The following is a 57,671-nucleotide window of genomic DNA, read 5'->3' on the forward strand; positions in this document are numbered from 1 at the left end:
GCACGATCCGCGCCGCCAGGTCCCCGGTACCCAACGAACGGGCCGCCGCGGCCAACCCCCGGGCCGAGCGCACCACCTGCGCGCCGAGCCGGCCGATCGGGTCTGCTCAGAACCAGGGGTGCCAGTGGTGGATCGCGGTCGAGGTCTCGGCGATGTTGGCGTTGTCCTGGTCGATCACCACGACGCCCGAGTTGCCGTTCACGCCCGCAGTGTTGTTCTGGTTCGAGGCGCCCGCGCCGGTCGCGCTCTGCTGCGTGGCGTTGTAGTTGCCGTCGACACCGCCGAGCACGTTCCCGCTGCCACTGTTGGTGGTGGTGGAGGTCGTGGTCGACGCGTTCGAGCCGTTGTCGCCGACGGTGCCGTTGCCGCCGTCGGCGACGGCGGCGCCCGCGCCCAGGAAGAGCAGGCCGGCGGCGAGGGGGGCTACGGCGAGGGTGCCGAGCTTGCGGTTCATGTGGATCCTCCGTGTATCGCGGATCCGGGCGGGGCCCGGGCGTCATCAGGTACGGCATCAGGTGCACGGGTCGTCGCGGAGGGCGAACGATCCGACCCCCGAGACGACTTCGTGTGACCAAGCTGTCGCAAACAGTGACAACAAATCCAGTCATCCGGCCCGGCTTCGCTCGGGAGAGTGACATGGGAGCCCCGAAACCCCAACGAGCGCCTGTACGGAGGGTTGCGATCTCGACAGGATTTCCGCCGATTCGGCGTAGAATTTCGGCCACTGTGGCCGAATTTCGTGGCTTTGTCGATGAACGGTGAGTGACCACACCGCAGTTCCCTACCGGCCGAGCGCGGAAGAGCGCCTCAAGTCGCCGCGTGGGACCCCACCGGGGGGCGCGCGCTCCCGTCTTCACGCGAGCTTCACGAATACCGGGTTTGAGTTAGGTTGCCGGCATGCCTGTCGTGGTCACCGGAGCCGACCAACCCCTCGGTCGCGCCGTCGCGTTCGAACTCGCCGCCTCGGGGGCCGAGGTACGGGTCACCGTCCGGGACCCGGGCGCGGTCGGCGCGTTGCGCGCGGCCGGCCTGCGGGTCTCGGTCGGCGACCTGTCCGACCCGCTGCGGCTGGGCGCCGTGCTGGAGGGCGCGCACACCGTGCTGCACCTGGATCGCGGCGCGGACGGGGCCGGTTCGCCCGGTGACACGTGGGAGTGGTTGCTGGAGGCTGCCGAGGGTACGGATCTCCAGCGGATCGTCACGGTCCTGCCCCAACCTCCGACCCGTTCCCTCGCGCGGGGATACGAATTGATCATCCGTCGGTTGCCCGCCGGGGACGCCGAGGGGCCCGGATACCCGGATCCGGAGCTGGTCCGCGAGTTGGTCGAGGCCGATCGTCGGGCCCGGTGAGCAACGTCTACGCGGGCGGGCGACGCGAGGGTGACGCCGATCGTCCGGGAGGATGGCCTTGATCACCGCATTTGCCCGTTCATGACCGGGAATTCGGAACCGCGGTGGATGTTCGATTCGTCGAATGGGTTGTGGGATGTGGCTCTCGGCTCCGGCCGGGCCGCGGCTCGGCCCCGGATGAAGGGACTACCCGTACATGTCAGCAGGATCGAAGCCGCTCTCGTCGAGGCGGTCCCGGGCCCGATGGCGCGTGATGTCCGCACTGGTACTCGGCGCGCTCCTGCTCGTGTCGGGCTGCTCCGACGACGGCGGTGACGGCGACGGCGGGAAGACCGGCGGTGGGAACACCGCGACCGCCAAGGGCGACCAGAAGAAGGGCGCCGATCCGGCGGCGATCACGTTGACCCCGGCCGACGGCGCGACCGCGATCGACCCGCAGGCGCCGATCACGATCGTGGTCAACGGGGGCAGGCTCGGCGAGGTCAAGGTCGTCAACGCGCGGAACGAACCGGTCGACGGCGCGCTCGACCCGGACGGCAAGACCTGGAAGCCCAAGGTCGCCTTCACCCTCGGCGGCAAGTACACGGTCGACGCCACCGCCACCAACGCCGACAACACGCCCACCACCGCGCGCGCGACGTTCAACACGGTGTCCGCCGACAAGAAGGTCACCGCGAGGTTCAGCCCCGAGGACGGCGCCACCGTCGGCGTCGGCTTCCCGGTGTCGCTGACCTTCGACTACCCGGTCCGGAACAGGGCCGCCGTGGAGAAGGCGCTGTCCGTCGACGTCGAGCCCAAGGTCGAGGGCGCCTGGCACTGGTTCGACGACACCCGGGTGGACTACCGGCCCAGGGACTACTGGGCGCCCGGCACGAACGTGAAGGTCAACCTGAACCTGCGCGGGGTCGACGTCGGCAACGGCGCGATCGCCAACCAGTTCAAGAGCTACAGCTTCAAGGTGGCCGCCACCAAGCGCATCGCGATGGTGGACGTGAAGGCCCACACGATGAAGGTGTACGAGAACGACCAGTTGATCAAGACCATCCCGATCACGGCCGGCAAGTCGCCGAAGTACAGCACGTGGAACGGGAAGATGGCGATCACCGAGAAATTCGAGAAGACCCGGATGAACTCGCAGACCGTGGGTCTGGGCAGCGAGTACGACATCGACGACGTGCCGTTCGCGATGCGGATCACCACGTCGGGCACCTTCGTGCACGGCAACTACTGGGCCGACCCGAGCGTCTTCGGCAGCGAGAACACCAGCCACGGCTGCGTCTCGATGACGAAGGAGAACGCCAAGTGGCTGTACGACCGGGTGATCCCGGGCGACGTGGTGGACATCTCCGGCTCCGACGAGCGCGTGGTGGACCCGGACAACGGCTTCGGCGACTGGAACGTGCCGTGGGACAAGTGGGTCGCGGGCGCGACTTCGGGCAGCGGCGCACCGGCGACCACGACGCCGACGCACTGACGGCCGCGCCGACGTCGACGCGCCGACACGGGGCCGCGACCCGCGCGGTGGCGGCCCCGCTCGCGGCCCCGCCCGGCGCCGGCGCCTAAGGTCGGGTCACCCATCAGGGCTGACCAGAGGAGAGCGTCATGGGCGAATTCGTGAACCTGGAAGTGGCCGACGGCGTCGGCACGATCCGGTTGAGCCGCCCGCCGATGAACGCGCTGAACCGGCAACTCCAGGAGGAGCTGCGGGCGGCGGCGCAGGAGGCGGGCGAGCGGGCCGACGTGCGCGCGGTCGTGCTGTACGGCGGTGAGAAGGTGTTCGCGGCGGGCGCGGACATCAAGGAGATGGCCGACATGTCCTACGTCGACATGGCCGACCGGGGCGCCGCGCTCCAGTCCTCGTTCACCGCCGTCGCCGAGATCCCCAAGCCGGTGGTCGCCGCGATCACCGGCTTCGCGCTCGGCGGCGGCTGCGAACTCGCGCTGTGCGCGGACGTGCGGGTATGCGCCGACACCGCGAAGCTTGGCCAGCCGGAGATCACCCTGGGCATCATCCCGGGCGCGGGCGGCACCCAGCGGCTGCCCCGGCTGATCGGCCCCGCCAAGGCCAAGGACCTGATCTTCACCGGCCGCTTCGTCGCCGCCGACGAGGCACTCGCGATCGGCCTGGTGGACCGGGTGGTCCCGGCCGAGGACGTGTACGCCGAGGCGGTGAAGTGGGCGGCCCGATTCGCGAACGGCCCGGCCTACGCGCTGCGCGCGGCGAAGGAGGCGATCGACCGCGGCCTCGACGTCGACCTGGACACCGGCCTGGAGCTCGAACGACTCCAGTTCACCGCGCTGTTCGCCACCGAGGACCGCGACACCGGCATGCGCGCCTTCATCGCCAAGGAAAAGCCCGAGTTCACCGGCCGCTGACCACCCCGCGCCTCGAACCGGCCCCGCCCGCGCGGCCGCCGCCGTCCCCGGCGCCGGCGGCTCCGCGGGCGCGGCGGGCCCCGGGTCGCCCGGCGGTCGCGGGGGCCGGCTCGGCGTTACGGCGTCCGGCCCGCCTGGACCACGCCGGATTCGTAGGCGAAGACGACGGCCTGGGCGCGGTCGCGGACGCCGAGTTTGGCGAACAGGCCCGTCGCGTGGTTCTTGACCGTCTGGACGCCGATGCTCATCGACGCGGCGATCTCGGCGTTGTCCAGGCCGGCCGCGATCAGCCGCAGCACCTCCACCTCGCGCGGGGTCAGGTCGCGCAGGGCGGTCGCCGAGGGCTGCGGGGCCGACGGGGCCTTGACGAAGGACTCGATCAGCCGGGTGAGCAGTCGTGGCGCGACCGCGGCCTCGCCCAGGTGCACGGTGTAGACCGCCGCGATCAGGTCCTCGGGCGAGACGTCCTTGGGCAGGAAGCCGATCGCGCCCGCGCGCAGCGCGCCGACCACGTACTCGTCCATGTCGAACGTGCTCAGCGCGAGCACCCGGCACTCGGGCAGTTCCTCGGACAACCGCGCGGTGGCCTGGACGCCGTCGAGCACGGGCATCCGGATGTCCATCAGGATCACGTTCGGGTGCAACCGGTGCGCGGCCTCGACGGCCTGCGCGCCGTCGCCGACCTCGCCGATCACCTCGATACCGGGATCGGAGCGCAGGATCAGGGCCAGGCCCCGACGCACGAGCGGCTGATCATCGGCCAGCAGCACGGTGATCGGGGGTGCGTCCACGCTCATCTCGGTTCCAGTCCTCTCCAGGCTCCGCCGGCGGCAGCGGCACCAGCGCCGTCACACGGTATCCGCCTTCCGGGCGCCTGCCCGCCGCCAGCGTCCCGCCGTGCATCGCGACGCGCTCGCGCATACCCAGGAGACCGTACCCGCCGCCCACCATCGCCGACCCACCGCCGCCGTGGTCGCCGTCGTCGCAGATCTCCACCAGGACCCGATCCGATCGGTACTCCAACCGGACGAAGGCGCGCGCGTTCCCCGCGTGTCGGCGCGCGTTCGTGAGCGCCTCCTGCACGACGCGATACAGCGTGAGCCCGGTGGTCGGCGGCAGCGACCGCGGCTCGCCGAGCACCTCGTACTCGGTGGGCAGACCGGCCGCGCGGGAGTCGGTGATCAACCGGTCGATCTCCGCGATCCCCGGCTGCGGTGCCGAGGGCGCCACCTCGACGACGTCGGCGCCGCGCAGCACGCCGAGCAGTTGGCGCATCTCGCGCATCGCGGTGCGCCCGGACGACTCCAGCGTCACCAGCGCGGCCTTGGCGGACTCCGGATCGCGATCGAGGGTGGAGCGCGCGCCGCCGGACATCAGGTACATCGTGGTGATGTGATGCGCGACGATGTCGTGCAGTTCGCGCGCGATCCGCCGGCGCTCGTCGGCCACCGCACGATCCGCCAACAGCCGCCGGTTCAGCGCCACCTGGTCCCGCCACTTGCGCACCCCGACGCCGACCACGATCAGCAGGCAGATCGTCATCAGGTTGGGGAGCATCGCGAACGGCACCGACCAGCCGATCAGGACGTCGCGCGTCACCTGAGCCACGAGCACCGCGGCGCCGGCGATACCTGCGACACGGTACGAACGCAACCGGGCCACCGTGTACAGCCCGACCGCGAGCGCCAGGCCGAAGTTGTGCGTCGCCGGATCGGCGGCCCACACCGGCACCGGTTGAAGAGCGATCACGGCGGCCAGTACCGGCACCGGATGCCGACGACGCACGATCATCAGCACACCGCCGGCCGCGAGCAGCAGCACGGCGAGCACCGACAGGTGCGGGCCGGCGCGGTGGCCGGAGGTGAGGTACGCGGCGACGTCGGCCGCCACACACGCGAGCGCGATCAGCAGGTCGTTCCGGGTCCACGGGAAGGCCCGGACCCGGCGCCGGACCAGCCGCAGCAGGCCCGTCGGCGGCCCGGGGTCGGGCGCCTCGGAGTCCGGCTTGCTCGCCGGCGCCGAGGCGCCCGGCGCGACGACGAGGTTCATGCACCCATTCCATCCTCTTCGACCCTGTTCCTGAACCTCATCGCAGACGATCCGCACCCCCGGACCCGAGTCCTGGTTGTGCGGTACTCCCGGACCGAGGTCCCGGTCCGTTCCCCTTCCGCCGGTCGATGTCCGAAGGGGGGTGCGCGTGATGACATTGAGCCAATCCGGAGTTCCCGCATCGAGCTCCCGCGTTTCGAATCCGACGGCGGAGAAGGAAAATGATCCGTAGAACAACCGCGTTCGCCACACGTCATCGATGGATGACCATCATCGTCTGGGCGGTTTTCGGTCTCGCCCTGACCGCCGTCGGAACACCGTTGATGAACAGCGTCACCGATTCCTCGACCGGTGACTTCCTGCCGAAGAAATACGATTCGGCGGCGGCCATTTCGATCGCCGAGAAGAAATTCGACGAGAAGCCCGACCCGAATGCGGTGACCGTGCTGGTCGCCCGTGCCGACGGCGCCAAGATCGGCCCGCAGGACCAGAAGAAGATCGCCGACACCACGGCCGCGCTGGCCAAGAAGCCGATCAAGGCGAAGCCCGAGCAGTTCGCCAAGGACTTCTCGCAGACGCCGAGCTACGCCGTGGGCGTGGTCGCCCCGGACGGCACGTTCCAACTGGTCTCGTTGTCGCTGGACGGCAATATGAACGACGTCGGTCTCCAGGACGTCTACCGGGACGCCCGTGATCTGGCGAAGACCGATTACGAGGCCGCCGGATTCCGGGTCGGATTCACCGGTGGTATCGCGAACACGGTCGACGACCTGGACGAGGAGGAGGACACCCAGGCGCTCGTCGGAATGTTGACGATGGGCCTTATCGTCCTGCTGAACGTATTGGTCTTCCGCAGTGTCCTGGCCGCGATATTGCCGCTCCTCGCGGTGACCTTCATCGGCGGCGTGGCGACCGGCGCGGTGGCCGGCAGCGCGAAGCTCCTGGACATCAAGCTCGACCCCTCCGTGCCCTCCCTGATCACCGTCGTGCTCCTGGGCATCGGCATCGACTACTTCCTGTTCCTGATGTTCCGCTTCCGCGAGCAACTGCGCGCCAACCCCGATCAGGACAAGCGCGAGGCTGCCGCGATCACCGCCGGCAAGGTGGGCAACGCGATCACCTGCGCGGCGCTGACCATCGTGGCCGCGTTCGCGACCCTGGGCATCGCCAGCTTCGGTCAGTTCAAGGTGCTCGGCCCGGCCATCGCGGTCTCGGTCCTGGTGTGCCTGCTGGGCAGCCTGACCCTGATGCCCGCGCTGCTCGCGGTCTGCGGTCGCGGGATGTTCTGGCCGGCCCGGGCGTGGAAGAAGGAGCGTCCGGCGGGCTTCGCCGCCCGTCTGGGCGAGAAGGTCAGCGCGCGTCCGGTGCGCTACCTGGCCGGCAGCCTGGTCCTGCTCGGCGTGCTCGGCGCCGGTGCGCTCGGCGTCAAGATGAGCTACGACCAGGAGGGCCGGCCCACCACCAACGCGACCAGGACCGCCGACGAGATCTCCCGCTCGCTTCCGGCGGGCGTGTCCGACCCGCACACGGTCTACGTGCAGACCAAGGCCGGCGGCAAGCTCGACGAACGTTCGCTCACCGGGCTCACCGGTGCGCTGGGCAAGGTCGAGGGCGTCGGCCAGGTCGCCAAGCCGGTGCTCAACGCGGACGGTTCGGCCGCTCGGATCGATGTGTTCCTGGCCGCGAAGGCCGACACCCAGAAGGCGCGTGAGCTGATCACCGGCCCGGTCCGGGGCACCATCTCGAAGCACACCCCGGACGGCGCCGAGGCGCACATCACCGGAACGGCGGCGATCTTCGCCGACGTCTCGGAGGCGGTGGACAAGGACCTCAAGCTGGTCTTCCCGGTCGCCGCGATCCTGATCGCGCTGATCCTGTTCCTGCTGCTGCGCTCGCTGCTCGCGCCGCTGGTGCTGATGCTCGCGGTCGGCCTCGGCTTCGTGGCCACGCTCGGCGCCGGCACGCTGGTCTTCCAGCACATGCTCGACCGACCCGGCGTGTCCTTCACGCTGCCGCTGGTGCTGTTCCTGTTCGTGGTCGCGCTGGGCACCGACTACAACATCCTGATGAGCGACCGGCTGCGGGAGGAGATGGACAAGCCCATCCCGGCCCGCAAGGCGGTGGCCGAGGCGGTCAAGCACACCGCGCCCGCGATCGCCACGGCCGGGCTCGTACTGGCCGGCTCCTTCGCCAGCCTGGCGGCCAGCCCCGCGACCGCGGAGATCGGCTTCGCCACCGCGGTGGGCATCCTGCTCTCCTCGATGCTGCTCTCGATCGTGCTGGTGCCCGCGATCGCCGCGATCCTGGGTCGGGGCCTGTGGTGGCCGCGCCGGAGCGGCAAGGCCAAAGGGCACGGCCGCGGCACCGGCGCGCAGGACGCGTACGGCCGGCCGGACCCGGACCGCACGCTGGTGACCGAGCCGCAGATGGCCGGCGGCTACGGACCCGTGCCGTACCAGGGCGGGCAGCCCTACCAGGCCCAGCCCCATCAGGGACAGCCGTACCAGGGACAACACCAGCAGCCCTACCCGCCGTTCCGCCCGGACCAGCCGCACGGCTGACCGAGCCGGACCAGCACGCGGAAAGCACGTTCGGGCCCCGCCGTCGACGAGGACGGCGGGGCCCGAACAATCGTGCGTGTGCGGTCAGCGCAGCGCGATGCCCTCCGCGAAGCCTTCGCTCTCCGGCGGCGCCGCGATCAGGCCCAGTTCGGCCGGGCCCGCGAGCAGCGGATGGCTCGGCATCACCCGGACGGTGTAGCCGAACGGACCGGTCCGGTCCAGGGCCAACGAGCCCTCGTAGAACCGGCGACCGTGCTCGTCCCGGTGCCCCGCCTTGAGCGGCGCCACCGTGCTCTCCACGATCCGGTCCGCGTCGTCGACCCGGCCGTGCACGACCTGGACCTCGACGTCGGCGGGCGCGAGTTCACCCAGGGAGACGAAGACCCGCAGGTTCAGCGTGTTGCCGACCTCGGGGGCGTCCCCTATCCCGCCCGACTCCACGTGATCGACCCGGACGCCCGTCCAGGACCGCCGCACGTGCGCCTTCCACTCCGCCAGCTCGCGCGCGGCCGCGCCGGTGATCGCCCGGCCGGACAAGGCCGCCGGCGCGTACAGCACGTCGACGTAGTCCTTGACCATCCGGTCCGCGAGCACCTTCGGGCCGAGCGTGGCCAGCGTGTGCCGGACCATCTCCAGCCACCGGGTGGGCAGGCCCTCGGGCCCGCGGTCGTAGAACCGGGCCGCGACCGAGTTCTCGATCAGGTCGTACAGGGCCCCGGCCTCGAGGTCGTCCCGGCGGTCCACATCGGTGATCCCGTCGGCGGTCGGGATCGCCCAACCGTTCGAACCGTCGTACCACTCGTCCCACCACCCGTCCAGGATGGACAGGTTCAGGCAGCCGTTCAGCGCGGCCTTCATCCCCGAGGTGCCACACGCCTCCAGCGGGCGCAGCGGGTTGTTCAGCCACACGTCGCAGCCGGGGTACAGGTGCTGGGCCATCGCGATGTCGTAGTCCGGCAGGAAGACGATCCGGTGCCGCACGTCCTCGCGGTCGGCGAACCTCACCAATTCCTGGATCAGTCGTTTGCCGCCCTCGTCGGCCGGGTGCGACTTGCCCGCGATGACGATCTGCACCGGCCGCTCCGGGTGCAGCAACATCCCGCGCAATCTGGCCGGATCCCGCAGCATCAGGGTGAGCCGCTTGTAGGACGGCACCCGGCGGGCGAACCCGATGGTCAGCACGTCCGGATCGAGCACGCCCTCGATCCAGCCCAATTCCGCGTCGCCCGCGCCGCGTTGCTTCCACGACGCGCGCAGCCGCAGCCGCGCCTCGGCGACCAGCTTCGCGCGCAGCGCCCGGCGCAACTCCCACAACGAGCCTGCCGAGAGCCGATCGATGGCCGCCCACGCCGAGGGATCCTCGGTGAGTTCGACGCCCGCCTCGCGGCCGGCCAGGTCCAGCACGTCGGCGTCCACCCACGTGGGCGCGTGTACGCCGTTCGTGATCGAGGTAATCGGTACCTCGGTGGTGTCGAAGCCCGGCCACAGGCCGTCGAACATGCCCCGGCTGACCCGTCCGTGCAGCTTGCTCACGCCATTGGCCCGTTGGGCGAGCCGCAGACCCATCACGGCCATGTTGAACACGCCCGGATCGCCGTCCGGGTAGGTCTCCGCGCCGAGCGCGAGGACCCGGTCCACCGGAACCCCCGGACAAGCGAGGTCGCCGCCGAAATGCCGCTGGATCTGATCGCGCCCGAACCGGTCGATCCCGGCCGGCACGGGGGTGTGCGTGGTGAACACCGTGCCCGCGCGGGCGGCTTCGAGGGCCGCGTCGAAGTCCAGCCCCTCGGTCTGGGTGAACTCGCGGATGCGCTCGATGCCCAGGAACCCGGCGTGGCCCTCGTTGGTGTGGAAGACCTCGGGCGCCGGATGGCCGGTGATCTCGCAAAATGCCCGCAAAGCCCGCACCCCGCCGATGCCGAGCAGCATCTCCTGATGCAAGCGGTGTTCGCTCGTGCCGCCGTACAGCCGGTCGGTCACCTCGCGTTCGGCGGGCTCGTTCTCCTCGATGTCCGAGTCCAACAGCAGCAGTGGCACCCGACCGACCTGGGCCTTCCAGATCCGCGCGTGCAACTCACCCGTCGGGAGTCCGATGACCACCCGTGCGGGTGCACCGTCGGCACCCCGAAGGAGCGTCAGTGGCAACTCGTTGGGGTCCAGGAGGGGATAGCGCTCCTGCTGCCACCCGTCCCGGGACAACGACTGCCGGAAGTACCCGTGGCGGTACATCAGTCCGACTCCGACGATCGGGACACCCAGGTCGCTGGCGGCCTTCAGATGGTCGCCCGCGAGGATGCCCAAACCGCCGCTGTACTGCGGAAGTGCCGCGGTGATGCCGTACTCCGGCGAGAAGTACGCGATCGCCGCCGGTGGCGCGTCGGGGCCGGGAGCGGCCTCCGACAGGGTTTGGTACCAACGAGGTCCGGTCAGGTATTCGTGCAGGTCTTCGGCCGCCACCCGCAGTCGGGCGAGGAAGCGGCGGTCGTCGGCGAGGGCGCCGAGTTTGTCGTTCGGCACGGTGCCGAGCAGGCGGACGGGGTCCCGGCCGACCGAGGCCCAGGTGTCCGGATCGATCGACTCGAACAGGTCGCGGGTCTCCGCGTGCCAGGACCAGCGGAGGTTCATCGCCAGTTCACCCAGTGGCTCCAGCGGAGCGGGCAGAACCGTACGCACGGTGAATCTGCGGATTGCTCTCACGCTGCGACCCTAGCCGGAAGGCGGCAGAACTTGCGACAGTGGATGCAGTGCGCTTGCAAAGCCGGCAAGATCTTGCGGATGGGTCTGGGGGCGTTTTTACACCATATGGACCGTGCCCCGAGCGACTTGATGATCGTTGAACAGCCGGGTCCTTCCGTCCCGCCGTATCGCGGACACACCAGACATCCACCGTCCACGGTCGCGGGCCGGGCCCCACCCGGTCCCCGCCTGGTGGTCGCGTCACGAGCAATGGCCGCCGCGCAGCGGTGAGAGGTGGACCCGAGCGATCCCACCGGTCGCCGCCGGGTCGGTTTTCCGCCACTCCCGGGTCCGGCAATCGGGGTATCGAGTGGGTTTCCGTACGGGTGTATCGCGCGCGACGCGCACGGGATGCCCGTCCGTGGGTACAGGAGTTCGGCATGACCAGTTCGGCTGAGAAGGACCCCGGGGGCGCCCGCGCACCCCGGGCGGGGCAGGTCGCGGCCGACAAGGCCGCGGCACGGAAGACGACCGCCGGGAAGTCGAGGGCCGCACGGCCCGAACCGGCGTCGGCCGCGAGGCCGGCGCCCGGTGCGACGACGGAGCCGGCACCCGAGGCGGGCGCGACGCGGGCGAGCACCGCCCGGCCCGAGCCGGCGCGGCCCTTCGCCGCGCAGCCCGACGCGCCGCCCGCCGCGGCCAAATCACCGGCGCGCGCCGGGAGATCGGCCAAACCGGTGACGCCGCGGATCGGGCGCATCCCGATCCTGGACGTCGAGCCGGCCGTCGACGGCGGCACCCGGCCGGCCCGGGCCATCCCGGGCGAGACGTTCCCCGTGGCCGCCACGGTCTTTCGCGAGGGCCACGACGCGGTGGCCGCGGGCGTCGTGCTGCGCGACCCGCGCGGCCGGGCCGGCGCGCTCACTCCGATGCTCCCGGGCGCGCCCGGGACCGACCGGGTGCACGCGAGCGTCACGCCGACCGCCGAGGGCCTGTGGTCCTACGCGGTCGAGGCGTGGGGCGACCCGATCGCCTCCTGGCGGCACGCGGCCGGCATCAAGATCCCGGCCGGCCTGGAGGTCGACCTGGTGCTGGAGGAGGGCGCGCGGTTGCTGGAGCGGGCCGCCGCCGGCGTGCCCAAGAAGGACGGCTTGCGGGCGGTCGTGCTGGCCGCGGTGGACGCGGTCCGGGACGAGGCGCGCAGCCCCACCGAACGACTCGCCGCGGCACGGTCGAGTGTGCTGGACGAGGTGCTGGCCAGGCATCCGCTGCGGGAGTTGCTCACCAGTTCGGCGCGTCATCCGCTGCGGGTCGAGCGCGAGCGCGCGCTGTTCGGGTCCTGGTACGAGTTCTTCCCGCGTTCCGAGGGCGCGGTCGTGGACCCCGCCGGCATCCACCCGCCGCGCGGCGGCACCTTCCGGACCGCGATGGAACGCCTGCCGCAGATCGCCGCGATGGGCTTCGACGTGGTCTACCTGCCGCCGATTCACCCGATCGGCCGGGCGTTCCGCAAGGGGCCCAACAACACGCTCGAGGCCGGCGAGCACGATCCCGGGTCGCCGTGGGCGATCGGCTCGCCCGAGGGCGGGCACGACGCGATCCACCCCGACCTGGGCACGATCGAGGACTTCGACGCGTTCGTGGCCCGAGCCCGCGAGTTGCGGATGGAGGTCGCGCTCGACTTCGCGCTCCAGGTCTCCCCCGACCACCCGTGGGTGGAGAAGCACCCGGAGTGGTTCCGGCACCGGGCCGACGGCACCATCGCCTACGCGGAGAACCCGCCGAAGAAGTACCAGGACATCTACCCGATCGACTTCGACGCCGACTTCGAGGGCCTGGTCGCCGAGACGTTGCGGGTGCTGCGGCACTGGATGGCGCACGGCGTGCGGATCTTCCGGGTGGACAACCCGCACACCAAGCCGGTGATGTTCTGGGAGCAGGTGATCGCCACGATCAACGCGACCGACCCGGACGTGCTCTTCCTGGCCGAGGCGTTCACCCGACCGGCGATGATGCGCACGCTGGCCAAGGTCGGCTTCCAACAGTCGTACACGTACTTCACCTGGCGCAATGGAAAGGACGAACTTCAGGAGTACCTCACCGAGTTGACCACCGGCGAGGCGTCCTCCTACATGCGGCCGAACTTCTTCGTGAACACCCCGGACATCCTGCACGCCTACCTTCAGTACGGCGGGCCCGCCGCGTTCAAGATCCGGGCCCTGCTCGCGGCCACGCTGTCCCCGACGTGGGGCGTCTACTCGGGCTTCGAGCTGTTCGAGAACCGCGCGGTCAAGGCGGGCAGCGAGGAGTACCACGACTCGGAGAAGTACCAGCTCCGCCCGCGCGACTGGGTCGGGGCCGAGCGCGAGGGACGCTCGCTGGCGCCGTACATCACCACGCTGAACCGGATGCGCCGACGCCACCCGAGTCTGCAACGTCTGCGAAACCTGACCTTCCATCACGTGGACGACGATGCGGTCATGGCCTTCTCCAAGCGCACCCGTGCGGGTGATGTCGACGACGTGGTCCTGGTGGTGGTGAACCTGGATCCGCACCACACCCACGAGGCCACCGTCGCCCTGGACCTGCCCGCCCTCGGGTCGGACTGGCAGGACACCTTCGCGGTGCAGGACGCGTTCACCGGAGCGGGTTATCGCTGGGGTCGGCACAACTACGTGCGGCTGGATCCGGCGCACGAGCCCGCGCATCTCTTCTCGGTCCGGAGGAACAGCCCGTGATCGTCAACGAACCCGTCCGCGACACCTTCGACGACACCCCGTCGCGGGATCGCGATCCCCTGTGGTTCAAGCGAGCCGTCTTCTACGAGGTCCTCGTGCGGTCCTTCCAGGACAGCAACGGGGACGGGGTGGGCGACCTGAAGGGCCTGACCCAGAAGCTGGACTATCTCCAGTGGCTCGGCGTCGACTGCCTGTGGTTGCCGCCGTTCTTCGCGTCGCCGCTGCGCGACGGCGGCTACGACGTGGCCGACTACACCGCGGTGCTGCCCGAGTTCGGCGACCTCGCCGACTTCGTCGAGTTCGTCGACTCGGCGCACAAACGCGGCATGCGGGTGGTGATCGACTTCGTGATGAACCACACGAGCGATCAGCACATGTGGTTCCAGGAGTCGCGGAACAACCCGGACGGGCCGTACGGCGACTACTACATGTGGGCCGACGACGACAAGGCGTACGGCGACGCCCGGATCATCTTCGTCGACACCGAGTCCTCCAACTGGACCTACGACCCGGTGCGCAAGCAGTACTTCTTCCACCGCTTCTTCAGCCACCAACCGGACCTCAACTACGAGAACCCGCGCGTGCAGGAGGAGATGCTGGCCGGGCTGCGGTTCTGGCTGGACCTGGGCATCGACGGGTTCCGGCTGGACGCGGTGCCCTACCTGTTCGCGCAGGAGGGCACCAACTGCGAGAACCTGCCCGCGACCCACGAGTTCCTCAAGCGGGTGCGCAAGGAGATCGACGACAAGTACCCGGACACCGTGCTCCTGGCCGAGGCCAACCAGTGGCCCGAGGACGTGGTGGACTACTTCGGCGACGGCGACGAGTGCCACATGGCGTTCCACTTCCCGGTGATGCCGCGCATCTTCATGGCGGTCCGCCGCGAATCGCGCTACCCGGTCTCGGAGATCCTGGCCGGCACCCCGTCCATCCCGGACAACTGCCAGTGGGGCATCTTCCTGCGCAACCACGACGAGCTCACCCTCGAGATGGTCACGGACGAAGAACGCGACTACATGTACAAGGAGTACGCGAAGGACCCGCGGATGCGGGCCAACGTGGGCATCCGCCGTCGCCTCGCGCCGTTGCTGGACAACGACCGCAACCAGATCGAGCTGTTCACGGCGCTGCTGCTGTCGCTGCCGGGCTCGCCCGTCCTGTACTACGGCGACGAGATCGGCATGGGGGACAACATCTGGCTCGGCGACCGCGACGGTGTGCGCACGCCGATGCAGTGGACGCCGGATCGCAACGCGGGCTTCTCCACGTGCGACCCGGGTCGGCTGTACCTGCCGAACATCATGGACCCGGTCTACGGCTACCAGGTCACCAACGTCGAGGCGCAGATGTCCAACGCCTCCTCGCTGCTGCACTGGACCCGCCGGATGATCGAGGTGCGCAAGCAGAACCCGGCCTTCGGGCTCGGTGTGTACAACGAGCTGACCTCGTCCAATCCCAGCGTGCTGGCGTTCCTTCGCGAATACGAGGACGACATCGTGCTGTGCGTTCACAACTTCTCGCGCTTCGCCCAGCCCACCGAGCTGGACCTGCGGCAGTTCGAGACGTACGAACCGGTCGAGCTGCTCGGGGGGGTGACGTTCCCCGCGATCGGCGAACTGCCGTATCTGCTCACCCTCGCGGGGCACGGTTTCTATTGGTTCCGCCTCACCCGTGGAGAAATGACGCTGTGACGGATTCCACCCGACCCCACGATCCGACTGCCTCCGCCGTGATCGCCGTGCTGCGCGACTGGCTGCCGCAGCAGAGATGGTTCGCCGGCAAGGGCCGACCTCTTCGTGGGGTCGGCGTGGTCCACAGTCTCGAAGTGGTCTCCGGCGATCCCGCGCTGCACCATGTGCTGCTGCGGGTCGAGCACGGTGCCACACCCGAGCACTATCAACTCCTGCTCGGGGTTCGGGGCACCTTGCCGGACCGGCTCGCGCACGCGGCGATCGGCCGGTTGCCCAACGGCGGCAACCTCTATGACGCGGTGCACGACGCCGAGCTGACCCGGTGGTTGCCGGAACGGTTCGTCGCGGCGGACACCGTCGGCCCGCTGGCCTTCCACCGACCCGGTGCGCAGGCCCCCGACCCCGAGCACGTCGGCCTGGTGATCGGCGCCGAGCAGTCGAACACGTCGATCATCTTCGGCGACGACGTGATCCTCAAGCTGTTCCGGCGCGTGGTGCCCGGCGTCAATCCGGACCTGGAGGTCTCGCTCGCGCTGGCGGGCGCGGGCTCGCGGCGGATCCCGGCGCCGATCGCGTGGTTCGACATGCCGTTCCCGGACAGCGACGCCGAGCCGACCACGCTCGGCCTGCTCCAGGAGTACCTGCGCACCGGCACCGACGGCTGGGAGCTGGCCAAGACCTCGGTCCGCGACCTGTACGCCGGCCAGGAGGTGCGCGGCGCCGGTCCGCACGCGCACGAGACCGGCGGCGACTTCGCCGGCGAGTCCTTCCGACTCGGCGCGGCCACCGCCGAGGTGCACGCCGACCTGGCCCGCTCGCTGCCCACCTCGGTGGCGGGCGAGGCGGAGCTGGCCGCGATCGCGCGGGACATGGAGCGCCGCTTGCACGCGGCGGCCGAGGCGGTGCCCGAGCTGGCGCCGTTCACCGACCGGCTGCGCGAGGCGTACCAGGACCTGGAGACGCTGGGTCGGGACGGGCACCCCGTCCCGTTGCAGCGCATCCACGGCGACTTCCACCTCGGTCAGGTGATGCGCACCGCCACCCGGTGGGTGCTGCTCGACTTCGAGGGCGAGCCCGCCCGGCCGCTGAGCGAACGGCGCTCGCTGCACTCGCCGCTGCGCGACATCGCGGCGATGTTGCGCTCGTTCGACTACGCGGCCCGGCACCTGCTCGCCGGCGGCGGCGGGTTCTGGGGTCGCGGGGCGCCCGCACCGCACCTGGTGCGCCGCGCGGAGGAATGGGCGACCCGCAATCGGGAAGCCTTCTGTGCGGGGTACGCCGACGCGGGCTCGTTCGACCCGCACTCCGAGCCCGTGCTGTTGCGGGCCTTCGAGACCGACAAGGCCGTGTACGAGGTCATGTACGAGTCGGGCAACCGACCCTCGTGGCTGCCGGTGCCGATGTCGGCGATCCGGCGGCTGGCCGAACGCGCACCACAGCCGCACTGACGACCTGTCGATTCCGTTTCAGCACCCACGTCTCAGGAGGTCCCATCCGTGACGGCCCGTCCGCACAGCACCGCGTCATCCGAGGGCGGCGGGGTCGCCGGCCGTCCCGCCCCGCGTCGGGGCACGCGCAACCGCACCCGCCCGGCCGGCACCCCGGTGGTGCCGCCGCTGGCCGCCGACGAGTTGCGCCGTCTGATCGACGGCGGCCATCACGATCCGCACGGGCTGCTCGGCCCGCACCCGGACGTGCCCGGTGTCGACGGCGTGGTGGTGCGGGTGCTGCGGCCGTGGGCCCGCGAGGTGATCGTGGTCACCGGCGAGCACCGGGTCGAGCTGACCCATGAGGCCGAGGGCCTGTTCACCGGCCTGCTGCCCGGCTCGACGGTGCCCGACTACCGGCTCGAGGTCCGCTACGAGGGCACCGAGCTGCACACCGACGACCCGTACCGGTTCCTGCCCACCCTGGGCGAGTTCGACCTGCACCTGATCTCCGAGGGTCGACACGAGCGGCTGTGGGAGGTGCTCGGCGCGCACGTGCGCTCCTTCGAGACCGCGAACGGGCCGGTCGCCGGCACCTCCTTCGCGGTCTGGGCGCCGAACGCGCGCGGTGTGCGGGTGGTCGGCGACTTCAACTACTGGGACGGCATCGCGCACCCGATGCGCTCGCTCGGCTCGTCCGGGGTCTGGGAGCTGTTCGTTCCCGACGTCGGCGACGGCACCAAGTACAAGTACGAGATCCTCGGCCGCGACGGGGTGTCCCGGCAAAAGGCCGACCCGCTGGCCTTCGCCACCGAACTGCCGCCCTCCACCGCGTCGGTCGTGCACACCTCCACCTACTCCTGGGCGGACAAGGAGTGGTTGGAAAAGCGCGCCGAGGTCACCCACCACACCTCGGCGATGAGCGTGTACGAGATCCACCTGGGCTCGTGGCGGCCGGGCCTGAGCTACCTCGAACTCGCCGAGCAGTTGCCCGCCTACGTCACCGAGATGGGCTTCACCCACGTCGAACTGCTACCGGTGGCCGAACACCCGTACGGGCCGTCGTGGGGTTACCAGGTGTCCTCGTACTACGCGCCCACGTCGCGCTTCGGCAGCCCCGACGAGTTCCGCCACCTCGTCGACGCGCTGCACCGCGCGGGCATCGGCGTGCTGGTGGACTGGGTGCCGGCGCACTTTCCCAAGGACGCGTGGGCCCTGGCCCGGTTCGACGGCACGCCGCTGTACGAGCACCCGGATCCGCGCCGGGGCGAACACCCGGACTGGGGCACGCTGGTCTTCGACTACGGTCGGCACGAGGTGCGCAACTTCCTGGTCGCCAACGCGGTCTATTGGTGCGAGGAGTTCCACATCGACGGCCTGCGGGTGGACGCGGTCGCCTCGATGCTCTACCTGGACTACTCGCGCGAGCACGGTCAGTGGGCGCCTAACCAGCACGGCGGCCGGGAGAACCTGGACGCGGTGGCCTTCCTCCAGGAGATGAACGCGACGCTGTACCGGCGGGTTCCGGGGGTGTTGACCATCGCCGAAGAGTCCACCGCGTGGGACGGGGTGACCCGCCCCACCGACGGCGGCGGGCTCGGCTTCGGCTTCAAGTGGAACATGGGGTGGATGCACGACTCGCTGGAGTACATCCAGAAGGAGCCGATCCACCGCCAACACCACCACAACGAGATCACCTTCTCGCTGATGTACGCCTGGAGCGAGAACTACATCCTGCCGATCAGCCACGACGAGGTCGTGCACGGCAAGCGCTCGCTGGTGGACAAGATGCCGGGCGACCGCTGGCAGCAGATGGCCAACGTGCGCGCCTATCTCGCCTTCATGTGGGCCCATCCGGGCAAGCAGTTGTTGTTCATGGGCTCGGAGTTCGGCCACGGCGCGGAGTGGTCCGAGGCGCGGGGTTTGGACTGGTGGCTGCTCGACCACGCCGAACACCAGGGCGTGCAGCGGCTGGTCCGCGACCTGAACACGGTGTACCGGGGCAGGTCCGCGCTGTGGACCCAGGACACCCGGCCGGAGGGCTTCTCCTGGATCGACGGCGGCGACGCGGCGTCCAACGTGCTGTCCTTCATCCGGATCGGCGCGGCCGGCGAGCAGTTGGTCTGCGTGTGCAACTTCTCCCCGGTGGTCCGTGAGGGCTTCCGGGTGGGCCTGCCGCACGCGGGCCGCTGGCGCGAGGTGCTCAACACCGACGCCGGCGACTACGGCGGCGCCAACGTCGGGAACCAGGGCGAGATCACCGCCGAGGAGGCGGAGTGGCACGGCCGCCCGGCCTCGGCGACGATGACGCTGCCCCCGCTGGCCACGGTGTGGTTCGTGCCCGAATAGCACGGGACACGGCACGCGACGCGCCCCGGGACCACGTGGGTCCCGGGGCGCGTCGCGTGGCGCGCCGGCCGGCGCACTACTTGATCCCGGCCTTGTTGATGCCGTAGCCGGGGATGTGCAGCCTGCCACCCAACTGGGCGTACATCGAGCTCTCCACGTTCGTGAAGAACACGACCGGGATGTTGATCGGCGGCGGGCTCTCGGGCGTGAACGTGATCGGGACGATCCCGAAGATGTTGCCCTTGAGGTACTTCACGTACATCGTCGTCGGGATGTCCGCGTCCATCCAGGACTTGCTGCCCTCGTCGGACGAGATGACGATGTCCTTGCCGCCCTCCTCCTTCACCGTCATCGACATGTTCCAGATGTCGATGCCCTTGGACACGGTGAACTTGAGCGCGTTCTCCTCGGCTCCGGTGTGCGTCTTCACCTTGACCACGCCCTCGTAGTTCAGTCCGGCCATGGCCAGCAGGCTGGACTTCAGGACCAGCGGGTCCACCGCGACCGGCGGGAGCCCGCCGGCGCTCTTGGCGTTCACGGGTCCCTGCACCGGGCACGGGAAGGGCGACTTGCCGTCCTTCGGCACGGCCGAGGACGACGTGGCCGACAGCTTGGCCGACGTCGTCGAGGGTTTGACCGAGGACTTGACCGAAGGCTTCGCGGACGCCGTCGATGTGGTCGACGCCGAGCCGACCGGTGCGACCGGGGCCGCCGGGACCTCCGGAGCAGCCGGAGCAGCCGGAGCAGCCGGAGCGGACGACGCCGCGGACGGCAGCTTGATCCCGGGCAGTCCGAGTCCGGGCAACCCGGGCAGGTTCAACTCGGGCAGCTTGAGCTCGGGCAGTTTCGGCTCGGGCAGCTTGAACTCCGGCGCCTTGGTCGTCGGCGCCGCCGTGCTCCGCGCCGGCGTCGGCACGACGGGCGTGCCTTCGCCCGCCGGGCCCCGCGCCGTCATCGGCTGAGCCGCCTTGCCGGCGGGCGCCGAGGTCGACGACTTGCCGGCACTCGGCGCCGCGCTCGACGTGGCCGGCGAAGCCGACGCCGAACTCGACGCACTCGTCGAGGCCGCGGCACTCGCGGGTACGCACGGCCCGTCCGCGTACGGGTTGTCCGGCAGCGGATCGCTGGGGGACGCGTGGGCGATGCCCACCACGCCCACCACACCGACCATCGCGGTGACGATCGCGGTCAGCGCGACGCGGGGCGAGGTCATCGCCCTTGAGGGTTCACCGGGCCGGTCGGTCGTCACCGGCCCGGTGGGTGCTTCCCCCGAGGCATCGGGGGCCTTCCCACCGAGCGCCTGGGCCAGGAAGCCGTCCTCGACGAGGGTGTCGTCGTGGTCGTCCCCGTTCGGCCCGGGCCGTCCGTCGTCGTCGCCGTCCCGGTCGTCGTCGGCCGAGGACTCGGCCTCCTCCGCGTCGCCGGGCGGTTCGGCGTACGCCCACGACACCGCGAGCATCCCGCCGATCAGACCGAACAACATGCCCAGCCCGAAGCCGCCGAAGGTGGCCACGATGAAGGACACCAGCGACACGATGATGGTGAAGACGCCGAGGTAGATCCGCACCTTCGGATTGAGCCAGGTGGCGATGCCGAGCATGATCAGGATCACGCCGATGAACAGCGCCGAGATGCCGCTGTGTTGCTTGAGCTGGACGGTCACGTCGCCGGCCTTGAGCGACGCGTACGGCGCCCAGAGGATGGGCCCGGCGGCCAGCATGGTGAACAGCCCGGCCCAGAACGGCCGAACGCGCCGCCACCTCCCGAACGCCCGCCACCGGCGCACGAGCGCGTTGGGCTGCGGCTGTGCTGCGGTCACGAATCACTCCCTGAGGTGTTGCTCCGATATGGCGGATCGGCCGCGAGCGGGAGGCCCGCTCGCGGCCGACGACACATCAGAAACAGACCTTGTCCTTGCCGCCGACCTTCAGGTGCAGGCCGTTGAGCTTGAAGTTGGTGGCCGTGACCAGCCAGGCCGACTGCTTGACGTTGGTGAACGTGGCCTTGGTCGCCTGCTGGCCGAACATGCCCGGCGCACCGTTGCCGATGGCGGCCGGACCCTTGGCCCACGGCGAATCCGCGGTGCCCTTGGCCATCCGGGAAGCGTCGACACCGATGTCGATGTTCTCGAACTCGGCGTCACCGTCGAGCGCGTCCATCGCGAGTGTCATGTTCTTCGCGGTCGCCGGCGAACCGTCGCCACCCGCCTCGATGCGCAGGACCACGCCGATGCCCGGGACCTCGACCGACTGGCACAGCTTGGTGATCTTGGCGTCGCCGATCGCGGCCACGGCCACCGGCTTCTGGCCACCCGGGCTCTTGACGAAGTTGCCGTACTGGGAGAACTCGTTCGCCTGCAGCTCCGCGGCGCTGACCTTGAAGCTTCCCCCGGACACCGCGATGTCGACCGGAATGGCACCGTTCGCGACACCCGCGAACATACCGACGGTCATCGCCGCGACCGGGACGAGCACGATGCCGAATCGCTTCCAGCGGGTCTTGCCACTACCCGCCTGAACCTTCTTGTCCATGGTCCTCCTCGGGACAGAGTCCCCTCCTCATGCGGACCAGGGCCGCACGTGGCGGGGCATGGAGGGAGGGCCTGCCTGTCCTGGGACGGACCGGCACGGCCTGGATGGGGAGGTCCGCGTCCGAGCCACCGACCGGCTGCCGGGGCGAATGGGACACGGATCGAGCGGCCCGATCATCTTTCACGACCGGGTCGGCACACAAGAGGTTCGTTACCGGCGAGTAACGCGGACCTTCGAAGGACACCGGCCACCGGATCACAGCGCGGTATCGACACCGACGTCGGGTGATCCGATTTCGTGCCGAAAGTCCGTTAACGGATCACACGGAGATCACCAAATGCCACGGAGGGCTAGGGAAACGGCCCTGAGTCAAAGATGGGTAAAGACGAAGCCCCGATCGTTCTCGACCACGAGAACGACCGGGGCTTCATCGACAAAGCGAGCGCTGACGCAGAATCAGAAGAGCACGCCCGCAAGGGCCATCCGCGCCTTGGGCACCCTCGGGTCGTCCGCGCCGACGATCTCGAACAGGTCGAGCAGGTGCAGTCGCGCCGTGTTGCGCTCCTCGCCCGAGGTCCGCCGCACGGTCTCCACAAGCCGCGCGAAGGCCTCGTCCGCCCGGCCGTCCAGGATGTCCAGGTCGGCCGCGAGCGTCTGCGCCGCGACGTCGTCCGGGTGCTCGGCGGCGTCCGCGCGGGCCTTCTCCGCGTCCACCTCCTGGGTACGCCGCAGGAGTTCGGTGTTGATCAGGCCGAGCTTGGCCTCGGCGTGCGCGGGGTGGTCGGAGAGCACGTTGCGGAACGCCTGCGCCGCGCCGTCCAGATCACCGAGCTCCAGCGCCTCGTCGGCCGCCGCGAGCAGCGGGTCGCCGGCGGGCTCCTCCTCTTCCTCGACGGGGGCCCCGGCGGGCTCACCGTCGACCGTGATGCCGGTCAGGCCGAACCGCTCCTCGCCGAGCTGGACGAGCTGGTCCAGCACCTGCCGCGCCTGCGCCTCGGGCACCACGCCCTGGAACAGCGGCGCGAGCTGGCCACCGACGACCGCCATCACGGCGGGAATGCCCTGGATGCCGAACTCCTGGGCCAGGCGCGGATTCGCGTCCACATCGATCTTGGCGAGCACGAAGCGGCCGGCGTACTCCTCGGCCAGGCGCTCCAGCAGCGGGCTCAGCTGTTTGCACGGCTGGCACCACTCGGCCCAGAAGTCGATCACGACGGGGGCCTGTTGGGAGAGCGCGAGCACATCGGTCTCGAAGGTGGCCTCGGTGACGTCGATGACGACCCGTTGGGCACCGGACGCGGCGGCGGGCTTCCCGGCCGGCGCGGCCGCACGTTTGGCGGCGTTGTCGGCGGCGGCCTTGACCGCGCCGAGGTCGACTACTCCGCGCATGGACATGTTCCGTGGCTGCATGTAGACATCTTCCCCCGAGAGCAAGCCGAACGATGCACGGGGCGACCCACCGGCGCACGTTCGAAGCCTCGTCGCGTCCCGGTCCCCGCAGGATGCGGGCCCCGGGACGGACGACGACCCTTGACAGGTCGTCAGTCGCGATCGTGTGCTCGAATCCCCATCCAGGCACCGCGATTCGCTACGGCTCGTAGCGTAAGGGGAGCGCCGGGGGGAACGCGACCACGGGATCGGGAATGGCGGATGTGAGTTGCGCCACCGCCCCGCACCGTACCAGCCGGTAACATGACCGCCCGTGTACGACGAATCGGCGGGGCCGCCCCTACAGCGCAAGGGACGCCCACGCAGCGCCACCGCGGACGACGCGATCCTGGACGCGGCGCGAGCACTGCTGGCCGACGGCGGCTGGGCGGGCCTGACCATGGGCGACGTGGCCGCGCGCGCGGGCGTGGCCAAGACCACGCTGTACCGCCGCTGGCACTCCAAGCACGACCTGGCCATCGCCGCGGTCGCCGAGATGCTCGACACCCTCGACCTGCCGGACCAGGGTCCGGACCTGCGCGCGGACATCGAGGACGTGGTCCGCCGGTTCGCCGCGCTCCTGGGCCGCCCGGAGATGCGCACCGCCCTGATGGGCCTGGTCGCCGACTCCACCAGCGACCCGGCCCTGCGCCGGCGCATCCGCGAAGAGGTCGTCGACCCGCAAAAGCGCCTCGTCGTCGAGGGCCGCGCGCGGGCCAAGGCCCGAGGCGAGATCTCCGCCCCGGGCGACATAGACGTGGACCTGATCTTCGACGTCATCGCCGGCACAGTGGTCCAACACGTCCTGGTGAGCGCCGAACCCGCCTCCGACGCCTGGGTCCAGCGCTTCACCACCTTCGTGGTCACCGGCCTCCTACCCACCGGCCCCGAGCCGATCAGCCCGGCCGGCGTTTGAGGCCAACCCAGCCACCCCAACGTCCGACGCAAGCCGAACTCGATCCAGCCCGGCCGGCGTTTGAGGCCAACCAGCCCGGCCGGCGCCTGAGGCCACAGCGAGGCCGAAGGCGAGCCCACCAACATCAGAACCGCGCCGGCTCCGTGTACGTCCCCCACTCCTCCCGAAGAACGTCACAGATCTCCCCGAGCGTCGCCTCCACCCGAGCCGCCGCCAACATCGGCGGCACCAGGTTCACCGAGCCCCGCGCGGCAACCCGCATCGCACCCAGAGCCGCGTCGACCGCGGCCTGATCGCGCGCGCCCCGCCGCGACCCCAGCGTGGAGACCTGATCGCGCTCCACCTCGTGGCTGACCCGCATGATCTCCAGATCACCCGTCACCGAGCCCTCGTGGCAGTTGACCCCGACCACCCGCTTGTCGCCCTTCTCCACCGCCCGCTGGTAGCGGAACGCGGATTCGGCGATCTCCCCGGTGAACCACCCGTCCTCGATGCCGCGCAGGATGCCCGACGTCATCGGCCCGATCGGGTGCGGCGACGTCTCGCCCAGCTCGCGGATCCGCGCGAACGTCGCCTCCGCCTCCGCCTCCAGCCGATCCGTGAGCGCCTCGACGTACCACGACCCGCCCAGCGGATCGGCCACCGCCGCGACCCCGGTCTCCTCCATCAGCACCTGCTGGGTGCGCAGCGCGATCTCCGCGGCCTGCTCGCTGGGCAGCGCGAGCGTCTCGTCCAGCGCGTTGGTGTGCAGCGAGTTGGTGCCGCCGAGCACCGCCGCGAGCGCCTCGACCGCGGTGCGCACCACGTTGTTGTACGGCTGCTGCGCGGTCAGCGAGACGCCGGCCGTCTGGGTGTGGAAGCGCAGCCATTGCGCCTTCGCGGTCTTGGCGCCGTACACGTCGCGCATCCACCGCGCCCAGATCCGGCGCGCCGCGCGGAACTTGGCGATCTCCTCGAAGAAGTCCACGTGCGCGTCGAAGAAGAACGACAGGCCCGGCGCGAACACGTCCACGTCCATGCCGCGCGACAGCCCCAGCTCGACGTAGCCGAAGCCGTTGGCCAGCGTGTACGCGAGCTCCTGCGCGGCCGTCGCGCCGGCCTCGCGGATGTGGTAGCCGGACACCGAGAGCGGCTTGTACGCCGGGATCTCGGCGGCGCAGTACTCCATCAGGTCACCGATCAGCCGCAGGTGCGGCTCGGGAGCGAACAGCCACTCCTTCTGCGCGATGTACTCCTTGAAGATGTCGGTCTGCAGCGTGCCGTTGAGCGTGCCGATGTCCACGCCCTGGCGCTCGGCCGCCACCAGGTACATGCAGAACGCCGGCACCGCCGGGCCCGAGATGGTCATCGACGTGGTCACGTCGCCGAGCGGGATGTCGCGGAAGAGCACGTCCATGTCGGCCGCCGAGTCCACCGCGACGCCGCAGTGGCCGACCTCGCCGAGCGAACGCTCGTCGTCGCTGTCGCGGCCCATCAGGGTCGGCATGTCGAACGCGACCGAGAGCCCGCCGCCGCCGTTCGCCAGGATCATCCGGTAGCGCTCGTTGGTCTGTTCGGCGTTGCCGAAGCCGGCGAACTGCCGGATGGTCCACGCCCGCCCGCGATAGCCGGTCGGGTACAGGCCGCGGGTGTAGGGAAATTCGCCCGGCCAGCCGATCCGTTCGAAGCCCTCGTAGGGCTGATCGGCCGGCGGCCCGTAGACCGGCTCTACCTCGAGTTCGGAGAGCGTGGTGCGGCGCATCCCGTCGTTGCGGACCTTGTCGTACCGGTCCTGCCAGCGCCGCCGACCCGCTTCGATGTCCTCGGTGTTCACGTGGCTCCTGTCCGCTGCCGTCGTCGTAGGACCCATTCCCGCGCGGCACGAGAAAATTACTAGGACGTCCTAGTAAATGTCCACGATCCCGAAAACGCCAAAGCCCCCGACGGGACGTCGGGGGCTCGGGAAGCACTCGAAGCCGGGCACGCGCGGCCCGGTGGCGGCGACCGCTCAGGCGGTGGCGGGCGCGGCGGTCGGCTCGACCAGCTTGTGCTTCATCTTGCGGTCGAAGACGAACGGGCCGAACGGCGGGATCGCCGCGATGAACGCCAGCAGGGTGGTCTTGTTGTCCCACGACAGCTTGGTCCGCACGTCCATCATGGCCAGCAGGTACAGGATGAACATGACCGCGTGCAGCAGGCCCAGCGGCATGACCAGGTTGATGTCCGAGATCCGGCTCAGCAGCGAACCGAAGACGAGCAGGAGCAGGAACGACGTGCCCTCGGCGATGGAGATCACCTTGAAGCGGCCGACAGCGGTGGAAAGCATGGGGATCCTCGGGGGAAGCGGGTGCGAAACGGGCTGACGCGAGCCGACCGGCACATGCCGGGCCGGCCTCGGAGGGGGCGAACGGCTCAGGCGGTGGCGGCGGCCGTGGCGGGCTCGCGCTCCCGGACCGCCTCGACGGCCTTGCGCTCGGCGTAGAACGACGCGAGCGGGATCGTGCCGGCGACCATCATCAGCAGCATGCGCTCGAACTTCCACTTCATCTTGCTGCTGAGGTCGAAGGTGACGACGAGGTAGATCATGAACAACAAGCCGTGGGCCTGGCTGACGTACAGCGTCGCCTTCTCGCCCGTGTCGAACCCGTACTTCAGGACCATGCACAGGCACAGGACCAGGAGCATGCACCCGGTGATCCAGGCCATCACCCGGTAGCGGGTCAATACGACAGGCTTCACGGCGGCACCTTCGGTAACGGCGGCATCGACGACCTCGACGACCGCTTTTCACAATGGCGCATGCAGCTTACGTCGCCGGCACCGGGGTCCCCGAATCCGCCCCCTCCCCACCGATATGTGCCCGCCGAGCGCTCGCCGTGCCGCGCACCGGATCGACCGGCGCCTGCCGCCCTGCCGCCCTGCCGCGCCTGCTACGCCTGCTACGCCTGCGCCGATGCCGCCTCGGTCCCGGCCGGCGCCTCCTCGACGTGGAAGTCGCCCGCGTCCACCCGCAACACCCGCAGCAGGTCGAAGAGCTGGGCACACTGCTCGGGGGTGTACGCGCCGAGACCGAACTCGCGCGCGGTCAGGTCCCGGGTGGCCCGCTCGGTGACGTCGCGGCCCTTGTCCGTGATCACCGCGAGCACCCCCCGCCCGTCGCGCGGGTTGGGCCGGCGGGCGACCAACTCGGCCTGCTCCAGGCGGTCGATCGTGTTGGTCACACTCGTGGGATGGACCATCAGCCGCTCGCCGATCCGGGACAGCGGCAGCGAGCCGGTCCGGCTGAAGGTGAGCAGTACCAGTGCCTCGTAGCGGGCGAAGGTCAGCCCGTACGGCTTGAGCACCGCGTCGGCGCCCGCGAGCAGGATCTGCTGGGCGCGCATGATCGAGGTGATCGCGACCATCGGCGGGCACTCCCCCCAGCGCTCTCGCCAGTGCTCGTCGGCACGCGTGATCGGATCGAAGGGGAGATTCAGTGGCTTCGGCACGGGCCGAGCGTAGTGGAGGTTACCCATCGGTCACGTGGCCGTCTCACGTCTTGCGCATACCCCCGCATGTATGCGCGGGCGCCGATCGCACCGCCGCCCGCGCGGCGCGCCGCGGACCCGCGCGCAACCAACAGGTCATTCAAGTTTCAACTATCTTCGGTATTCTCGTTACATGACCGAAGCCGAGCCCAGGTGGCTGAGCGATGAAGACCAGTGCGTGTGGCGCCAGATCATCGCGGTGATCAACATGCTGCCGCCGCGCTTGGAGCGCGAGCTCCAGCGCGAGCACGGGTTGTCCCTGCACGACTACCAGATTCTGGTCCAGCTCTCCGAGCACCCGGACCGGGAGGTACGGCTGAGCGATCTCGCCGAGGCGACCCAGCAGTCCAAGAGCCGGCTCTCGCACCAGATGACCCGGATGGAGAACGCCGGCCTGGTCGCGCGCCGCAACTGTCCGACCGACCGGCGCGGCGCCTTCGCGGTGCTGACCGACCAGGGTTGGCGCGTACTCGAGGCCGCGGCGCCCACCCATGTGGAGAGCGTCCGCACGCACCTGATGGACGTGATGACCGCCGACCAGAAGCGGATCGTCGGCGAGGCGTTCGGCGCGGTGGCCGAAAAGCTGCGCCCGGCCGCCCGCACCACGGTCTGCCCGTCCCTGAGCCGCCCCCGAGCCGGGAACGGCGCCGCATCCGGCCCGTCCGGCGTTTGAGGACGACAAGCCGAGGTCGGCCCGCACCACGACGAGCCGAGGCCGACCTCAGGCCCCCAGCCCCGCGATCAACTCGTCCGCGGCGGCGTAGGGATCCAGATCCCCCGCGAGCACCCGCGCCGCGAGCGCGTCGAGCCGCCGGCCCCCCGGCAGGTCGCCGATCCGCGACCGCAGCGCGGTGACCGCGATCGCCTCGACCTCGTCGGCCACCCGGCGCCGTCGGCGCCGGGTCAACTCGCCACCGGCCTCCATCCAGGCGCGGTGCTTCTCCAGCGCCTCGACCACCTCGTCCACGCCCTCGCCGCGCGAGGCCACCGTCTTGACGATCGGCGGACGCCAGCCCCCCGGCCCGCGCGCCTCGCCCAGCGACAACATGTGCCCGAGTTCGCGCGCCGTGGTCGCCGCGCCGTCCCGGTCCGCCTTGTTGACCACGTACAGGTCGCCGATCTCCAGGATCCCGGCCTTGGCCGCCTGGATCCCGTCCCCCATCCCGGGCGCGAGCAGCACCACCGTGCTGTCCGCCATCGAGGCGATCTCCACCTCCGACTGGCCCACGCCGACGGTCTCCACGATCACCACGTCACAGCCCGCCGCGTCCAGCACGCGCAGCGCCTGCGGGGTGGACCAGGACAGCCCGCCCAGATGCCCGCGCGAGGCCATCGAGCGGATGTACACCCCGGGGTCGGTCGCGTGGTCCTGCATCCGCACCCGGTCTCCCAACAGCGCGCCGCCGGAGAACGGCGAGGACGGGTCAACCGCGAGCACCCCGACCCGCCGGCCCAGCCTGCGGTAGGCGCTCACCAGCGCGGTGGTGGACGTCGACTTGCCCACGCCGGGCGATCCGGTCAGCCCGATCACGTACGCGTTGCCGGCCAACGGCGCGAGCGCGGCCATCACCTCGCGCAGCTTCGGCGACGCGTCCTCGACCAGCGAGATCAACCGGGCGACCGCCCGGGGCCGACCCTCCCGGGCCTGGGCCACCAACGTCGCGACATCCATCCCCGACCTCATGCGCCACCGCTTCCCTGCTCGGATATGCCGAAACGACCCCGGAGTCGGCGCGGCCGCACACCGGGGTGCGGGCCACGCGACTCCGAGATCGTTTCAGGTGGGTAGGGCATCGTGAACCGCCCGGTCGCCCGTGTCGCCTCGGCCCCCGGCCGCGCCCGCACGCGTCACGGCGACCGGTGGCCTCAGTTGCCCGGGACCGTCAGGATCAGCGCGTCGCCCTGGCCGCCGCCGCCGCACAGCGCCGCCGCGCCGGTGCCGCCGCCGCGCCGCTTGAGCTCGAGCGCCAGGTGCAGCACCACGCGGGCGCCGGACATCCCGATCGGGTGGCCCAGCGCGATCGCGCCGCCGTTGACGTTGACCTTGTCGGTGCCCACCCCGAGGTCGCGCATCGACTGCACGGCCACCGCGGCGAACGCCTCGTTGATCTCGATCAGGTCCAGGTCGTCGACGGTCAGGCCCTGCTTACCCAGCGCGTGCTTGATCGCGTTCGAGGGCTGCGACTGGAGCGAGTTGTCCGGGCCCGCGACGTTGCCGTGCGCGCCGATCTCGGCCAGCCACTCCAGACCCAGCTCGCGGGCCTTGGCCTTGCTCATCACCACGACGGCGGCGGCGCCGTCGGAGATCTGCGAGGCCGACCCCGCGGTGATGGTGCCGTCCTTGGTGAACGCCGGCCGCAGCTTGCCCAGCGACTCCGCGGTGGTGTCCGGGCGGACCCCCTCGTCGGTGGCGAACACGACCGGCTCGCCGCGCCGCTGCGGGATCTGCACCGGCACGATCTCGGCGTCGAAGACCCCGTTCTTCGCGGCGGCGGCGGCCCGCTGGTGCGACAGCGCGGCCACCTCGTCCTGCTCCCGGCGGGAGATGTCGAGCTTGCCGTTGTGGTGCTCGGTCGACTCGCCCATCGGGATGTTCTCGAACGCGTCGGTCAGGCCGTCGTAGGCCATCGCGTCGAGCATCTCGACCGCGCCGTACTTGAAGCCCTCACGGGATTTCGGCAGCAGGTGCGGGGCGTTGGTCATCGACTCCATGCCGCCCGCGACCACGATGTCGAACTCGCCGGCGCGGATGAGCTGGTCTGCCAGCGCGATCGCGTCCAGGCCGGAGAGACAGACCTTGTTGATCGTGAGCGAGGGCACGTTCATCGGGATGCCGGCCTTCACCGACGCCTGCCGGGCGGGCATCTGCCCGGCGCCGGCCTGGAGCACCTGACCCATGATCACGTACTGGACCTGGTCCCCGGTGATGCCCGCGCGCTCGAGCGCGGACTTGATCGCGATGGCGCCGAGGTCGGTGCCGGAGAAGCCCTTGAGGGATCCGAGCAGACGGCCCATGGGGGTGCGGGCCCCGGCGACGATGACAGAACCGGCCATGAGGGTGGCCTCCACAACTTGATGGTCGGGGTGCCATCGCCAGGCGGCCCGGGCGACGTGCGGCATCCCCGCGACGGACGTGAGGTTGTTTCGGAACCTACCCGCAAGGGCCGCGACCACGGCAGGGGGCTCCGATGTGACGGAACCCACCATCTCGGGCCACCCATACCGGGTGTGCTCTCACCCATAGTCTCGTTTCGACGGACCGGGTATCTACCCGCAGGTAACCCGGGTACTTCCCAGAGGCCTTTGGAGGCCATGGTGCTCACACGTATCGACCACATCGGCATCGCCTGCCACAACCTCGACGAGACGGTGGCCTTCTACCGGGCCACCTACGGCTTCGAGGTCTTCCACACCGAGGTCAACGAGGAGCAGGGCGTCCGCGAGGCGATGCTCAAGATCAACGAGACCTCGGACGGCGGAGCGTCCTACCTCCAGCTCCTGGAGCCCATCCGCGAGGACTCCACCGTCGCGAAGTGGCTCGCCAAGAACGGCGAGGGCGTGCACCACATCGCCTTCGGCACCGCCGACGTGGACGCCGACGCGGCCGCGATCAAGGACAAGGGCGTGCGGGTGCTGTACGAAGAGCCGCGCCGTGGTTCCATGGGCTCGCGCATCACCTTCCTGCACCCCAAGGACTGTCACGGTGTGCTCACCGAGCTGGTGACCTCGGCCGCGAACCCCGCCGCGGAGCACTGACCGCCCGCGTCACCGCGCCGAGCGCCCGGCCCGCGCCATCCGCGCCCGGTCCCGGCGCCCTCTCGTGCATCCGCACGAGACCCCTCGCCACCTCTCGTGAACCGACACATCGTCAAACGAGTGGCGGAGTTCCTGCGACTCCGCCTCTTGTCGGGTTTGTGCCGACCGCCTAACGTTACCGGCGGGTAAGTTCAGTGAAGTTCAGCAATCCCTCATGTTGTCTCATGCTTCAACCGCCGACCCATGGAGGCCGACGATGAAGGAGATCCTCGACGCCATCCTCGCGGGGGACACCCCCAAGGAGGCGTACGCAGCGCTCCCGCTTCCCGACTCGTACCGCGCCGTCACCGTCCACAAGGACGAGGAGACGATGTTCGAGGGTATGGAATCGCGGGACAAGGATCCGCGTCAGTCGCTGCACGTCGAAGACGTGCCGCTGCCCGAACTCGGCCCCGGCGAAGCCCTCGTCGCCGTGATGGCCAGTGCGATCAACTACAACACCGTGTGGACCTCGCTCTTCGAGCCGATCTCCACGTTCCGCTTCCTGGAGAAGTACGGCCGCAACTCGGAGCTGACCAAGCGGCACGACCTGCCCTACCACGTGGTCGGCTCCGACCTCGCGGGCGTCGTGCTGCGCACCGGCGCGGGCGTGAACGCCTGGAAGCCCGGCGACGAGGTGGTCGCGCACTGCCTGTCGGTCGAGCTGGAGAGCGCGGACGGGCACGCGGACACGATGCTCGACCCCGAGCAGCGGATCTGGGGCTTCGAGACCAACTTCGGCGGTCTCGCGCACCTGGCCCTGGTCAAGAGCAACCAGTTGATGCCCAAGCCGGCACACCTGTCGTGGGAAGAGGCCGCCTCGCCGGGCCTGGTCAACTCGACGGCGTACCGCCAGCTCGTCTCGCGCAACGGCGCGGGCATGAAGCAGGGCGACAACGTGCTGATCTGGGGCGCCTCCGGCGGCCTGGGTTCGTACGCGACCCAGTTCGCCCTCGCCGGCGGCGCGACGCCGATCTGCGTGGTGTCCTCCGAGGACAAGGCGCAACTGTGCCGGGACATGGGCGCCGAGCTGGTGATCGACCGCCGGGCCGAGGACTTCCGGTTCTGGAAGGACGAGCGCACCCAGGACCCGCGCGAGTGGAACCGGTTCGGCAAGCGCATCCGCGAACTCACCGGCGGTGAGGACGTGGACATCGTCTTCGAGCACCCGGGCCGGGAGACCTTCGGCGCGTCCGTGTACGTCACCCGCAAGGGCGGCACCATCGTGACCTGCGCGTCGACGTCGGGTTACATGCACGAGTACGACAACCGTTATCTGTGGATGAGCCTGAAGCGCATCGTCGGCTCGCACTTCGCCAATTACCGGGAGGCGTGGGAGGCGAACCGTCTGGTGGCCAAGGGTAAGATTCACCCGACGTTGTCGCGCACCTACGCTCTGGAAGAGACCGGCCAAGCGGCCCGGGACGTCCACCGGAACCTGCACCAGGGCAAGGTGGGCGTACTGTGTCTCGCACCGGAGGAGGGCCTGGGGGTTCGGGACGCCGAGATGCGATCGCGGCATATCGACGCCATCAACCGCTTTCGTAACGTCTGACGGCGGTCCCTGGATCTGAGACCATTCTCCCTGGTAGTCAATGCGGTACGGGCGGTTCCGGATGTACATACGGGGTCGCGTCGTCACCAACCGGTCGGAAACGGCCGATATGCAGTACTGAAACGTACGCGGCCAGGGGATGGAGTGGGACCCCACAGTGCGGGGCTACGACCGCTACCAAGTTGACGAGCACCTCGAAGTACTCGACGACGAGATCAAGCGGCTGAAGAAGGAGCGCGACGACACCGTCGCACACGCGGAGGACCTCGGCTATCAGGTCGAGGTTCTCCGCGCGAAGCTGCATGACCTTCGCCGCCAACTCGCCACGCCCCGATTCGACAGCATCGGCGGCCAGGCCGAGCAGATGCTGCGCAACGCCCAGTTGCAGGCCGATCAGGTCCGCGCGGACGCCGAGCGCGAACTGCAGGAGTCGCGCGCGACCACGCAGCGCCTGCTCCAGGAGGCCGCCGCGCGCTCCGCCCGGCTGGAGGCCGACTGGCAGGCCGAGGTGATGGAGCGCCGCCGGCGCCTGGACGAGGAACTGGCCCAGGCCCGCCAGGCCACCGAGACCCGGGTCAACGAGAACGTCGCGTGGGCCGAGCAGTTGCGCGCGCAGGCCGAGGAGCGCTCGCGCCAACTCGTGGACAACGCCCGCGCCGAGGCCGAGCGGATCGCCGCCGCCGCGCGCGAGCAGGCCGCCGGCACCAGTGAGAGCACCCGCGCCGAGGTCGAATCGCTGCTCTCCCGCGCACAGGGCGACGCGGACCGGGTGATCGCCGAGGCCAAGGCCCGGGCGAGCGCGGCCGTGGACCAGTCCGAGCAGTTGCGCACCGAGACCCGTACCCGCGCGGAGAGCCTGGTCGGCGACGCCCGGGTCGAGGCCGCCCGGATCATCGGCGAGGCGCGCTCCGAGGCCGAGCGGGTCACCGGCGAGGCCGGCGCCCGGGCCCAGGGCGCCTCCGAGAACACCGCGAAACTGCTCGAATCCGCCCAGCTCGAGATCGAGCGCCTGCGCGCCGAGGCGGCCGGCGAGGCGGACCGCCGCCAGGCCGAGGCCCAGCGCCTGCTCCAGGGCGCCGAGGCCGAGGTGAGCGAGAAGCTCGGCAAGGCCGCCGGCGAGGCCGAGGCACACGTGGGCAAGGCCCGCGCCGAGGCGGACAAGATCGCCGCCGAGGCCCGCGCCGCCGCCGAGCGGCTGCGCGCCGAGGCACTCGCCGAGGCCGACCGGCTGCGCGACGAGGCGCGCACCGAGGCCGAGACGCTGCGCACGGACACCCGCGCCGAGTTGGACAGCGCCCGCGAGGAAACCCTGGCCCGGGTCGACGAGTTGGAGGCCGGGGCGCGCGCGGAGATCGAACGCCGCCGGCAGGAGGTGGACCGACTGCGCGGCGAGGCACAGCAGTTGCTCACCAACGCCGAGGCCGGCGCCGCCGAGCGCCTGGAGACCGCCGCCCGCGCCGCGGACGACCTGATGGCCAAGTCCCGGTCCGAGGCGGAGCGGGTACAGGGCGAGGCCCGCACCGAGGCGGACGAGTTGCGCGCCCGCGCGCAGGCCGACGCCGAGGCGGTGGAGACGCGCACCCGCGAGTCGAGCGATCGACTGGCGAACGAGGCCCGCGAGTACGCGGAGCAGTTGCGCGCCAAGGCCGCCGAGAGCGCCGAGGAACTGCTGGAGGCGGCCCGCGCCGACACCGGCAAGCTGCGCGAGAAGGCGGTCGCCGACACGCACCGCCTGCGCGAGCTGACCCAGCGCCAACAGGCCGAGGCCGTCGAGGAGTTGCAGCGCGCCCAGGACGAGGCGCAGAGCCTGCGCGCCGAGGCCGCGGCAGCCGCCGAGCAACTGCGCGAGGAGTCGAGCGCGCAGGCGGCGGAACGCGTCGAGGCGGCCCGGGCCGAGGCCGAGCGGGTGCGCACCGAGGCGGCGGAGAACGCCGGCCGCGCGCACGCCGAGGCCGAGGAACTGGTGGCCAAGGCCCGCGCCGAGGCCCAGAAGGCCGGTGCCGACGCCTCCCGCGCGGCCGAGGAGCTGATCCGCTCGGCCGAGCGGGCCGCGACCGAACTGCGCGATCAGGCGGTGGCGCGCGCCGAGGCGATGCGCGCGGAGGCCGAGCGCCGGACCGCCGAGCTGCGCACCCGCACCGAGGAACTGCGGGCCCGCGCCGAACAGTCCGCCGCCGACGCGGAAAGCGCGCTGGAGCGGGCCCGGGCGGACGCCCAGGCCACCATGGAGCAGGCCCGCGCCGAGGCCGGCGCGCGCACCCAGTCGGCCGCGGTCAAGGCCGACGAACTGATCGGCAAGGCCCGCGAGGAGGCCGAGAAGGTCCTCACCGACTCCCGCGAGGAGGCGGACGGGATGCGCTCGGCCGCCCGCCGGGACGCGGCCTCGATGCGCGAGGAGGCGGAGACCGAGTCGCGCACGCTGCGTGAGGAGACCGAGGCCGCGGCGCTGGCGGTACGCGAGGCGGCGGAGACCGCGGCCCGCGCGCTGCGCGAGGAGAGCACCGAACAGGCCCGCACGCTGGTGGCCGACGCGGACGCGGACGCGACCCGGATGCGCACCGAGGCCGAGACCGCCGCACAGGCGCTGCGCGAGAAGACCACCAATACCGCGCGCTCCGTGCTGGAACAGGCCGACGCGGAGGCCGAGCGCATGCGCACCGAGGCCGAGACGGCCGCCCGGACGCTGCGCGAGGAGACCACCGAGACCGCGCGTTCGGTGCTGGAGCAGGCACACGCCGAGGCCGAGCGCATGCGCACCGAGGCGGAGGAGGCCGCGCGCACGCTGCGCACCGAGACCGCCGCCACCGTGCGCGCCGCGCTGGACAGGGCCGAGTCGGACGCCGCGCGGGTGCGCGCCGAGGGCGAGGAGACCGCGCTCGGCATCCTCGAGCAGGCCGACGGCGAGGCGCGCACGCTGCGCCAGGAGGCGACCGCCGCGCTGGCCGCGGCCAGGTCCGACGCGGAGGCGACCCTGGCGCAGGGCGAGACCGACGCGGACCGGGCCCGGTCCGAGGCGCAGACCGCCGCCCGGGCGCTGCTGGAGCGGGCCGAACGCGACGCGGAACAGTTGCGCACCGAGGCCGAGACCGCGGCCCGCACCCTGCGCACCGAGGCCGCCGAGGCGCTGGACGCCGCGCGGACCGAGGCGCAGCGCCTGCACACCGAGGCGACCGCGACGCTGGCCTCGGCGAACCGGGACGCGGGCACGCTGCGCGAGGAGGCGGCCGCCGCGCTGGCGGAGGCGACGGCGGAGTCCGAGCGCATGCGCGGCGAGGCGGAGACCGCGGCGCTGACCCAGTTGGAGCAGGCCGACACCGACTCCGCCCGGATGCGCGAGGAGGCCGAGGCCGAGGCGGCCCGGCTGCGCACCCAGGGCGCGCAGGCGCTGGAGGAGGCCCGCGACGAGGCGGCCGAACTGCGCGATCGCACCAAGGCGCGGGCGCGCGAGTTGCTGGAGAAGGCCGAGGCGCGCGGCACCGATCTGCTGGAGAGTGCGACCACGCAGGCCCGGCTGGCCAAGGAGGACGCCGCGCGCGCGGTGGCCGAGGCCCAGGCCGAGGCCGAGGCGGTACGCGCGGCGGTGGTGGGCATCGAGGACGCCGCCCGCGAGGAGTCGGACCGGCTCACCGCGCTCGCCGAACGCGACCTGACCAAGGCCCGCGACGACGCCGAGACCACGCTGGTGCGGGCCCGTGCGGAGGCGGACGCCACGGTCACCGCGGCGCGCAAGCACGCCGAGCGGATGAAGTCCGACTCCGACCGGGAGGCCGAGAAGACCCGAACGGCCGGACGGGAAGCGGCGAACAAGGAGCTGCGCGAGGCCGAGGAGGCCGCGACCGCGCTGCGCGAGCAGGCCCGCGCCGAGCTGGACCGGGCCGCCAACGAGGCCGAGGATCTGCTGATCCGGGCCAAGGGCCGGGCCACCGAGATCGTCGGCGCGGCCGAGCGCAAGGCCGAGCAGCGCGTCAACGAGGCGAACGAGGCGGCGAGCCGCCTGATCGCCGAGGCCGAGGCCGAGGACGAACGACTGCGCACCGAGGCGACCGCGGTGATAGAGAAGGCGCGCGGGGACTCGGACGCGATGATCAGCGAGACCCGCCGGGACACCACCGCCACCCGCGAGCGCTCCGACAAGGAGGCCGAGCAGGTCGTCGAGCGCGCCCGCCGGCAGGCCGCGGAGGGCCTGAAGCAGGCCGGCAAGCGGGTCGACGACCTGGTCGCCGCCGCCGAGGAACAGGTGAGCGAGGCCCGCGTGGACGCCGAGAAGATGAAGGTGGTCGCGGCGGAGGAAGCCGAGCGGATTCGTGACAAGGCCGGTTCCGAGGCGGATAGGGTACGGATTGCCGCGGTGAAGAAGGCCGAGGCGTTGCTCTCGGAAGCGGAACAGCGTCTCGCCGACGCCCAGAAGGGCGCGGACGACCTGCGGGCGAAGGTGGCCGAACAGGTGGCCGCCGCCCAGCGGGAGGCGCAGGCGGTCCGTCGCAAGACCGCCGCGGATGCCGAGAAGGTTCTCGACGAGGCGCGGAAGGAGGCGGAGCGACTGCGCACCGAGGCGCGCAAGGACGCCGACCGTCATCGCGCCGACGGACAGCGCAAACTCGACGAGTTGAACCGCAGGCGCAAGGACATCACCGCCGAGATGTCGCGTGTGCAGGGCGTGTTGGACGCGCTCGCCGCTCCCGCGGGCCTCGCCTCCGGCAAGGGCAACTCCTCGTCGGGCAAGGGCCCCGCGGCGAAGGGTGCCGGTTCGTCGTCATCCGATTGAGCGATGCCGGCCGGTTCTTATCCCCCGGTCAGGTCGATGCTCCGCCCGATTCGTGCCAGGATTCCACCCGTCACCTCATTCACCGCACCCGTCATACGACAGGAACCCCATGAGCGACACTAACTCTCCGCACGGCTTCGACATCGTCCGCCGTGGGTACGAGCGTTCGCAGGTTGACGACCGCATCACGAAGCTCGTGTCGGACCGTGACAGCGCGCTCGCGAGGATCTCGGCGCTGGAGAAGCGGATCGAGGAACTGCACCTCGAAAGCCAGAACGCGCAGGCCCAACTCGCCGACGCCGAACCCTCCTACGCCGGTCTCGGCGCCCGGGTGGAGAAGATCCTCCGCCTCGCCGAGGAAGAGGCCAAGGACCTGCGCGAGGAGGCCCGCCGCGCCGCCGATCAGCACCGCGAGTTGGCCGAGGCCGCCGCGCAGCAGGTGCGTTCCGACGCCGAGCAGTACGGCAAGGAGCGCAAGGCCAAGGCCGAGGACGAGGGTTCGCGGATCCTCGACAAGGCCAAGAGCGACGCCGCGCAGCTTCGTGGCGAGGCGGCCAAGGACGCGTCGGCCAAGCGCGAGGAGGCCGAGGCCCTCTTCGAGGAGACCCGGGCCAAGGCCGCCCAGGCCGCCGCGGACTTCGAGACCAACCTGGCCAAGCGCCGCGAGCAGTCCGAGCGTGACCTGGCGGCCCGTCAGGCCAAGGCCGAGAAGCGCCTGTCCGAGGTCGAGCACCGGGCCGAGCAACTGCGCCTGGAGGCGGAGAAGCTGCGTACCGACGCCGAGCGTCGTTCGCGTCAGACGATCGAGACGGCGCAGCGCCAGGCCGACGACATCGTCGCCGACGCGCGTGCCAAGGCCGACCGGATCCGCTCGGAGTCCGAGCGCGAGCTGGCCGCGCTGACCCACCGTCGGGACAGCATCAACGCGCAGCTCACCAACGTGCGCGAGATGCTGGCGACCCTCACCGGCGCGGCCGTCGCCGCCGCGGGTGTGAGCATCGATGACGACGACGACAAGATGCCGGGTGTGCCGGCACAGCAGAGCCGCTGACCCCTTCTCGGGGGGCATCGGTACGGGCCGTAGCGGCCGGTTTCGGCGGCCGGGCGGCGGACGGGTTCCACGAGGACCCGCCCGCCGCCCGGCCGCATTTTCATGACGCGATCTCGGGGCGCGTCGATCGCGCGCGCTGCGCCGGGTCGGCGGGTCCGAACTGGTGGACGAGGAGCAACGGGGCATGGGTCGACTGGGCAACATCTGGCCGCGGCGCAGATCGGGGGCGCCCGCCGGCGGCACCGCCCCGGATCCGAGTGCGGGGGCGGGCGGCGCCGCTCCCGACGCGCCACCCGCGGCCGGTGCGGACGCGGCGGCGCCTGCCGATCCGGGCAAGCCCGGGACCGCGCCGAGGACTTCGGTCGACGAACCGGCGCCCGCGCGGGTGCCCGCCCAGGTCGTGTCGACGCGGCCCGGCTCGGCCGACGGCGCGTCGGGCCCGGCGGCCCCGGCCGGCGACGACGACGCCGGGACCTCCGTGCCGGCCCCGGCCGACGACAAGGCCTCGGCGTCCGCTTCGACGCCGGCCTCGACACCCGCCTCGGAGTCGGGCTCGGGCTCGACCACGGTCGAGCCGTGGACCGGGATCGGCTCGCGATTCGGCGATCCGGGCCGGCCGTTGCATCGGTCGTCGCCGTTCTACATCGGCTTCATCGGCGGACTCGGTCTGATCACCGCGTGGTTCCTGGCCCAGGCCGTGATGGGCATCCAGCACGTCCTGATCGTCATCCTGATCTCGTTCTTCCTGGCCGCGGGCCTGAACCCGTTCGTCGAACGGCTGGAGCGTCGCGGCCTGCCCCGGCGCTGGGCGGTGTGCGCGGTCGCGCTCGGCTTCGTGATCGTGGCCGCGGGCTTCGTCACCGCGATCGCCCAGCCCCTGGTCGAGCAGACCTCGAACCTGATCAACTCGATCCCCGACAGCCTCACCGAGCTGCGCAACAACGAGAGATTCCGGCAGCTCGACGAGAAGTACGACATCGTCACCCGGGCCAAGGACTGGGCGGCCAACGCCAAGACCGCGGAGAACGTGGCGGGCGGGCTCTGGGGCTTCGGCAAGATGGTGCTGACCTCGGTGTTCGACACGCTCACCGTGATCGTGCTGACGCTGTACTTCCTGGGCGCGCTGCCCAGCATCAAGGAGCACCTGTACAACCTGTTCCCGAAGTCGCGCCGACCGCGGGTGCGGCTGCTCGGCGACGAGATCCTGTCGGGTATCGGCGGGTATGTGAACGGCGCGCTGATCGTGGCCAGTTGCGCGGGTCTGTGCTCGTTCATCTTCCTGATGGTCCTGGGCAACGACTACGCGCTGCCATTGGCCCTGGTGATCGCGTTCACCGACCTGATCCCGATGATCGGCGCCACCATCGGCGCCGCGGTGGTGTCGATCGTGGTCTTCTTCGACTCCCCCGGCAAGGCGCTCACCTGCGTGATCTTCTTCCTGGCCTATCAGCAGTTCGAGAACTACCTGATCTATCCGCGGGTGATGAACCGCGCGGTGAACGTACCGCCGGCGATCACGGTGATCGCGGCGCTGGTCGGCGGCGCGCTGCTCGGGGTGACCGGGGCACTGCTCGCGATTCCGATCGCGGCCGCCGTACTGCTCATACTTCGTGAAGTGGTCACACCTCGACAGGATCAAGCGTGAGCTTGTCAATCATCCTCGAGAATGATGCTGCGGGACTTCCCTCGAACTCGTGACCCAACGCGGGCCCGACGCGCGGCGGCCGTGCTCGGCGGCGATTCGCCCTAAGCTCGGACCCTCGACAGATTCATGCACCGAAACCATCCTGGGAGTGCGGCAACAGATGATCGAAGCGAGAGGGCTCACCAAACGCTACGGAAACAAGCTGGCGGTGGATCAGCTTTCCTTCCAGGTGCGTCCGGGCTCGGTGACCGGCTTCCTCGGCCCCAACGGTGCCGGCAAATCGACCACCATGCGGATGATCCTCGGGCTGGACACGCCGACCGGCGGCAACGTCACGGTCAACGGCCGCCCGTACGACCGCGTCCAGGCCCCGCTGCGGGAGATGGGCGCGCTGCTGGACGCCAAGGCGATGCACGGCGGCCGTACCGCGTACAACCACCTGCTGTGCCTCGCGCAGAGCAACGGCATCCCCAATCGCCGGGTGGACGAGGTCCTGGGGATGGTCGGCCTGACGCAGGTCGCCAGGAAGCGCGCGGGCGGCTTCTCGCTCGGCATGGGCCAGCGGCTGGGCATCGCCTCGGCGCTGTTGGGCGACCCCGGCATCCTGATGTTCGACGAGCCGGTCAACGGGCTCGACCCCGAGGGCATCCTGTGGATCCGGAACCTGATGAAGCAGCTCGCTTCCGAGGGTCGCACCGTGTTCGTCTCCAGCCACCTGATGAGCGAGATGGAGGTGACCGCCGACCACCTGATCGTGATCGGTCAGGGGCGGATGATCGCCGACACCTCGATGCGCGACTTCATCGAGACCAACTCGCAGTCCTTCACCGTGGTGCGCTCGCCGCAGGTGGACCGGCTCAAGCCGCTGCTCCAGGGCAAGGGGGCGACGATCACCCCAGACCAGGCGGTGCCCGGTTCGTTCCGCGTGCACGAGCTGCCCCCGACGGTGATCGGCGACCTCGCCGCCGAGCACGGCATCGCGCTGCACGAGCTGTCGCCGCGCTTCGACTCGCTCGAAGAGGTCTACATGCGGATGACCCAGCACAGCGTGGAGTACCGCGCCGGGCTGCCGGGCGGTCCGCCGCCCGGATGGGGTCCGCCCGGGATGGCACCGCCGCCCGGTTATCCACAGCAGGGCGCTCCGCAGTTCGCCGGCCCGGCCGGTTATCCACCGCAGCAGGGCGCGCCCGGCGCGCCGTGGGGAGTCCCCGCCGGGGCGCCGCCCGCCGGCGCCCCGTCCCTGTCCAAGCCGCAGTCCAACGGAAGCGAGGGCTGAGCGATGGCGCAGAACACTCCGCCCCCCATGCCGCAGGGCCAACCGCACGTGATGCCACCGGCGCAGATGGCCGCGCCGCAGCAGACCCAGCAGTTCCCGCCGCCGGGGCAGGCGCAACAGCAGTTCCCGCCCGCCGGTGGGCAGGCGCCCTACCCGCCGGTCCAGCAGTCGCAGGTCGGCGGTCAGGTGGGCGGCGGCAACGCGGGCTTCGGCCGGGTGCTGCTGTCCGAGTGGACCAAGATCCGCACGGTCCGCTCGACCATGTGGACGCTGGTCGTGATGGTGCTGCTCATCCTCGGCCTGGGTGTGCTGCTGGCCGGCACGGTCAATCCGGACGCCGACGACGACTACGTGAGCATCGCGCTGATCGGCGTGATCGTCGCGCAGCTCGCCGCCGCGACGCTGGGTGTGCTGACCATCTCCGCCGAGTACACGACGGGCATGATCCGCACCACGCTGACCGCGTACCCGCGCCGGCTCCAGGTGCTGGTGGCCAAGGGTGTGGTCTTCGCGGGCCTGATGTTCGTGGTCGGCGTGGTCACGATGGGCCTGACCGCCGTGCTCGGCAAGGCGATGCTCACCTCGCGGATCGGCGACTCCACCGCCGAGGTGGACCTGTTCCGCAGTGTCGTGGGCGGCTCGCTGTACCTGTCCGTGATCGGCCTGTTCGGGCTGGGTCTGGGTGTGCTGCTGCGGCACTCGGCGGGCGCGATCACCGCGCTGATGGGCGCCATCCTGCTGCCGATGATCATCGGCCCGTTCCTGCCGCACTCGGTCGGCGAGAAGGTCATGGAGTACTCGCCGATGTTCGCGCTGGGCAAGCTGATCGGCGGTGGTGGCGACGACGGCGGCCCGGGTCCGTGGCCCTCGCTGTTGCTGATCGCCGCGTACGCGGCGCTCGCGCTGATCGCGGGCGGGGTACGGCTGCGTTCGCGCGACGTGTGACCCGTCCGGTCCGGCGGTTTGCCTGACCATTCGTCAAAAATGTTGGTCCGCATACCGAAAAGGTCTCGCTCGACAGTCGTCGGGCGGGGCCTTTCGGCCGTTTTCGGGGCGACTCGCGTAGCCACGGAAGATACATCCAGAGATAGTCCGACGATATGCTCACGTCCCATGTATGGGCAGGGGGATCCAGGAACACCCAACGCAGCGGACGCGGCACCTGTGCGCGTTCCCGCTCCCGTTCACCGGAGCCGGCGCTCGGGGGGCGGAGTGGCGGCCGGGCTCGGTTCCGCGGCGGCCGTCTTCGCGTTGGCGGGGATCGCCACCGCCGTCGTCCTGCTGGGCAACTCCGAGACGGTGTGGGAGTCGGTGCTCGCGGGCACGCTGCTCACCACCGCCGTCGCCCTGTCCTCGATCGCCGCGTGGTTGCGCCATCGGGTCTCCGAGCGGCGGATCGCCCGACTCCGCGAGCTGACCGTGCGTCAAGCCGCGGAGAGCGCCCGGCTGGAGGCCGAACGCGCCCGGCTGGAGGCCGAACACGACGAGTTGCTGCGCGGCCGCGCGGCGCTCGCCGACGAGGAGACCCTGATGCGCGGCCGGGTGCACGACGTGTTCGTGAACCTGTCGATGCGCACGCTGACCCTGGTCGAGCGACAGTTGGACCTGATCGAGAAGCTCGAACACGGCGAGGACGAACCCCAGCGGCTCCAGGACCTGTTCCGGCTCGACCACCTCGCCACCCGGATGCGCCGCAACAGCGAGAACCTGCTCGTGCTCGCGGACGCGGACGAACGGCGCGGCCGGCGCCCACCCATCCCGCTGCTCGACGTGGTCCGCGCCGGCGTCTCCGAGATCGAGCGCTACGAGCGCATCGACGTCGGCCACGTGCCGCGCGCCGACGTACTCGGGCGCACCGCCGACGACGTCGGCCACCTGCTCGCCGAACTCCTGGAGAACGCCGCCGCGTACTCGGCGCCCGAGTCCCGGGTGGAGATCGGCGGTTGGACGCTGGAGAACGGCGAGGTCGTGTTGTCGGTGGACGACAACGGGATCGGCGTACCGGCGGACCGGCTCACCGAGTTGAACTCGCAGATCGAGCGGGACAGCGCCGAGGAGGAGGCCGCCAGTGGCGGCGGCCTGGGCGTGTTCGTGGTCGGCCGGCTGGCCCGCCGACACGGGATCAGGGTGCAGCTCCGCCCGCGCCCGCAGGGCGGCCTGAGCGCGGTCGTGGTGATCCCCGCCGCGGCCTTCCACGGCCAGGGCCCCTCACCCGCCGAGTTCTCCGCCGAGCGCGACCGGGAACAGGAGCGCGAGCGGGACCGGATGGCCATCCCGGGCGTGGTCCCCGGCGCGCGGGCGATCCCGCCGGGCGCGGCCCGACTGGCGCTGCCGGCGGCCCGACCGGTCGGCGCGAACCCCGCGCCCGCCGTCGCGATCGAGGCCGCCGCGGCGACCCGGGTGACGCCCGCGTCGCGTGGTCCGGTGGTGCCGCGCGAGGACGCCGCGCCGCCGGCCCGGACGCCGAAGGGGCTGCCCAAGCGCACGCCGGCGGCCAACCCCGAGCCGGGACCGGACGAGGCGGCGGCGAAACTGGTCGCGCCCGGTGCGCTGTTCCCGGCGGTCGAGGCGGTGATGGGCGAGGACGGGGCCGAGGCGCCGCCGACCGGGACGACCCCGAAGGCCGGTGCGAACACCTCGAACGCCGCGAACGGTTCGCATGCCTCGAACCCTTCCGCCGCGTCGAACGGCTCGACCGCGTCGGCCGCTTCGACCGCTTCCGCCGCCGCGAATGCCAGGGACGTGCCGCGGGTCGCGCCGCCCGCCCGCCGTACCGCGGCGGCGAAACCGCAGGCGCGGTCGACCGCACCCGCGAAGCCGCAGGCGGCCGCGAGCGGGGACGGAACGGGGCCCGCCGTCTCCTCGGTCGGCCGGACCCGGCGCGGGCTGCCCAAGCGCCTCGTGGTGGGCGACAACAGCGGTGCGATGCGCGTCGTGCCCCCCGCGGACGCTTCCCGGGACACCGGTACGCTCTCCGCCGCCGAACTGCGCAGGCAACTGACGGGCTTTCAGGAAGGTCTGGAGGCGGCCCGCCGGGAGGGCGACGCGACCGATCCGGTCGGGTCGTCCGACGAAGAACCCACCTTCCCGCCGGACGCGCGGGAGGAGACAGGAGGTGGAGACCGGTGACCGGGTCGAATGGCACCACGGCACGCGATGTCGACTGGCTGGTGGCCGGCCTCGCCGGGGATGTCCCGGGGGTCCGCGAGGTCGTCCTGGTCTCCTCCGACGGCCTGATGCTGGCCAGCGCGCGCGGCCCGGACGCGGCCGCCTCGGCGGAGGACGCCGAGGAACAGCTCGGCGCGATCGTCAGCGGCCTGGTGGCCCTGGCCGAGGGCACCTCGCGTGTGCTCGACATGGGCGCGGTCCGCCAGGAGATCGTCACGATGGCCGAGGGCTACGTCGTGGCGATGTCGATCAGCGACGGCTCCTGTCTGGGTGTGCACGCGGGCGGGTCCGCCGATCTCGGCGTGATCGCCTATCAGATGACCTCGTTCGTACGGCGCGCCGGCCACGTCCTGACGCCGGCCCTGCGCGCACAGATGCACCAGGACCGTGGAGGTGGTCGCGTTGGCTCCTGACGGCGGTTTTTCCGACTACGACACCGAGCGGGGACATCCGACCAGACCCGAACCGGGCGGTCGCACCTCGCGGGTACGCCCGTACACGCTGACCCGGGGCCGCACCCGTTACGGCCACGTACTGCTGGTGGAGACGCTGGTCACCACCCTGGACTGTCCGCAGGACGGCACGGGCGACATGCCCGAGGTCGCCCGGATCGTGCACCTGTGCCGAGGGGTGCGCTCGGTGGCCGAGGTGGCCGCGATCCTGCACATGCCGCTCGGCGTGGTCCGGGTGCTGATCAGCGACCTGGCCTCGCAGGGCCGAATCAGCGTGTACCAGGCCGAACACGAGGCCGGCCGCCCCGATCGCGCGCTGCTGGAGAGGGTGCTCGGTGGACTACGCAAAATTTGATCTGGGCGGGACCGGCGGGCTCGGCGACGAGGTCCCGGCCATCCCGCTGCCCGCGGCCGGCGCCGGTGGTCGACGAATCGGCGAGGGACCGCCGATCACCTCGACGAAGATCGTCGTCGCGGGCGGCTTCGGGGTCGGCAAGACCACGCTGGTCGCGGCCGTCTCGGAGATCCCGCCGCTGACCACCGAATCGGTCATGACGGTGCTCAGCGAGGACGTCGACGACCTGTCCGGCCTGCCGGAGAAGCGCACCACCACGGTCGCGATGGACTTCGGCCGGATCACCCTGGAAAGCGACCTGGTGCTCTACCTGTTCGGCACCCCGGGCCAGAACCGGTTCTGGTTCATGTGGGACGACCTGGTGCGCGGCGCGGTGGGCGCGATCGTCCTGGTGGACACCCGGCGCCTGGAGGACAGCTTTCCGGCGGTGGACTACTTCGAGCGCTCGGGCATCCCGTTCGTGGTCGCGGTCAACCTCTTCGACGACGCGCCGCGCTATCCGGAGGAGGACCTGCGCGACGCGCTGTCGATCAGCCCCCGCACGCCGATGACCGAATGCGACGCGCGGGTACGGGAGAGCGCGGTGGACGCCCTGGCCGAATTGGTCGTGCACGCGCTGGACCTCACGCCGTGAGGACGGACGGCGTCCGGGAACCCGTGGACGACGTCACCCTGCGTGCGATCGGGCACGTGTCCGGCCCGCGCGTGGAACTCGTGGACGACCACTGGGGGAACGTGTCCTCGGTGATCCGCCTGGACACCGGGCGGTTCGGCCCGGAGGCGCTCGCCGGCCTGGCCGAGTTCTCCCACCTGGAGGTGGTCTTCCACTTCCACCGGGTTCCGGGGGAGGCGATCGAAACCGGCGCCCGCCACCCGCGCGGCAACCCGGACCGGCCCCTGGTCGGCATCTTCGCCCAACGCGCCAAGAACCGCCCGAACCGCCTCGCGGTCTCCAGGTGTTCGCTGGAACGGGTCGACGGCCTGGACGTCCACGTCCGCGGCCTGGACGCGGTCGACGGCACCCCGGTCCTCGACCTCAAGCCCTACCTGCGCGAGTTCGGCCCGCGCGGAGAGATCCTCCAACCGACCTGGGCGACGGAGCTGATGAGCGACTACTACGCGGACTGACGGGCGCCCACCCCACTCTCGACCACCAAAGGTGCACGACGACTGCCCTGGCCGATGGAACCGACAACGAGGACCGTTCGGCCGATCAGGGCCAATACGGCCGGATGACGTCGAAGAGGTTGGGCAGGCCCAGCCGGTAGCGCAGGTCGTCCGCGCGCCGCCATCCGGCCAGTGCCGGTTCCTGGTAGAGCGTGAACACCGTTGCCGGGGTCGCGTTCGAACCGGCCGCGCGCAGCACCGCGTTGGCTGCCGCCCGTCCGCTTTCGTTGGCGCCCTCCATCGTGGCCAGGTTGATGGTGTTGCGTACATAGTCGCCGGCCAGGAACAGGTTGGGGATCCGCGTCGTGGCCTCGGGCCGGTCGTCCCACGAGCCGATCGTGTTCACCAGGAGCGGTTCGTCGTTGGCCACGCTCGGCAGTCCGGCGTCGGTGATTCCGGGGTCCAGGAACCACGAGTGGATCTGCGCGTCCGGCACCAGCGCGGCACCGTTGTCCAGGTTGGCCCGGACCTGCGCGAGCACCTCGTCCACGATCTGCGCGGGCGTGCACTTGCGCGCGCTCACCCCGTACACGATGCCCGGGTCGTCCCAGTCGGACAGGTCCAGCGAGAGCACGTCGTGCACGCTGCCGTCGCCGTACCGGGCCGCGAAGTCGCCGCGCCAGAACTGGGCCTGGCTGATCGAGGTGACCGCCCAGGGCGCGTCCATGTACGCGACGTGGCCGTGCGTGATCGGGGTGGGCCGGCGCAGATAGATCATCAGGCCGTTCATCCAGTCGGTGGTCAACCGCCGCAGTCGGCCCAACGCCGGGTCGGCGGTGACCAGTTGCGGGGTCATCAGCGGCACGGCACGCTCGACCGGCACGGCGAGCACGTACCAATCCGCGTCGATCGTCCCGGCGTTGCCGCGCGGGTCGACCACCCGCGCGCCGGTGATCCGGCCGCCGGCGCAATCGAGTCCGGTGATCGTCCAACCGATCTTGAAGTCCACGCCCAGACCGGCGAGTTGCGCATACCAGGGGTCGATCCAGACCTCGCTGGTGGGCCCGGCCAGGACCCGGTCGGGAGCGCCGTTGGCGCCTCGGCCGAGCATGGTCCACAGGAAGATCTCCACCATCATGGTGATCGTGCGGGTGCCGGCGACGTTCTCCTTGGCCGCGACCAGTGTCGAGGTGAACGCCTTGACCAGGATGGTGCGGTAGGCGGGCGACATCCGGTCCATCCGCAGGTAGTCCGCGTAGGACATGTGCTCCCATTGGCCGTTGCGGCGCAGTTCGCCGCTGGTGAGGAAGACGATCATCTTCTCCGCCCAGAACGCGATCTCGTGCGGCGGCACCTGGGAGGCGACGCTCGCCATCGACATCAGCGCGTCGCGCAGCGCCTCCGGGGTGATGTTGCCGATCCCGCTGGGCAGGGTGAAGTGCATGTCCGGCCGACCCGCCTGGGCGAAGATCGCGTTCGGCGCCGAGACGAGGTTGTCGAAGACGCCGTTGGCGTTGCCCGGGAAGGGAATTCGCCGCATCGTGTCGGGCACGTTTTGATAGAAGCCGGGGAAGAAGCGGAAGCCGTGCTCGCCGGGCAGATCGCGTCGACCACCGGTCCCGGTGCCCGGGATCGGGATGCTCCGGGCCTTGCCGCCCAGCGCCTTGCGCTCGTACACGGTGACCCGGAAGCCGCGCTCGATCAACTCGTGCGCGACGGTGAGCCCGGCCATCCCCCCGCCGAGCACCGCGACCCGACGCCCGTCGGCACTCGGCGCCGTGCCCGCGCCCGCGCCTCCGGCCAGCGCCAGGGGCACCCCACCGGCTAATCCCAATGCACTTGCCGCCGCCACGAAGTCGCGCCGCGACGGCCCCGATCCACTGGTTCCTGCCGAACCCTGCACGTGCTCAGTCATGGGTGACTCCCGTAACCGACAACGGTGGCAACAGGTGCGAGGATCCGACTATCGCGTCACTTCGCCGATCCCACAAGACATCCGGGGATGCGCGTCTTGTCCCGGGATGATCGGCTCACTACCGTCGGGAAGGCACCCCACGCACGGCTCGTGACCACTCATCGGCCCAGGCTGGAGGACGCCCCGTGACCACTCCGGATCCCGAAACCGACTCGACTTCCTCCGCTCCACGGTTCACTTCGACCCTGCCGGACGAGAGCGTGGACGCGGTCGTCGTCGGCGCCCGGTGCGCCGGTTCCGCGGCGGCGATCGCGTTGGCGCGGGCCGGGCGGCGGGTGGTCGCGCTCGACGCGGTGCGCTTCCCGTCCACGACCGTCTCCACCCACCTGCTGTTCGCGGGCGGCGTCGCGGAGTTGTCCCGACTCGGCGCGCTGGAGCGGGTCGAGGCGCTGGGGCCACCGCACCACGACGACGCGTACATCGATATGCCCAACGGGCGCGTTCGAGGCACCTACAGCCCGGTCGACGGCATCGCGTACGGAATGTGCGTCCGCCGCTCCGGCCTCGACCAGGCCCTCGTCGACACCGCCCGCGCGATGGGCGCCGAGGTGCGCGAGGGCGCCCGCGTCACCGGCCTGGTGTGGTCGGGCGGCCGGGTCGCGGGTGTGCGGGTCCAGGAACGCGGCGCGCTCGCGTACACCCTCCGCGCCCCACTGGTGATCGGCGCCGACGGCCGCCGCTCGCTCGTCGCCAAGGAGGTCGGCGTGGTGCGCCCGCACACCGCCAACCCCAACCAACGCGCCTGCTACTACGCCTACTACGACGACCCACGCGCCGAATGGCGCGGCACCGCCGCGATGTGGCGCACGGACCGGGAGTTGGGCACCGCCTTCCCGTGCGACGGCGGCCTGACCCTGGTCCTGCTGATGCCGCCCAAGGAACGCGCCGACGCCTTCCGCCTGGACCTGGAAGGCGAGTACGACCGCACCCTGGCCCTGATGCCCGGCCTGGCCGAACGCGTCGCCGGCTGCACCCGAACCACCAAGATCGTCCGGGCCACCGACCTGCCCTCCTACTTCCGCCGCTCCGCCGGCCCCGGCTGGGCCCTCGCGGGCGACGCCGGCCACTTCAAGGACCCGGTCACCGCCCAGGGCATCCGCGACGCCCTACGCTTCGGCCGCCTCCTGGGCGAGGCGACCGCCCCGGTGCTCGGCGACCCGGAGCGCCTGGATGCCGCGACCGCGTCCTGGGAGCGCCGCCGAGACCACGAATGCCGCGAGACCTACCACTGGACCAACACCCTGGCCCGCTCCACCGCCGTGACCCCCCTCGAAGAAACTCTTCTGCGCTCCATGGCCACCCGCCCGGAAGGCTCCCGCCCCCTCCTCGACGTGTACTCCAGAATCCGCAAGCCCTCCGAACTCCTCACCCCGGGAGTCCTCGCCGGCCTCCTCACCCGCACCCTGCTCCGCCCGGGCGTGGACCGAGCGGCGGTTCTGCGCACCGCCCTGTCCGAAGCCCGCGAACAACTGGGCACCCGACGGGATACGCGCCGGCAACGAGCCCCACGCCGATGGCCGGCAACCGGGGAAGCCGGGTGAGGTCGCCGAACGGGGCTTCGGCGCCGGGTCCCCGGAACCGGGGCGGCCCGGCGCCGAACCGGTCAGAACAGCTTCAGCTTGTCGTCCTCGGTGCCGCGCAGGGCGTTGTAGTCCAAGGTGACGCAGGTGATGCCCCGGTCGACCGCGAGCACTCGGGCCTGGGGCTTGATCTCCTGGGCGGCGAAGACGCCCTTGACCGGGGCGATCAGGGTGTCGCGGTTGAGCAGTTCGAGGTAGCGGGTGAGTTGTTCGACGCCGTCGATCTCGCCCCGGCGCTTGATCTCGACCGCGACGGTGGTGCCGTCCGCGTCCCGGCACAGGATGTCGACCGGACCGATCGGGGTGGGGTACTCGCGCCGGATCAGGGTCCAGCCGGCGCCCAGCGCGTCGAGGCGGTCGGCCAACAGCTCCTGGAGGTGCGCCTCGACGCCGTCCTTGACCAGGCCGGGGTCCACGCCCAACTCGTGCGACGTGTCGTGCAGTACTTCCTCGATCGTGATGATCAGCTTCTCGCCGGCCTTGTTGATCACCGTCCACACGCCGTCGCCCTCCTTGAGGGTGCACGGCGGACTCATCCAGTTCAGCGGCTTGTACGCGCGGTCGTCGGCGTGGATGGACACGCTCCCGTCCCGCTTGACGAGGATGAGCCTGGGGGCGGACGGCAGGTGGGCGGTGAGTCGCCCGACGTAGTCCACGGAGCAATGGGCGATGACGAGACGCATGCCCCGACGCTACCGCCTTCGCGACCCCTGCCTCGGCCATCCCCGCGCCGGCGCCTCGACCCGTGTGACGCACGTCATGGCGGCTTCCGGCGCCGTCCGGCCGGGGCCGGAGCCCGCCTTCGGCTCGCGGATCCCCCCGTGCGACCGCCGGACACGGCCCCGGACCGGGCCGCAGGTTCGGGCCGGAGGCACGGCCCGGCGGTCGCGTTCCGCGGTCGTGTTCACCGACCGTTCGCTATGGAGCAACGTGTGCCCGATGTCCTACGGTGAGTCAGGAGACGGTGCGGGCCGCGCGGAAGGGCGTTCGGGGCGTGTCGTGATCGGAGCATGGGCGCCACCCGCTACGTACCGGACACGACCCGTACCGCCGGGCGAACTTGCGTACGTCCCGGCCGGAAGGAGCACCGATGTCGCTCGATGTGCCTCCGAAGTTGTTGGAACAGGCCGAACGCGGTGACGTGGACGAGGCCGAGTTCGTCGACTGCGTGCGCGCCTCACTGCCCTACGCCTGGAATCTCGTTTCCACGTTGGCGACGCAACTCCAGGTGGATGGAGGTCCGTTCGCGGACAACCAGGTGCCGCCCGCCACCGAGACCGAGCGCGGGCAACTGCTTCGCGCGCTGGCCTCGGACGCGATTCGAGGCTCGATGGAACGGCATTTCGGGGTCAAGCTCGCGTTCCAGAACTGCCACCGGGTCGCGGTCTTCCCGGTCGAGGGCCTGGACGCGGACCGGTACGCCAAGTTCACCTCGATCCGGGGCCAACTGCTCAACCAGTCGCCGACGCTGCGCGACTGCTGACACCGCTTCGGAACCCTTCGGCGGCGCGGGCGGGCCTGACGGCGTGCCCGCGCCTCCGCGTACCCGGCTCCCCCGCGCACGCGCCCCGGACCCCCGATCCGGCCCGCAGGCACCCGTGTACCCGCGCACCCGCACACCGGCGCCCCGCGCACACCGCACCGCCGCGCCATGCCGCCCACACGCGCGTCACACCACATCACCCGCACCGCCCGCACCGCCCGCACCGCGCATCCCTCCCTCCCCTCCCACGCGAGGAGCAATCCATGGGCATCACCCAGCCATTGCACCGATGGGCCCAGCAGACCCCGGAGCGCGAGGCCGTGATCGACGGCGGCACGGGCACCACGTTCCACGAACTGCGCGAGCGCGTCGCCAGGGTCGCCGGCGCGTTGCGCGGTCTGGACGTCGGCATCGGCGACCGGGTCGCGATCCTGTCCCTGAATTCCTCCCGCTACCTCGAGTGTCTGAGCGCGATCCCGTGGGCCGGCGGCGTGCTGAACCCGGTGAACATCCGCTGGAGCGCGGCCGAGATCGCCTTCTCGCTGGACGACTCGCAGACCTGCGTACTGTTCGTCGACGACACGTTCGCCCCCCTCGTGCCCGCGCTGCGCGCCGCTTCGTCGTGCGTGCGCGAGGTCGTGCACATGGGCAGTGCGCCGACCGGGCCCGGGGCGCACGACTACGAGGAGTTGCTGGCGGCGGCCGAGCCGATCCCGGACGCGAACCGCGGCGGCGACGACCTCGCCGGGGTCTTCTACACCGGCGGGACCACCGGATTCCCCAAGGGTGTGATGCTCTCGCACGACAACCTGCTCGCGTCCGCGATGGGCGGCCTGGTCGCCACCGCCGCCTTCCGGATCGTGCCGGACGCGCGCGTGCTGCACGCCGCGCCGCTGTTCCACATCGCCGGGTTCGGGGTGTCGCTGATGACCTCGATCGTCGGGATCCCCCAGGTGGTACTGCCGTTCTTCGAGCCCGAGCAGGTCGCCGCGACCATCCGACGGGAGCGGATCACCGAGGTCTTCCTGGCCCCGACGATGCTGCAAATGGTGCTGGAACACCCGAGGTTCGCCGAGTACGACGTGTCCTCGCTGCGGCTGCTCACCTACGGTGCCTCGCCGATCACCGCCGCGCTGCTGGAGCGGGTGCTCAAGGCGCTGCCCGGCACCGCCCTGGTACAGGCCTACGGCCAGACCGAACTCGCGCCGCTGGCCACGTTGTTGATGCCGCAGGACCACCTGGACGCGAACCCGCTGCGGCTGCGCTCGGCGGGTCGGCCGTGCCATCACGCCGAGGTGTGGATCCTGGGCTCCGACGGACGCGAGGCGACGCGCGGCGAAGTCGGCGAGATCGTCTCGCGCGGGGACCACGTGATGCTCGGCTACTGGAACCGGCCCGACGAGAGCGCACAGGCGCTGCGCGACGGCTGGATGCACACCGGCGACCTGGGGTTCATGGACGCCGACGGCTATGTCACCGTGGTCGACCGGCTCAAGGACATGATCGTCACCGGCGCGGAGAACGTGTACAGCGCCGAGGTGGAGAACGCGGTCAACGCGCACCCCGACATCGCCGGCTGCGCGGTGATCGGCCTGCCCGATCCCACGTGGGGCGAGCGGGTGCACGCCGTCGTGGTCCTGCACCCGGACCGCGAGCTGACCGCCGAGCAGGTCCGCGCCCACGTCAAGACGTTGATCGCCGGCTACAAGGCGCCCAGGAGCGTCGAGTTCGTCGACGCGTTGCCGCTGACCGCGGCCGGCAAGGTGCGCAAGTCCGTGCTGCGAGAGAGGACGACCCAGGCGTGAACCCGACCGTGGAGACCTTCGCCTCGCTCGACCCGGCCACCGGCAAGGAGTTGGCCCGCTACCCGATCCACGACGCCGGGCACGTGCGCGAGGCGGTGGCCCGAGCCCGGGTCGGCGGCGCCTGGTGGGCCGGGCTCCCGCCCGTCGAGCGGCGCCGCCGGATGCGCGCGTGGGCGGCCGAACTGGTGCGCACTCGACACGCGTTGGGGTCGCTGGTGCACGACGAGAACGGCAAACCGCGGGACGACGCGTTCCTGGAACTGCTCCTGGGCCTGGAGCACATCGGCTGGGCCTCGGCACACGCGGCACCCGTGCTGCGCCGCCGCCGCGTGGCCGGCGGACTGGCGATGGTCAACCACGCGGCGTACGTGGAGTACCGGCCGTTCGGCGTGGTCGGCGTGATCGGCCCGTGGAACCATCCGGTGTTCACCCCGCTGGGTTCGATCGCGTACGCGCTGGCGGCGGGCAACGCGGTGCTGTTCAAGCCCAGCGAGTACACCCCGGGCGTGGGCGTGTTCCTGGCCGACGCGTTCGCCCGGGCCAACCCGGACGCGATGTCGGGGGTGTTCGAGGTGATCACCGGCGACGGCTCCACCGGCGCCGCGTTGTGCGCGGCCGGCGTGGACAAGCTGGCCTTCACCGGCTCGGCCGCCACCGGGCGCGAGGTGATGGCCGCGTGCGCGCGGACCCTGACGCCCGTACTGATGGAGTGCGGCGGCAAGGACGCGCTGATCGTCGGCGCGGGCGCCGACCTGGGACGGGCCGCCGAGGCCGCCCTGTGGGGTGCGCTGTCCAACGCCGGGCAGACCTGCGTGGGCATCGAACGGGTCTTCGTCGAGCGCTCGATCAAGACCGAGTTCCTGGACCGGCTCCGGGCCGGGATCGCCGACCTGGTCCCGGCCGACGAACCGGGCGCGGCGTACGGGCCGATGACCATACCGGCCCAGGTCGAGGTGGTGCGCCGGCATCTCGACGAGGCGATCGCCGGCGGCGCGACGGCGGTGGTGGGCGGGGTCGGCGCGATCCGGCCGCCGTATATCGACCCGATCGTGCTCGTGGACGCGCCGGACGACAGCGGCGCGGCCCGCGAGGAGACGTTCGGCCCGGTGATCTCGGTACGCACGGTCGAGGACCTGGACGAGGCGGTCCGCCTGGCCAACGGCACCGGCTACGGCCTGGGCGCGGCGGTGTTCGCCCGGACCGGGCGGCTGGGCATGCGGATCGCCCGGCGGCTGCGCACCGGGATGGTGTCGGTGGACGCGGTGATCGCCTTCGCGGGCATCCCGGCGCTGCCGTTCGGCGGGGTCGGCGAGAGCGGTTTCGGGCGCATCCACGGCGCGGACGGGCTGCGCGAGTTCGCCCGCCCGCAGGCGATCACCCGGCGCCTGTTCAAGACGCCGCTGGAGCCCACGTCCTTCGCCCGCACCCAGGGCACCATGAGGCTGCTCGACCGCTACGTCTCGCTGCGCTTCGGCCGACGCGACTGAGCGGACCCACCGACCCGGCGCCCGGGACCGGCGCCGGGTCGACCCCTCATGCCCGGCCGGCACTCCCACCCGACTCGAACGAACTCTCGACAAACCCGCGCCCAGCGGGCACGATCGCGGCTTATGACGGTGACCCGGGGGATCGTGACGTACGCGGCGGTCGTGACGTTGACCATCGAGGCGGTGGCGGCGGTCGTCGGCTGTGGCGTGGTCGCGCCGATCGTGCTCATGAACGCGCTGTCGGACCGGTACGCGAGCAAGGGGACCGCCGCCGGCGCCCTCGGGGCCGCCTTCTTCGTACTGCTCGGCCTGGTGATCGTGATCTGGTCGGTCTGGGCGGTGAGCGACCTGCGGGATCGGCTGCACAGCGGGTCGACCTCCCGGGTCGGCCTGATCGGCGCGGCCGGTCTGCACGTGGCGAGTTCGGCGGTCGCGCTGATCTTCCCGATCGTGCTCGCGGTGACCCTGCCGGCCCTGGCGCTGCTGCTCGCGGCGACGCTGGCGACCCGCCCCCGGCGTCCGGCCGGTCGACGGATGGCCACCGGTCGGGACGGGGCGCCTACCGTCGCCGGGTGATCCGCCGGTGCCCGCGGCTGTTCCAGCACGGGCGATGCCAGTGCCGCCGCTCCTCGACCCGGCCGTCCGCGGACCACGCGACCAGGTGCGGCACGCCCGGCGAGATCTCGTGGTCGCATCCGGGACAACGGTAGGTCTTGGTCGCGGCCTGACCGCTGATCGGTCGCACCAGCCAATCCCCGTCCATCCCCGACTCGCGCTCCTCGAAGCCGAGGCTGGGGTCGCGGGGTTCGTCCCGGTCGACGGACCGGGAGCGGCTGGTGGGCTTGTTACGACGCGGCACACAAAAAGGGTACGGGTGCACGCGACGCGTGTGCCCGTACCCCTCTCGTACTACTTACTCCCGCCCGACCACGCTCGGTCCGGCCGGCACCGCTTCATCCCGCAACGCTCGGGCCCGCGCTACCGCTTCGCGTAGTCCCGGAAGCCGCGCCCGGTCTTGCGGCCGAGATAGCCCGCGGTCACCAGGTGCTCCAGCAGCGGCACCGGCGACCAGCCGGGCTCGCGGAACTCGGCGAACAGCACCTTCTGGATCGCCAGCGAGACGTCCAGCCCGACCACGTCGAGCAGTTCGAAGGGCCCCATCGGGTAGCCCGCGCCCAGCTTGATCGCGGTGTCGATGTCCTCGGCCGCGGCGTAGTTGGCCTGGAGCATGCGCACCGCGTCGTTCAGGTACGGGAACAGCAGCGCGTTGACGATGAAGCCGGCCCGGTCGCCGCAGTCCACCGCGTGCTTCCTCGTGCGGCGACAGACCTCGTGGACGGTGGCCACCACGTCGTCCGTGGTGGCGACCGTACGCACCACCTCGACCAGCTTCATCACCGGCGCGGGGTTGAAGAAGTGCATGCCGACCACGTCGCCGGGGCGCGAGGTGGCCACCGCGCAGTCGATCACCGGCAGCGAGGAGGTGGTGGTGGCCAGGATCGCGCCGGGCTTGCAGATCTCGTCGAAGTTCTCGAACAGGGCCTGCTTGACCGACAGTTCCTCGACCACCGCCTCCACGACCAGGTCCGCGAAGGCGAGGTCGTCGAGCCGGGTCGAGCCGGTCACCCGGGCCAGCGCGTCGGCCTTGGCCTCCTCGGTCAGCCGGCCGCGCTGGATCTGCTTGTCCAGCGAGCGGATCAGCGCCGTGCGCACGCGCTCGACCTTCTCCTCGCTGCGCGCGACGTAGACCACGTCGTACCCGGACTTGGCGAACACCTCGACGATGCCCGTGGCCATCGTCCCGGTGCCCACCACGCCCACCGCGCGCACCTCGCGCGGCGTGCCGGCGACCGCGCCGGTCTCGCCGGCCTCGGCCACCACGACCGGCGAGCCAGCCTGCTCGTAGGTGTAGAAGCCGCGACCGCTCTTGCGCCCGAGCAGGCCCGCGGTCCGCATCTGCTTGAGGATCGGCGCGGGCGCGTGCAGGCGATCGCGCGACTGGCGGTACATCTGCTCCAGGATCTCGTACGCGGTGTCGATCCCGACCAGGTCGAGCACCGCGAGCGGGCCCATCGGCAGACCGCAGCCGAAGCGCATCGCCGCGTCGATGTCCTCGCGCGTGGCGTACTTCTGCTCGTACATCGACGCCGCGTGGTTGAGGTACGCGAACAGCAGCCCGTTGGCGATGAAGCCGGCCCGGTCGCCGGCGACCACCGGCGACTTGCCCAGCCGCTCGGCGAGCGCGACCACGTCGGCGAGCACCTCGGGTTCGGTGACCACCGTGCGGACGACCTCGACCAGCTTCATCACCGGCGCGGGGTTGAAGAAGTGCAGCCCCACGACGCGCGAGGAACGTGTGGTGGACACCGAGAGCTCGGTGACCGACAGCGAGGAGGTGTTGGTGGCCAGGATGGTGTCCGGGCCGCAGATCTTGTCGAGCCGGGCGAAAAGCTCCTGCTTCTGCTCGAGCTGCTCGGGTATCGCCTCCAGGACGAGATCCGCCGCGGCGACCGAGTTCAGGTCGGTGCCGAGGGTGATGCGATCGAAGATGTCTCGCTGCTGGTCCTCGGTCAG

44 protein-coding genes (1 of these 44 running past the window's edge) are annotated in these 57,671 nt (G+C 71.1%); 27 read left to right on the top strand and 17 right to left on the bottom strand.

Annotation, left to right across the window (positions count from 1 at the left end):
- Positions 1-106: 106 nt before the first annotated feature.
- A complete protein-coding gene (locus ACWCPW_RS10145; protein ID WP_449761115.1) occupies positions 107-454 on the bottom strand; it encodes a hypothetical protein in 348 nt (115 codons plus the stop codon).
- 443 nt (positions 455-897) lie between these two features.
- Between ACWCPW_RS10145 and ACWCPW_RS10150 the strand changes: the two genes are divergently transcribed.
- The 3 genes from ACWCPW_RS10150 (at position 898) to ACWCPW_RS10160 (ending at position 3,726) form a co-directional block, all read left to right on the top strand.
- Complete coding sequence (locus ACWCPW_RS10150) at positions 898-1,350, top strand: NAD(P)H-binding protein (protein WP_449761116.1); 453 nt, start codon at positions 898-900, stop codon at positions 1,348-1,350.
- A gap of 253 nt (positions 1,351-1,603) precedes the next feature.
- On the top strand, positions 1,604-2,824 hold the full coding sequence (locus tag ACWCPW_RS10155; RefSeq protein WP_449761117.1) for a L,D-transpeptidase: 1,221 nt from the start codon (positions 1,604-1,606) through the stop codon (positions 2,822-2,824).
- Positions 2,825-2,952: 128 nt separating this feature from the next.
- A complete protein-coding gene (locus ACWCPW_RS10160) occupies positions 2,953-3,726 on the top strand; it encodes an enoyl-CoA hydratase/isomerase family protein (protein ID WP_402230667.1) in 774 nt (257 codons plus the stop codon).
- Positions 3,727-3,842: 116 nt separating this feature from the next.
- Here ACWCPW_RS10160 and ACWCPW_RS10165 read toward each other — a convergent pair whose 3' ends face one another.
- Entirely contained in the window at positions 3,843-4,523 is a 681-nt protein-coding gene (locus tag ACWCPW_RS10165) for a response regulator (RefSeq protein WP_449761118.1), read from the bottom strand.
- A complete protein-coding gene (locus ACWCPW_RS10170; protein ID WP_449761119.1) occupies positions 4,480-5,775 on the bottom strand; it encodes a sensor histidine kinase in 1,296 nt (431 codons plus the stop codon). Before ACWCPW_RS10170 ends, ACWCPW_RS10165 begins: the two co-directional genes overlap by 44 nt.
- A 263-nt stretch (positions 5,776-6,038) precedes the next feature.
- On the opposite strand from ACWCPW_RS10170, the gene ACWCPW_RS10175 reads away from it, so the two are divergent.
- Positions 6,039-8,336, top strand: coding sequence for an MMPL family transporter (locus ACWCPW_RS10175; RefSeq protein ID WP_449761120.1), 2,298 nt, complete (start codon positions 6,039-6,041; stop codon positions 8,334-8,336).
- 84 nt (positions 8,337-8,420) lie between these two features.
- On the opposite strand, the gene glgP is transcribed toward ACWCPW_RS10175, so the two are convergent.
- Positions 8,421-11,033 carry an alpha-glucan family phosphorylase gene (gene glgP / locus ACWCPW_RS10180; RefSeq protein WP_449761121.1) on the bottom strand — a complete coding sequence of 871 codons (2,613 nt, stop codon included), beginning with the start codon at positions 11,031-11,033 and terminating at the stop codon, positions 8,421-8,423.
- A 419-nt stretch (positions 11,034-11,452) separates the two neighbouring features.
- On the opposite strand from glgP, the gene ACWCPW_RS10185 reads away from it, so the two are divergent.
- Genes ACWCPW_RS10185 through glgB form a run of 4 tightly spaced genes read left to right on the top strand, consistent with a single transcriptional unit; the run spans position 11,453 to position 19,217 of the window.
- Entirely contained in the window at positions 11,453-13,750 is a 2,298-nt protein-coding gene (locus ACWCPW_RS10185) for a maltotransferase domain-containing protein (RefSeq protein ID WP_449761122.1), read from the top strand.
- Positions 13,747-15,441, top strand: coding sequence for a maltose alpha-D-glucosyltransferase (treS, locus tag ACWCPW_RS10190; protein ID WP_355532028.1), 1,695 nt, complete (start codon positions 13,747-13,749; stop codon positions 15,439-15,441). Before ACWCPW_RS10185 ends, treS begins: the two co-directional genes overlap by 4 nt.
- On the top strand, positions 15,438-16,889 hold the full coding sequence (locus tag ACWCPW_RS10195) for a maltokinase N-terminal cap-like domain-containing protein (protein ID WP_449761123.1): 1,452 nt from the start codon (positions 15,438-15,440) through the stop codon (positions 16,887-16,889). The genes treS and ACWCPW_RS10195 overlap by 4 nt, the downstream gene beginning before the upstream one ends.
- Positions 16,890-16,937: 48 nt before the next feature.
- Complete coding sequence (gene glgB / locus ACWCPW_RS10200; RefSeq protein WP_449761124.1) at positions 16,938-19,217, top strand: 1,4-alpha-glucan branching protein GlgB; 2,280 nt, start codon at positions 16,938-16,940, stop codon at positions 19,215-19,217.
- A 76-nt stretch (positions 19,218-19,293) separates the two neighbouring features.
- Here glgB and ACWCPW_RS10205 read toward each other — a convergent pair whose 3' ends face one another.
- From ACWCPW_RS10205 to ACWCPW_RS10215, 3 genes are all read right to left on the bottom strand, one after another.
- A complete protein-coding gene (locus tag ACWCPW_RS10205; protein ID WP_449761125.1) occupies positions 19,294-21,036 on the bottom strand; it encodes a DUF6114 domain-containing protein in 1,743 nt (580 codons plus the stop codon).
- A gap of 76 nt (positions 21,037-21,112) precedes the next feature.
- A complete protein-coding gene (locus ACWCPW_RS10210) occupies positions 21,113-21,748 on the bottom strand; it encodes a DUF6230 family protein (protein ID WP_449761126.1) in 636 nt (211 codons plus the stop codon).
- Positions 21,749-22,204: 456 nt separating this feature from the next.
- The gene (locus ACWCPW_RS10215; RefSeq protein WP_449761127.1) at positions 22,205-23,158 is read right to left on the bottom strand and encodes a tetratricopeptide repeat protein; all 954 of its coding nucleotides are present in this window, start codon (positions 23,156-23,158) and stop codon (positions 22,205-22,207) included.
- A gap of 292 nt (positions 23,159-23,450) precedes the next feature.
- Between ACWCPW_RS10215 and ACWCPW_RS10220 the strand changes: the two genes are divergently transcribed.
- Complete coding sequence (locus tag ACWCPW_RS10220) at positions 23,451-24,092, top strand: TetR/AcrR family transcriptional regulator (protein ID WP_449761128.1); 642 nt, start codon at positions 23,451-23,453, stop codon at positions 24,090-24,092.
- A gap of 124 nt (positions 24,093-24,216) precedes the next feature.
- Here the strand turns inward: ACWCPW_RS10220 and ACWCPW_RS10225 are convergent, their stop codons facing one another.
- The 4 genes from ACWCPW_RS10225 to ACWCPW_RS10240 all read right to left on the bottom strand — a co-directional run bounded on the left by ACWCPW_RS10225 (position 24,217) and on the right by ACWCPW_RS10240 (position 27,559).
- On the bottom strand, positions 24,217-25,833 hold the full coding sequence (locus ACWCPW_RS10225) for an acyl-CoA mutase large subunit family protein (protein WP_449761335.1): 1,617 nt from the start codon (positions 25,831-25,833) through the stop codon (positions 24,217-24,219).
- A 246-nt stretch (positions 25,834-26,079) separates the two neighbouring features.
- Positions 26,080-26,397 (bottom strand): DUF3817 domain-containing protein, encoded by a 318-nt coding sequence (locus ACWCPW_RS10230; RefSeq protein ID WP_449761129.1) that lies wholly within the window; start codon positions 26,395-26,397, stop codon positions 26,080-26,082.
- 86 nt (positions 26,398-26,483) lie between these two features.
- Positions 26,484-26,810, bottom strand: a complete 327-nt coding sequence (locus ACWCPW_RS10235; RefSeq protein WP_406298504.1) for a DUF3817 domain-containing protein — start codon at positions 26,808-26,810, stop codon at positions 26,484-26,486.
- Between the two features lie 200 nt (positions 26,811-27,010).
- Positions 27,011-27,559, bottom strand: coding sequence for a MarR family winged helix-turn-helix transcriptional regulator (locus ACWCPW_RS10240; protein ID WP_449761130.1), 549 nt, complete (start codon positions 27,557-27,559; stop codon positions 27,011-27,013).
- Between the two features lie 172 nt (positions 27,560-27,731).
- On the opposite strand from ACWCPW_RS10240, the gene ACWCPW_RS10245 reads away from it, so the two are divergent.
- A complete protein-coding gene (locus ACWCPW_RS10245) occupies positions 27,732-28,271 on the top strand; it encodes a MarR family winged helix-turn-helix transcriptional regulator (protein ID WP_449761131.1) in 540 nt (179 codons plus the stop codon).
- A 48-nt stretch (positions 28,272-28,319) separates the two neighbouring features.
- On the opposite strand, the gene meaB is transcribed toward ACWCPW_RS10245, so the two are convergent.
- Together meaB and ACWCPW_RS10255 are read right to left on the bottom strand one after the other, a co-directional pair.
- Positions 28,320-29,270: a methylmalonyl Co-A mutase-associated GTPase MeaB gene (gene meaB / locus ACWCPW_RS10250; RefSeq protein WP_449761132.1), complete on the bottom strand. Its 951-nt coding sequence runs from the start codon at positions 29,268-29,270 to the stop codon at positions 28,320-28,322.
- 194 nt (positions 29,271-29,464) lie between these two features.
- The gene (locus ACWCPW_RS10255) at positions 29,465-30,652 is read right to left on the bottom strand and encodes an acetyl-CoA C-acetyltransferase (RefSeq protein ID WP_449761133.1); all 1,188 of its coding nucleotides are present in this window, start codon (positions 30,650-30,652) and stop codon (positions 29,465-29,467) included.
- Between the two features lie 261 nt (positions 30,653-30,913).
- Here ACWCPW_RS10255 and mce point away from each other — a divergent pair, with 261 nt between their 5' ends.
- The 12 genes from mce (at position 30,914) to ACWCPW_RS10315 (ending at position 46,788) form a co-directional block, all read left to right on the top strand.
- Entirely contained in the window at positions 30,914-31,354 is a 441-nt protein-coding gene (gene mce, locus ACWCPW_RS10260) for a methylmalonyl-CoA epimerase (protein WP_449761336.1), read from the top strand.
- A 256-nt stretch (positions 31,355-31,610) separates the two neighbouring features.
- Complete coding sequence (gene ccrA, locus ACWCPW_RS10265; RefSeq protein WP_449761134.1) at positions 31,611-32,948, top strand: crotonyl-CoA carboxylase/reductase; 1,338 nt, start codon at positions 31,611-31,613, stop codon at positions 32,946-32,948.
- A gap of 157 nt (positions 32,949-33,105) precedes the next feature.
- The gene (locus ACWCPW_RS10270) at positions 33,106-37,713 is read left to right on the top strand and encodes a hypothetical protein (RefSeq protein ID WP_449761135.1); all 4,608 of its coding nucleotides are present in this window, start codon (positions 33,106-33,108) and stop codon (positions 37,711-37,713) included.
- Between the two features lie 109 nt (positions 37,714-37,822).
- A complete protein-coding gene (locus ACWCPW_RS10275) occupies positions 37,823-38,764 on the top strand; it encodes a coiled-coil domain-containing protein (protein ID WP_020555437.1) in 942 nt (313 codons plus the stop codon).
- Positions 38,765-38,948: 184 nt separating this feature from the next.
- Entirely contained in the window at positions 38,949-40,409 is a 1,461-nt protein-coding gene (locus ACWCPW_RS10280) for an AI-2E family transporter (protein WP_449761136.1), read from the top strand.
- A 160-nt stretch (positions 40,410-40,569) separates the two neighbouring features.
- Positions 40,570-41,685 (top strand): ABC transporter ATP-binding protein, encoded by a 1,116-nt coding sequence (locus ACWCPW_RS10285; protein ID WP_449761137.1) that lies wholly within the window; start codon positions 40,570-40,572, stop codon positions 41,683-41,685.
- Positions 41,686-41,712: 27 nt separating this feature from the next.
- Positions 41,713-42,630 (top strand): ABC transporter permease, encoded by a 918-nt coding sequence (locus ACWCPW_RS10290; protein WP_449761138.1) that lies wholly within the window; start codon positions 41,713-41,715, stop codon positions 42,628-42,630.
- Between the two features lie 267 nt (positions 42,631-42,897).
- The gene (locus ACWCPW_RS10295) at positions 42,898-44,814 is read left to right on the top strand and encodes an ATP-binding protein (RefSeq protein ID WP_449761139.1); all 1,917 of its coding nucleotides are present in this window, start codon (positions 42,898-42,900) and stop codon (positions 44,812-44,814) included.
- Positions 44,811-45,266, top strand: a complete 456-nt coding sequence (locus ACWCPW_RS10300) for a roadblock/LC7 domain-containing protein (protein WP_449761140.1) — start codon at positions 44,811-44,813, stop codon at positions 45,264-45,266. The genes ACWCPW_RS10295 and ACWCPW_RS10300 overlap by 4 nt, the downstream gene beginning before the upstream one ends.
- The gene (locus ACWCPW_RS10305; RefSeq protein WP_449761141.1) at positions 45,256-45,660 is read left to right on the top strand and encodes a DUF742 domain-containing protein; all 405 of its coding nucleotides are present in this window, start codon (positions 45,256-45,258) and stop codon (positions 45,658-45,660) included. The genes ACWCPW_RS10300 and ACWCPW_RS10305 overlap by 11 nt, the downstream gene beginning before the upstream one ends.
- A 40-nt stretch (positions 45,661-45,700) precedes the next feature.
- Positions 45,701-46,294: a GTP-binding protein gene (locus ACWCPW_RS10310; RefSeq protein ID WP_395866498.1), complete on the top strand. Its 594-nt coding sequence runs from the start codon at positions 45,701-45,703 to the stop codon at positions 46,292-46,294.
- Positions 46,291-46,788, top strand: coding sequence for an SAM-dependent methyltransferase (locus ACWCPW_RS10315; RefSeq protein WP_449761142.1), 498 nt, complete (start codon positions 46,291-46,293; stop codon positions 46,786-46,788). The genes ACWCPW_RS10310 and ACWCPW_RS10315 overlap by 4 nt, the downstream gene beginning before the upstream one ends.
- Positions 46,789-46,873: 85 nt before the next feature.
- Here ACWCPW_RS10315 and ACWCPW_RS10320 read toward each other — a convergent pair whose 3' ends face one another.
- On the bottom strand, positions 46,874-48,583 hold the full coding sequence (locus ACWCPW_RS10320) for a hydroxysqualene dehydroxylase (RefSeq protein ID WP_449761143.1): 1,710 nt from the start codon (positions 48,581-48,583) through the stop codon (positions 46,874-46,876).
- 284 nt (positions 48,584-48,867) lie between these two features.
- Here ACWCPW_RS10320 and ACWCPW_RS10325 point away from each other — a divergent pair, with 284 nt between their 5' ends.
- Positions 48,868-50,283 (top strand): NAD(P)/FAD-dependent oxidoreductase, encoded by a 1,416-nt coding sequence (locus ACWCPW_RS10325; RefSeq protein WP_449761144.1) that lies wholly within the window; start codon positions 48,868-48,870, stop codon positions 50,281-50,283.
- A 62-nt stretch (positions 50,284-50,345) separates the two neighbouring features.
- On the opposite strand, the gene nucS is transcribed toward ACWCPW_RS10325, so the two are convergent.
- On the bottom strand, positions 50,346-51,005 hold the full coding sequence (gene nucS, locus ACWCPW_RS10330) for an endonuclease NucS (protein WP_395865952.1): 660 nt from the start codon (positions 51,003-51,005) through the stop codon (positions 50,346-50,348).
- 407 nt (positions 51,006-51,412) lie between these two features.
- On the opposite strand from nucS, the gene ACWCPW_RS10335 reads away from it, so the two are divergent.
- The 4 genes from ACWCPW_RS10335 (at position 51,413) to ACWCPW_RS10350 (ending at position 55,673) form a co-directional block, all read left to right on the top strand.
- Positions 51,413-51,805 carry an SCO5389 family protein gene (locus ACWCPW_RS10335; RefSeq protein ID WP_449761145.1) on the top strand — a complete coding sequence of 131 codons (393 nt, stop codon included), beginning with the start codon at positions 51,413-51,415 and terminating at the stop codon, positions 51,803-51,805.
- 263 nt (positions 51,806-52,068) lie between these two features.
- On the top strand, positions 52,069-53,610 hold the full coding sequence (locus ACWCPW_RS10340; RefSeq protein WP_449761146.1) for a long-chain-fatty-acid--CoA ligase: 1,542 nt from the start codon (positions 52,069-52,071) through the stop codon (positions 53,608-53,610).
- The gene (locus ACWCPW_RS10345; protein WP_449761147.1) at positions 53,607-55,097 is read left to right on the top strand and encodes an aldehyde dehydrogenase family protein; all 1,491 of its coding nucleotides are present in this window, start codon (positions 53,607-53,609) and stop codon (positions 55,095-55,097) included. The genes ACWCPW_RS10340 and ACWCPW_RS10345 overlap by 4 nt, the downstream gene beginning before the upstream one ends.
- A 123-nt stretch (positions 55,098-55,220) precedes the next feature.
- Complete coding sequence (locus tag ACWCPW_RS10350; protein WP_449761148.1) at positions 55,221-55,673, top strand: hypothetical protein; 453 nt, start codon at positions 55,221-55,223, stop codon at positions 55,671-55,673.
- Here the strand turns inward: ACWCPW_RS10350 and ACWCPW_RS10355 are convergent.
- Both ACWCPW_RS10355 and ACWCPW_RS10360 read right to left on the bottom strand, forming a co-directional pair.
- Positions 55,657-55,956, bottom strand: a complete 300-nt coding sequence (locus ACWCPW_RS10355) for an ATP/GTP-binding protein (protein ID WP_449761149.1) — start codon at positions 55,954-55,956, stop codon at positions 55,657-55,659. The two genes, ACWCPW_RS10350 and ACWCPW_RS10355, sit on opposite strands and share 17 nt — an antisense overlap.
- 119 nt (positions 55,957-56,075) lie before the next feature.
- Positions 56,076-57,671 carry the 3' portion of a 3-hydroxyacyl-CoA dehydrogenase family protein gene (locus tag ACWCPW_RS10360; protein WP_449761150.1) on the bottom strand. It continues 180 nt past the right edge of the window, so the window shows 1,596 of its 1,776 coding nt (coding positions 181-1,776); its start codon lies off the right edge, out of view; the stop codon is at positions 56,076-56,078.

Source organism: Embleya sp. NPDC001921, assembly GCF_053594475.1.

Excerpts from the sequence above, each read along its gene's own strand:
- ACWCPW_RS10340 (WP_449761146.1), top strand. The coding sequence starts at position 52,069 with ATGGGCATCACCCAGCCATTGCACCGATGGGCCCAGCAGACCCCGGAG.
- ACWCPW_RS10215 (WP_449761127.1), bottom strand. The coding sequence starts at position 23,158 with ATGCAGCCACGGAACATGTCCATGCGCGGAGTAGTCGACCTCGGCGCG.
- ACWCPW_RS10155 (WP_449761117.1), top strand. The coding sequence starts at position 1,604 with ATGTCCGCACTGGTACTCGGCGCGCTCCTGCTCGTGTCGGGCTGCTCC.
- ACWCPW_RS10280 (WP_449761136.1), top strand. The coding sequence starts at position 38,949 with ATGGGTCGACTGGGCAACATCTGGCCGCGGCGCAGATCGGGGGCGCCC.
- ACWCPW_RS10245 (WP_449761131.1), top strand. The coding sequence starts at position 27,732 with ATGACCGAAGCCGAGCCCAGGTGGCTGAGCGATGAAGACCAGTGCGTG.
- ACWCPW_RS10350 (WP_449761148.1), top strand. The coding sequence starts at position 55,221 with ATGACGGTGACCCGGGGGATCGTGACGTACGCGGCGGTCGTGACGTTG.
- ACWCPW_RS10165 (WP_449761118.1), bottom strand. The coding sequence starts at position 4,523 with ATGAGCGTGGACGCACCCCCGATCACCGTGCTGCTGGCCGATGATCAG.
- meaB (WP_449761132.1), bottom strand. The coding sequence starts at position 29,270 with ATGGATGTCGCGACGTTGGTGGCCCAGGCCCGGGAGGGTCGGCCCCGG.
- ACWCPW_RS10175 (WP_449761120.1), top strand. The coding sequence starts at position 6,039 with ATGACCATCATCGTCTGGGCGGTTTTCGGTCTCGCCCTGACCGCCGTC.
- ACWCPW_RS10285 (WP_449761137.1), top strand. The coding sequence starts at position 40,570 with ATGATCGAAGCGAGAGGGCTCACCAAACGCTACGGAAACAAGCTGGCG.
- ACWCPW_RS10210 (WP_449761126.1), bottom strand. The coding sequence starts at position 21,748 with ATGGACAAGAAGGTTCAGGCGGGTAGTGGCAAGACCCGCTGGAAGCGA.
- ACWCPW_RS10275 (WP_020555437.1), top strand. The coding sequence starts at position 37,823 with ATGAGCGACACTAACTCTCCGCACGGCTTCGACATCGTCCGCCGTGGG.
- ACWCPW_RS10335 (WP_449761145.1), top strand. The coding sequence starts at position 51,413 with ATGTCGCTCGATGTGCCTCCGAAGTTGTTGGAACAGGCCGAACGCGGT.
- ACWCPW_RS10170 (WP_449761119.1), bottom strand. The coding sequence starts at position 5,775 with ATGAACCTCGTCGTCGCGCCGGGCGCCTCGGCGCCGGCGAGCAAGCCG.
- ACWCPW_RS10185 (WP_449761122.1), top strand. The coding sequence starts at position 11,453 with ATGACCAGTTCGGCTGAGAAGGACCCCGGGGGCGCCCGCGCACCCCGG.
- ACWCPW_RS10225 (WP_449761335.1), bottom strand. The coding sequence starts at position 25,833 with ATGCGCCGCACCACGCTCTCCGAACTCGAGGTAGAGCCGGTCTACGGG.
- ACWCPW_RS10255 (WP_449761133.1), bottom strand. The coding sequence starts at position 30,652 with ATGGCCGGTTCTGTCATCGTCGCCGGGGCCCGCACCCCCATGGGCCGT.
- ACWCPW_RS10160 (WP_402230667.1), top strand. The coding sequence starts at position 2,953 with ATGGGCGAATTCGTGAACCTGGAAGTGGCCGACGGCGTCGGCACGATC.
- ccrA (WP_449761134.1), top strand. The coding sequence starts at position 31,611 with ATGAAGGAGATCCTCGACGCCATCCTCGCGGGGGACACCCCCAAGGAG.
- ACWCPW_RS10290 (WP_449761138.1), top strand. The coding sequence starts at position 41,713 with ATGCCGCAGGGCCAACCGCACGTGATGCCACCGGCGCAGATGGCCGCG.
- ACWCPW_RS10145 (WP_449761115.1), bottom strand. The coding sequence starts at position 454 with ATGAACCGCAAGCTCGGCACCCTCGCCGTAGCCCCCCTCGCCGCCGGC.
- nucS (WP_395865952.1), bottom strand. The coding sequence starts at position 51,005 with ATGCGTCTCGTCATCGCCCATTGCTCCGTGGACTACGTCGGGCGACTC.
- ACWCPW_RS10150 (WP_449761116.1), top strand. The coding sequence starts at position 898 with ATGCCTGTCGTGGTCACCGGAGCCGACCAACCCCTCGGTCGCGCCGTC.
- ACWCPW_RS10230 (WP_449761129.1), bottom strand. The coding sequence starts at position 26,397 with ATGCTTTCCACCGCTGTCGGCCGCTTCAAGGTGATCTCCATCGCCGAG.